Below are 57,671 nucleotides of genomic sequence, written 5' to 3'. Positions count from 1 at the left end.
AAATTGATTTCCATGGAAAATACGATAGATTCACTGCCGAGAGGCAGCGATTCGTTTGGACTGATACATAATGACTTCCATCCGTATAATTTTTTTATCAACAACAGTGAAATAACGGTCTTTGATTTTGACGATAGTATCTATGGCTGGTTTTCGTTAGACATTGCAATAGCAGCCACTCATGCCGTTTGGTGGGGAGTGCATGCAGAAGATCGTGTCACCAAAAGCAGGTTTGCCCAACAGTTCTTGCATGAATTCCTCATGGGTTACGAGAAGGAACACCAGCTCTCCGAATTCTGGAAACAAACAATTCCCTTGTTTATGGAGTATAGAAATATTTGTTCTTACTTCTGGTGGTTAAGTGAATGGAATGGTGATGAGAGCAGCTTTACAGAGGACCAACGGAATGCAATAGACCACGCTGTTAAGCTGATTGAAAGAGGTTTGCCTTTTGATGGCTGCGATATTCAATGTAGCAACATCGATAGCTTAGATTAATGGAGGTAGGACATTGAGATTTAAAGCGTGTATTTTAATCGCCTTAATGATTCTAACGGGGTGCTTTACTGGAACCAAAGAGCAGATCTCACCTGAGAACAATTCGGCAACAGCCAAAATCCAATTGACACCCGTGGATTTGTTCCAAGGGGAAGCCGCAAAGTTTAAGCTATTCCTCGGTCCGATGACGGGTGCATTTAAATTAAAGTATGAGGGAAATAAACCTAATGTCAGCTTGGATATAGATATTTGGAAGAACGGGCAGAAGGTAGATTCGGCAGGGTCGATCGGAGATTTGTTTTACAGTTCGGACGAGGAAAAGGACAGCAACGAAGTAGAACTAATCATATCCGTGGACACGGAATCCATAGAAGGTCTCGAGGAGTTCAAAAAGATTAAAGTCAACACCAATTCTCATTCGGGATCAAGCCTGTCTATCTTTACCATTCCTTGGGACAAAACGTTGACGGCAGAAGGATTGATTCAGGATACGCGCCCACGTTCGTTTACGATAGATCAGCCGGTACATGTATTTGGCATGCATGCTACAAGTTCCAATGAAATACATACAGCGGATCTTACAACGGATTCGTTAACAAAAACGGAGTGGGCACTTGTATTCACGTTACGTCTTGATGAAGATATGGAATAAACGGTTTGAGTTAGAATGATCGATCCAAGATCACGTTTAAAGCAGAATCAAGTCTGGCGTTGAGAACTGTAAATAGGATCAATATAATGGGGTGGAATTATAAAAGACGTGAAGGGGAGATTTTAGTGAAGCAAAACAAGTATGACGATCAGGGATTTTTTGAAAATTACAATCAACTCTCCCGTTCCATCAAAGGATTAGAAGGTGCAGGAGAATGGGATGCCTTTCGATCGATGTTTCCGGATCTTAGTGATAAAAAGGTGCTTGATCTCGGCTGCGGATTCGGGTGGCACTGCAGGTACGTAAGAGAACAGCATGCGCGGTCTGTGGTCGGAGTGGATATCTCAAGGAACATGCTGGAGAAGGCAAGATTGATGACCGATGACACGAATATAGAATATGTGCAGTCCGCAATAGAGGATTTTGACTACCCTGCAAATGAGTTTGATGTCGTGATTAGTTCGCTTGCACTTCATTACATTCGTGATTTCGAGGATATCTGTAAAAAGGTATATCAGAGTCTAACGGTTGGAGGTTCGTTTGTCTTTTCAGTTGAACATCCCGTGTTTACTGCTATGACCGAACAAGATTGGTATTATAGCCCGGACGGGAAGAAGCTGCATTGGCCTTTGGATCACTATCATGAGGAAGGAGCACGCCAATCTAGATTTCTTGATCATGATGTCACCAAGTACCATCGGAATATAGCCACACAGATAAATGCGTTAGTGAAAACAGGATTCCAGTTTAGGGAAATGTCTGAACTTAAACCAGAACGCGAGCAGATTCAGGATCCGGAATGGCATGACGCATACCGACGCCCCATTTTCTTATTGATCGCCGCTGATAAGCAGGTCTGACCAGCTTGAGCAAAATAAAACAGAGGGACACCTAAACAGGTGTCTTTTTTAGTTCACGAGGAGAATCGGTTAAGGTGATGGTCACTCATTATTAAACTGCCGGATAATATTCATTTAGAATTCGGGAACTTTCATCGACCTTATGGAGTCTGTTTTGGTAAGGGGGCGAACAACTTGAGGGAGATGCAGATGCAGCATTCTGCGGAACTGAATATATCGGACATACGGACAATCTCGCTTATTGAGCAAATAGATATAGACGAAACGGGAGCACCTATGAACGAAATCGAAGCTGGAGACGAACAGGGGAATACCGTAATATTAAAGGAGGATACGGAGATTGGCCTGAAGATAACCGGAACTCTGATCCAAAAAGAAGGATTGATCCGCTCCATCCACGTTCAGTATGGCGACATGGAACACACCTTTCATGATTGGAAGAATGTGAGCAACGAAACCTACTATCCGGATGTTGCTTTGCTGCCTGCAAAGATTAACAAGGAGGAAGTCCTTGCAATCATTTTTACAACCGGCTACGGTACCAGCATTAGAGAATCGGAGTTGAAACTTCTTACAGAAAATTTTAGACAAGTGATGTCAGCCGATCCGGTGCTTGCGGTAAAATCCAGACTTAGTTATAGTGCGACAGCAGAAGCGGGAAAACGGATCTTTCAATTCACGCTGGACGGGGTAACTCGCACATTTGAATATATTGAGGAAGACGCGGGATTTTGGCTGGATCAGCCCGCGCTTGGCAACATGGTTAGGTATTACGTCGAGGGAGGCATCTTATATGCATCGGTGCCGATACAGGTGTCGCCTGGCGAATTCCCGGTCGCTGTCCGGCTGCGGTACGAATACGACGGTACAGCGTTTCTTGTGTCGGAAGCCATGTATGGAGAGATGTAAGCCAAAGAGGAAATTTATTTGCTGACTACAATAAGCAGGGGACCGTCCACTGCCATCTACGATGACTTATGGACGGCCCTGGAATTGAAGCAATTTCACCAACTTGAATGCATTTTAGCCGGAGGTTATATTCCTGTTAGTTTCGGAAGAACTCGACCTGATCGATATCCGCCCATTGGGAAGAGGACGAATTGGATACGTAAAATCCGATCGTTGCCTTGCCGCTCGTCACTTGAATATTGGATATCGTGACAGGCGTCCACACCGTCGTCACCGGACACCCGGTTTGAAGCATGCTGCCTCCGTAGTCCTTCACTTCCATGACACAGCTGTTCTGGCCTCCGCTGCTGCGCATGCGTGCTCGCATCGTATACGTGCCGTTATCGAGACCGCTAATCGTCTGTCCGACATATGCGGTCGAAGGTCCGCTTGTGCCCGCGAGTCCGACAAAGTATGAGCCTTCGGCAGCGGGAAGCCCAACGCCGTCATTGGCTCCATGAATAAGAATCCGATTCGGGTAATCATCGCCGTACGTAGTCCAGCCCTCCACATTGGCTGTTTCAAAGCCGGGATTGTTAACCAGATTTGTTTGCGGCGGTGTCACGGTATGCCCGAAGCGCAGATAGATGCCGTTTGACGGATAAGTTGCGCTGGTGACGGCTGCAACACGAGTGGAATCAACGGCCATTAGCGCATTCCAGTTGGAGGATTTCGTATCGGATACCGGAAACACGTTGGTTTTGTACTGCCATGACGCGCCGTTATCGGAGCTGATCATCGTAAACATCGATGAGTAAGGATCCCCCGTGTTGGCGCTGCTTTCATCTGTTTGGAATGCAGCCATAAGACGACCGTCGGCGAGCTTTACGACGAACGGAGCGCCCGCTTTTTTGCCATTGCCGCTGGGCACGTACATCGTTTGACGGGGAACCGACCAATTGAAGCCGTCCGGCGAAATTTTATATTTGATGACAAAAGGGTGGCCGGCAACGTCCGAGGCTTCGAAAACGGTTATATACCGCCCGTCGTTCATTCGCGTGATGACCGGCATGCCGTCACGGGAGCCGGCGGCAACTCCGTCGCTGACCGTGATCCGGCTGCCCCAGCCGCTTCCGTTCCAGGTTTTCATATACAAATTTTGTCGCCCGCTCGTTCCGACCGCAGCCGGACTGTCATCCGCATAAAGCACCGCAATCGTGCCGTTGATCATGTCCAGATGAGGCTCCCACAAACCTTTAAAGCTGGAGGCGGTTGAACTCCCGATCAAACCGCCCGGTAAATCGCGCCAGGTGTGACCACCGTCGACGCTCTGCCGGACGTTAAGCTGGATCTCATAGGTCGAGCCATTCTGAACGACCTGCCGATAGGCTAACCAAATTTCCCCGCTCGGCAGCCTTAACATTTGACCGTTCCCCACATTGCCAGCGCTGCTTGAGACAGCTGTAACCGGAGTGCTCCAAGTATAGCCGCCGTCCTGCGTTCTGGAGACAACTATGCGGGTGTTGCCTCCGCCAGCGTTGGTGTCGAAGGATACGAGCCACTCGCTGGGCGTAAGCTGGAGCAGCCTTGGATACCATACGCCTCCCGATGGCGGCGTATAGATGGCAATTTGCTGCGAAGCCCACGCCATGCCTGATGAAGCGGCATGAACCGGCGACAATGGAATTGCCGTTAGAGCAAGTGCAAACATAACGACGAACGAAAGTGGTTTCTTCCAGAAGCCTTTGTTCCGTTTCATATGAAACTAACCTCCCAACCTGAATTAGAAAGCACTTTCTAAAATGGATTGTATCGTAATTAATATCATTTAATATATACTAAATATATATTATTTTTCAGTTGGGACTGACGTAAAAAGAGAGGTCAGACATGGAGCAACCGTTATATAAACGTATTCAGAACGATATACGCCGGCGCATTCAGAGCGGCGAGCTGCAAGCAGGCGCCTTGATACCTTCGGAGAAGGACTTGGCCCAGCGGTACGGTGTAAGCCAGATTACATCCAAAAACGCGCTCAACGGTTTGGTGGAGGAAGGCTTGTTAGTGCGATATCGGGGAAAGGGCACCTTCGTTCGGGAGCTGGTCATTCCAGAAGAGCCGCATCTTCAGTCGGGTGCGAAAAAGACGATCGCGATTATTTTGCCGACGATGAAAACCAAGATCGACCAGCAGCTGCTGGACGGTCTGGAGCGCTATTGTGCGGATAGGGGATACGACCTGTTGATCCGCATTACACGCGAGTCACAAGAGGAAGAATACCGAGCGATCAAGCAGTTCCAGGAACGAGGAGTCGACGGGTTCATTATTTTCCCTGTCGAGCAGGAAAGCTACAATAACGCTATTCTACGTTTGTCACTCGACCGGGTTCCCTTGGTGCTTGTTGACCGTTTCTTGAAAGAGATCAAGGCGTACAGCGTCAGCTCGGACAATTATGCAGGCGTTCGGGAAGCTATATCCAGTTTGCTTGCTGCTGGGCACATGCGCATTGCCTTCCTGTCACCGGAAATTACAAATTCGGTTACGGACGAAAGAGCCAAAGGCTTCGAGGCCGCTTTCATGGAACAAGGCTTGCCTATAGACAAGACACTGTGGTGCATGCTGGATTTGGAGACCATAGCAGAGGGGAACGGACAACGGGAGATCGTTCGTTTTCTGAGCGATCAGAGCGATATCACGGCCGTCTTTGCCGTTAACGCGGAATTGGCCCGCTATGCTCATTATGCCATTCGGGAGATTTGGAAGGGGGCGGGGAACGAACCTCAGCTGGCCGCGTTTGACGATCCGGATCTCGATGGCATTCCTTTCATCCGTCAGCAATTGGATGATGTAAGTCGGCGTGTCGTCGATTTGCTGTCGGAACAATTGTCCGGTACGCACGAGCCGAGGCGTGAAGTCGTACCAGTCCAGTGGATATGGCCGAATGATCTCGACTTCACCTAGACTATTTAAGAATCAATGAAATAGCCCGCCAAGAAATGGTCTGAACTTAGTTCAGACCGTTTTTTATTTGAAGATATCAGAAAGTATAAACTTCTAAGCATGGGCTTTCCTGATATTCACAAGAAAAACATCCTATAAACGCGGTCTGTTTTCTGAGAATGTACGTCGATAGAAGTTTTTCTTATCATATAGAAGACTTGCATCTCGAAGCGTTTGCTGTTGATATGCATCTGAATAACTTGCTTATAAGAGCGGTCAGTCTCTTTCGGAATCCTCTCGATTGATGTTTTGGTCATTTACAAATGCCAGGTTATATTATAATAATATACTAAATATACTATTTAAATTATAAAGGTTGTGATGGGCATTGAAATCTCTGCCGCTATACAAAAAAATTCAGGAAGATATCAAGCGGCTGATCGCCATCGGCAAGCTGCGGGAAGGCGACCGGGTCCCTTCGGAGAAGGAATTGTCCGAACGTTACCGCGTCAGTCAAATTACAAGCAAAAACGCGCTGGTCGGACTGATGGAGGAAGGCTTGCTCGTCCGGATCCAAGGGAAGGGCACTTTCGTTATGAGCAGGCCGGAGAACGCCTCCGCGCTTGATCATTTGGGAGAATGGACAGCAGGTCCGGGCAAGAGCGGACGCATCGGGCTCGTGCTGCCGACGATGAAAACAAAAGTCGACCAGCGCTTTCTGGACAACATCGAGAAGTACGCGTCCGCCGCAGGCTATGAAGTGATGCTGAGAATTACGCGTGAATCCCAGCTTGAGGAGTCCAAGGCCATCTCATCCTTTCTCAAGCAGGGGGTGGACGGCATGATCATTTTTCCGGTAGAAAATGAGACGTACAACGATTCGATCCTGAGGCTCTCGCTGGACCGTTTCCCCTTCGTTCTGATCGACCGGTTCTTGAAGGAGATCAAGACGTACAGCGTAAGCTCGGATAACATAAACGGCACAAGGGAAGCCGTGGAGTATTTACTTAACAAAGGACATACGTCCATCGCGTTCATCTCTCCCGAAATTACGAATACGGTGACGGACGAGAGGGCTCAAGGGTTTGAGCAGGCTTTTCTAGAGCAGGGGTTATCGATCGACAAAAGCTTATGGTGTCTCCTCCCGCTGGAGGAGATCGCGTCGGGTCAATCCGTCGAACACATCAAGGCGTTTTTAGAGGGTAGCCCCCATATTACCGGCATCATTACTGCCAATACGGAGCTGTGCAGAAATGCTTATAAAGCGGCAGCTGCGTCCCGTAGACGGGTGCCGGACGAATTGGAGCTGATCACGTTCGATCCGCCGGATCTGCCGAATGTCCCGTATATCCACCAAAACGAGGAGGATATGTGCCGGTTGACCGTAGAGCTGCTCAACGAGCAGATTGATGGAGCTTTTGAGGCGAGAAGAATCGTGGTTCCGGTCATGCTGGTAAAAGAATAAAGCGAAAGATCGACAAGCGGAGAAATGCGCCTATTTTATACTAAATATAGTATATAAAATTATATTATTATAAGTTATTATGATTTCGTAAAGCGCTTACACCACATCTTTTATAGAAGAGGGGAATCGCATGAAATCGAAGAGCAAATTCGCAGGCATGATCATGCTGCTGCTGGTGTTCGCATTAACCGCTTGCAGCGGCGGCAACGGACCCAATGACGGGGCTGCTCCAAGCAGCAAGGACACTTCGACACCAGGTAACGAAGCTTCGGCCGGGCAGGACTCAAAAGAACCCGTAACGATTGAGTTTATGGGCCACGGCAATCCGAACGAAAAGAAGATTTTCGAAAAGCTCATCGCTTCCTTCGAGGAGAAGTACCCGCACGTCACCGTTAAATACACTTCGGTGCCGCCGGGTGAATACTCGCAAAAGATGACGACGCTGATCAGCTCCGGCAAGGTTCCGGACGTATTCTACGTCGGAGGCCCCGAGTTTTACCGCTTCGCGGAAGCCGGAACGCTTCTCAACATTCAGTCCTATCTGGATAAAACCTCATTGTTTAATCCCGATAACGTATGGAAGCAGGCGATGGACCGCTACCGTTTTGACGGCAGCAAGGTCGGTGCCGGAGACTTGTACGGACTGCCGAAGGACGTAGGACCATGGTCATTTGTCTATAACAAGGATTTGTTTGACGAAGCGGGGGTGCCTTACCCTTCCGCAAAGGCAGGCGAATGGACCTGGGACGACATGCTGAAAGCAGCACAAAAGCTGACGGTCGATGATAACGGCGACGGAAAGCCCGATCAATATGGTGTAGGCGCTTACAGTCTGGAATCGGCGGTGTGGGGCAACGGTGGTGAATATATCGATTACGCCACCGGCACGGTAAAGGTGAACGAGCCCGAATTTTATGAGGCGATGCAATTTGTTGCTGACCTGAACCTGAAGCATAAGGTCAGCCCGAATCAGGAAGCCGAGCAAGCGATGAATGCATATACCCGCTTTATTAACGGCCAGCTGGCGATGTTTGCGATGGGCCCATGGGATCAGCCTGCATTCTGGGAGCTGCCTTTCGGCTGGGACATTGCGGCGTGGCCGGCAAGCCCGAATACGGGACAAACGGCGACCTGGCTCGGCTCGATGGGATTTGCCGTTTCGGCGAAATCCAAACACCCGCAGGAAGCGTTCGACTTGGCGGCCTTCCTGTCCCTGGATGAGCAAGGACAGCGCGAAAACTACCAGCTCGGCCAAGCGGTTCCTAATCTGATCGACATGGCGGAAGGCGAATTTAAGGAAATGGACAAAGGACCGCAGACACGTCAAGTATTCCTCGATATTATCCAAGATTACGGACGTCCGGACGTGGTAGCTTTCTCAAAGGATACCCAGTGGATGGATACGTTCAACCAGAACGCGAGCAAAGTATGGAACGGTGAGATGTCGGCGAAAGACTTTACGGCCCAGATCCAGCCGAAGATGCAGGAGCTGTACGACAAAGGCAATAAATAATGCCGCAAGGGCAGGTGGCGTCAATCATTCATATCGGCGCCTCCCGCCGTACGGACATCCTGTCATAACGAAATATAGGCGAAGGTGGAATGGAATATGGGTACCAAGCTTGGCGGGTATCGCAGAAGAGAGCTGGCGTGGTTGTATCTGTTTGTCGCTCCGCCGGTTCTCGGGTTTCTTTTGTTCGGCCTTGTGCCGATTTTGTTCTCGATCTATATCAGCTTTCACAAATGGGATATGCTATCCGATCCGCAGTGGGCGGGACTCGCCAACTATAAGGATCTTTTGGGCGACGAGAAAGTGTACAAATCGATGTACAATACGATTTATTTAATGATCGGCATTCCGATCGGCATGGTGCTCTCGATGCTACTGGCCATCCTGATGAACCGCAAATTCGCCGGTATCTCGTTCATGCGCACGATTTATTATCTTCCGGTCATATCGCCGATTATCGCGGTATCACTGCTGTGGCAGTGGATATTGAATCAGGATTACGGATTGCTCAACAACTTTCTGTGGGAAACGTTCGGCATTGCCGGACCTAACTGGCTGGGTAAGCCGGAGTGGGTGAAGCCTTCGCTCATCCTGATCGGGCTGTGGAGCGGCATCGGCGGGAACATGGTGCTGTACCTTGCAGGATTGCAATCCATCTCCTCGACGTATTATGAAGCTGCGGAAATCGATGGCGCCGGTGCGTGGCACAAGCTGACGCGAATTACGATCCCGCTGCTCACGCCTATTCATTTTTTCGTCGTGGTCATGGGCATCATCGGAGCATTCCAGTCGTTCAGCCAAATTTATGTGCTGGCGGTAGACGGGGGGCCGGAATACAGCGGCGCCACCGTGGTCTATTATATTTTCCAGCATGCGTTCCAGTACTTTAACATGGGTTATGCAAGCGCGGTTGCCTGGGTGCTGGGTATTCTCATCTTTGTTGTCACGCTTATACAATTCAAGCTTTCCAATCGCTGGGTTTACCAAGACTAGGGGGGAAATCTGTGAAACGGGAAAAAATGACGGACCTCTGGTCGCTGCTGCTGCTGCTTTTCGGATCGATCTTTATGATCGCCCCGTTCATCTGGACCATCTCGACTTCGTTGAAGGATCGGCGAAACGTATTTGAAATTCCTCCGCAATGGATTCCCGAACCGATCACGTTCGGCAACTATGCGAAGGTTTGGCTGGAGTCGCCCTTGCTGCATGGATTTATGAACAGCTTGATCATCGTGGTGATCGTCCTCACGATTGGGATGCTGGTGTCCGCGATGTCAGCCTATGCCTTTGGCAAATTCGAATTTCCTTACAAAGGCATGCTGTTCATGGGTTTGCTCGGGACGATGATGATTCCGTATTCGGTCGTTATGATACCGCAGTATATCGGATTCTCCAGGCTGGATTGGGTGGATACACTGCTGCCGCTCATCATACCTGGCCTGTTCGGCAACATCGTTGTCATCTTTTTTATCAGGCAATATTTGCAAAGTGCGATGCCAACGGAATTGATCGAAGCGGCGAAGATCGACGGCTGCAGCTTTCCGGGCATTTTCTTCAAGATCGCGCTGCCGATCATGAAGCCCGCGCTCGCCGCCCAAGCCGCCCTCGGCTTTATGGGCATCTGGAACGATTTTCTCGGTCCGCTGATTTATCTGCATACGCCCGAGAAGCAAACGATTCAAGTGCTGATCGCTTCCATGCAGGCGATGTACATTGGCCAATCGGATTATCCAATGATCATGGCTGCCGCCATCATCGCCATGGTGCCGGTGATCATCGTGTTCTTTTTCTGCCAACGATACTTTATCGAGTCGATGGCAATCAGCGGAATCAAGGGGTGAGGCACATGCCGATAAGTATGCCGCGCCTGTCAAAGATCCTTTGTTGTCTTGGCGCATTAGGATTAGCGGCCGGATTGGCATTGTCGGGATGCGATTCAAGAACGAAACCGGAGGCGGTCGATATGAACATTTACAACGAAAAAATGTACGCAAATCCGTTTCCTTCCCTAGAGGATGAATGGGAGGATTACGGCAACGGGGATCCGTATGTACTGCGGCATGACGGCCGTTATTATCTGTATGTCAGCACGAAGGATCACCGGATGGGCATCAAGGCGTGGGTATCGGACAATCTGGTCGATTGGAGATATGCGGGGCTGGTGACGGAGGATCCCGTATCGACCGGCGCCTATGCACCTGAAGTGATTTACTGGAACGGCTGGTTCTATCTCTATACGTCACCGGCAGGAAAGGGGCATTATGTGTTTCGCAGCGAATCACCGACGGGCCCGTTCGAACGGATCTCCGAGAACGTCGGGATGAGCATCGACGGCTCGGTGTTTATCGACGACGACGGCTCCTGGCTGTTTACCCATGCAGGTACGTCGGGCATTGTCGGTGTTCCGATGGACGGACCGGCCGATTTCGGTGTAGGTCAGACGATTCCAGGTCCCTATCTGGGGCATTGGACAGAAGGGTCGATGATCATCAAACGGAACGGCATCTATTATATGACCTATACTGGCAATCATGTGTTCAGCAAAGGTTACCGCATTCATTATGCGGTGTCGCATGATACGCCGCTCGGACCATATAACGTTCCCGCTAACAATCCGCTCGTCATCAGCACCAAGCCGGACTTTTACGGGCTCGGCCACAGCTCGACGGTAATGGGTCCCGATCTGGATTCCTATTATCTCGTATATCATAACTTGACGGGAAGATCCCAAGAAGGCCCGCCAGTCCGCCGCATGAACATCGACCGGCTTGTATTCAACGGAGACAAGATGGAGATTCTGGGGCCTACGAATTATGATCAGCCCGTCCCGGGAGGGCCGGTCTTTGCTGATAGGCTGGACGTAGCTGCCATCGATCAAAGCCGTTGGGAAGCAGCGGATTCTGGAGGAAGCGCACAAATCATTAGCAAGGTGGGCACGGATCGAATGTACACGGTCGAATATAACCTGGTTCCATCGAAGGCCCCCGTCGCCGCGTTGTTTGCGTATCAGGACGCAAATCAATACGGATTCGCCGAAATCGATCCGGAGCAAAACGGGTTATCTTTAGGTGAAATGCAGGACGGCAGCCGCAAAGTGCTTGCAACGGTAGAGCTCCCCGTGGATACGGATTGGTCCAATCTGCACACGATTCGCGTCGAGCGCGGAGAAGATCGGCTGCGGGTTTACCTGGACGGGGTTCTGAAGCTGGATCAATCGGCGGAACCGTTCGGACCAGGTAAAATCGGTTATCGATACAAAACCGGCGAGGCGAGCTTTTCGTATACGGCATTTTCTAATCACGCCTCCGGCAGCAGCGACTTTGAAACGGTCAAGCCGCTTCCGGGCAGCATGGAGGCCGTACACTACTTAAGCGGTGAAGGCAGAGGTTTCTCGGTCCGCCATCCATCGAAAGCAGGCGCGTGGCGTGGTTCGGATGGTACGGCGATTAAGATGGCTGAGGATGGAAGCTACTCGGCTTCGCTGACGGAAAAAGGCGACTGGTTGCGTTATGCCGTGAACGTGTCGGAGTCTGGAACGTATGCACTGGACCTGACGGTCAAAGCCGGAGCTAAGCCTACATCCTTCAAACTGCTTGTGGACGATAAGAAAGCCGGAAACTATAAAGTTGACGGCAGCCATTACTCGGGTAGCGGTAGCGAACCTTGGGTTAAAATTCGGGTTGGGTCTCTAAAGCTCGAAAAGGGATTACATAGCCTTGCCATTCAATTGGACAACGACCATACGATGGAATGGAAAACGATGGACTTCGAGCTGGTCGACATGCAATCGTTCAAGTTGGAGCATCTTCTGGAACAAACAAGCTCCGAGGATGTTCACGGCCAGTGGATCGAAACGGACGGCGGGTATGCCGGCGCAGCCGATTCCGATGCCAAGATGTATGGAGGAAGCCCCCTTTGGACCGATTATCGCATCCGAACGACCGTGAAGCTGGGCGACGACTCGTCCGGTCAGGCGGGTGTGCTCTTTCGAGTGACTAACGAGTCGGATTTCCGGGATCAAGTGAGCGATTCGCTGATGGGGTATTTCCTTGCAGTCAGCGCTACGAAGCTTGAGCTGTACAAACATAATTACGATTCCGAATTGCTGCACAGCGTCAAGGTTTCGCTTGAAGCAAACGAGCCGGCAAGCTTGCGAATTGAAGCAGTACGAGGCACGATTCGTGTATATGTGCAGGACGGGGAAGAGCCGGTCCTGACATATGATGATCCCCGGGCATTCATGCAGGGGAGAGTAGGCCTGCGATCGGTTCATGCGGAGCAGATCGAGCTCGGCGACTTAATGGTGGAATCCATGGGTACGAAATAGAAACGATAAACTAACAGAAGATGGAGAGTGGAACATAATGTCTAGCTCGCACAAATATATTAAAGACTATCCTAGACCGCAATTGGTGCGTGAAAACTGGGGAAATCTGAATGGGGAATGGGATTTCCGTTTTGATGACGCATGGGAAGGGGAAAGCGGCAAGTGGTACGACCGTCTTGAAGCCGACCGCAAAATTACGGTCCCTTTCGCGTTCGAGACGAAAGCAAGCGGCATTGCAGATGAATCATTCCATCCCTGCGTATGGTATGAGCGGATGGTTGCCATACCTGCCACGGAAGCAGGCAAACGTATCCTGCTGCATTTTCAAGCGGTCGATTACTCGGCGACACTGTGGGTCAACGGACTCAAAGTCGGCACGCATGAAGGCGGATACGCAGCCTTTTCCTTCGACATTACCGAAGCGGTTGAGGCCGGCCGGGAGAACAGGATTACCGTTCGAGCCGTGGACAGCAACAGCTGTACCCAACCGCGCGGCAAGCAGCGCTGGATGAAGGACAACTTCGGCTGCTGGTACGTACAGACGACGGGGATATGGCAGACAGTGTGGATGGAGTACGTGAATCCGATTCATATCAACCGGGTAAAAATAACCCCGGAACTGGAACGCGGGTCGGCAAACTTCTGTTATGAACTGGGCAACGCTGCGCAGGACTACGACGGATTGACCCTGCAGACCATCATCCGGTTTGACGGTAAGCTGATCCGGTCGACGGAAACGAGCGTAGAGCGCGGCACCGTAGCAGTTGACGTGAGCGTTGTTAACGAGGCCGTGGGCGAGTGGAAGATCAAGCCGTGGCATCCGAACCATCCGAATTTATACGACGTCGAGATGATCCTGAAGCAAAACGGAAAGCCGATCGACACGGCCTATTCTTATTTCGGCATGCGGAGCATCCGGATCGTAGGGGATCAGGTCATACTGAATCATACGCCGATCTATCAGAGACTGCTGCTGGACCAGGGCTATTGGAACGATACACATCTGACGCCTCCGTCGGAGGAGGCGCTGCTGGAAGACATCGACAAAACGCTGGCCCTCGGCTTTAACGGCGTGCGCAAGCATCAGAAGCTGGAGGATCCCCGTTTCTTATATTGGTGCGACCGCAAAGGACTGCTGGTATGGTCGGAGATGCCGTCGACCTACGAATTCGGGGACGATGCGGTTGAGCGATTCACGAATGAGTGGATGGCTGTCGTCCGGCAGCATTACAATCATCCTTCCATCATCGCATGGGTACCGTTCAACGAGTCCTGGGGAATAACCGACATAGCCACCGACCGCAAGCAGCAGCAATTTACGGAATCGATCTATCATTTGACCAAGGCATTCGATCAGATGCGGCCGGTCATCGTGAACGACGGCTGGGAACATACGATTTCGGATATCATTACACTCCACGATTATGAAGAGATAGGCGCTATGCTGGAAGAGCGATATCGGGACAAAGACGCGCTGTTAGGCAACAAATTCGCGCATAACACGCATCGTTATCCATTTGCGCAGGGTTATGGCTATCGAGGCCAGCCTGTGATCATTAGCGAATACGGTGGCATCGCCTTTACAAGCGAAGAGGGTTGGGGCTACGGCAATCAGGTTCGTAACGAGGATGAATTTTTGAAGCGATACGAAGGAATCACGCAAGCGATTAAAAATTTGCCATACGTGAGCGGATTCTGTTATACGCAAATTACGGACGTGCAGCAGGAAGTGAACGGCTTGCTGACGATCGAGCGCAAACCTAAAGTGAATATGGAAGCGATTCGACGCATAAACCTGGCATAGGTGGATTTGGACTGGATTCGAAGCATAGACCTGGTGTATGCGAATATGGACTGGATTCGAAGCAAAGACCTGGCGTAAGCGCGAATATGGACTCGATACGAAGCATAGACCTGGCGTAAGCGAATATGGATTGAATTCGAAGCATTAACCTGGCATAGGTGGATATGGACTGGATACGAAGCATAGACCTGTGTAAGCGGTTATGGACTGGATACGAAGCATAGACCTGGCGTAAGCGAATATGGATTGAATTCGAAGCATTAACCTTGCATAGGTGAATAGAGAGCGTCCATGCACACTTTTTTCTGGAAAATGTTTAGTTTTCTCGCGAGATATAGGGATGGAAGCAGCAGGGACCTGTCGATTGACGGGGGCCCTGCTGCTTTTGTGTATCCGTTTAGGATTTTATTTTCCATATCAAGGGAAAATACAGGCAATAGATTATTCGACCAAGTGATCGATATGAAGAAGCTCATGATTAAGATGGTTATATGGATATATATATCGGGTTCTTTTAAAGGATCAACTGAGGCAGCGATAATAAGAGTCCAATTAACAATAGCCCTATTTTCAAATTGGAAGTAAAAATAGGCAGTTGCACTGATGTAAGCGGACAGGAGGTCCGCTATTTCCCAGCAAATGTACCAATTTCAATGCTTAGCGGACACAGAATCCGTTATTCTCGGTTTTTTTCTGTTTTTGAGGTGATATGCCGGCAATAGCGGAACCTGTGTCCGCTTAATCTTATATTTAGCACCTTTGCTTACAAATAGCGGAATCACGGTCCGCACAGAGTTAGTCTAGTAGCTTCTTACTCATAATTAGGCGCGAGACCTGATGTGAACCGATGCGAATCGATATTATCGATGCGAACCGATGAGACCCGATGAGACCCGATGTGAATCCCAAAGGAGACTATCGCTCCAAACAAAATGATAAGGGAAAGTTTGCCCGAGAGAACCAAAATGAACGGGAGGTAACTCTTATAATATGAAAGATATGAATCATTACGATACCTTTATTCAAGTAGCCGAAGACTGCCCTGTTAGCGAGGCAATCGTTCTGAAAGTGAAAGGCGAGGCGAGGACCATACCGGTAATTCAATATGAGATGCTGTCGAGCCACCCTTACCGATTCACTCAAGAGGATGTGTTATTCGAAGTGTTTGCCGAGCGCAATCAAATCTCGGAGCAGGAAAGAGCAGCCGCTCGCGAGAAGTTTTTCTCCAAAGGGCAGCCTTGTCTCCGAACCTCGTCCTTGGGCAAACGCTATGGTTGGGGTATTCATCATGACGCTCAAGGGAAAGTCGCGATTCATGCAATAGAGTCAGAGGAATACGTAAAACTCATGAACGATAGAGGCATAACTCAATGTAAGGCGATGCGTTCAAAACGAGCCTAGAGCTCGATCGGGGAGGAACACCTAATATGGCAACCCGAACACGATAGGGGTTGGGTTCACATGAATATGCATGCATAGAAAGTCGCCTAATAGGCGGCTTCGTATTATTAGGTCAGCCAGAGATTTCTGGTTGGCCTATTTTGGTAGGCATTATACGATGGTGGTAGCCGGGAGAACGAGGGTGGCTTAGGGACGTAGATCCCGTCAAAAATACTGTTCTCTCACTACCGTCCAACGACTATGTTTGAGCTGGTAGAGGCTTTAGACCTCGCATCACAAGCGAAGCTATGGGGTTGGAGGCCATGTGGGAATGCCGGTAAATCGAATCAAGGAGGTTATTATGCAGCCAGTAGTAGGAATAGACGTGGCAAAAGGGGTTAGCGTCATCCAGGCCTTTATCGGTCGCGAAGAACCCTACGGGAGGATGGAGAAGCTTCAGCATGGGGAGGAAGGTTTTGAACAGCTAGGGGAATTGTTAGGAATGCTCAAACATAAAAGTGGTGTCGAACCCGTTGTTGTCCTTGAGGCAACCGGACATTACCATCGAAGTCTGGCGGGGTATCTTAAACGCAGTGGATGGACTCATTACATCGTCAACCCTCTGCAAGCGAAACGATCGAAAGGCACACAACTTCGCAAGGTGAAAACAGATGTAGCAGATGCATGGCATTTGGCTGAAATGTATTACCGAGGGGACGTTAAAGCGCATCGTGAGTGGGAAGAAACCTACACCGAGCTTCAACACCTAACGAGGCAACATGAGTTCGTAACCGCGATGTACGTACAGGCCAAGTTAAACAGCAGAGCTTTGCTTGAGCAGGTGTTTCCGGAGTTCATCGGAGTATTTCATAATCTGTATGCAACCACATCATTAAAAGTGCTAGAGCGATGTTTGGAGAACAAGATCGAAGATGTGGAGGATCTCATCCGTGAATGTGTAGGTAAATCCCATTCCAAAGGATGGATTACTGAGAAAACGAAACGGTTGAAGGAACTCATGTTGAGTTGGAAAACACAAGAGAGGAGTCAATCCCAGAGCATAGCGTTGACTAGCATGGTCTCACTGCTGTTGGAATTCGATAAACAGTTAAATCATTTGGAGAAGCAGATGGAAGAACTGGCTGAGGAGTTGCCTGAAGTGGAATTGATCAAAAGTATCCCGGGTGTAGGGAACAAGCTGGCGGCAGCCATCGTGGCAGAGCTTGGTGATGCAAGCCAATTCAAGGATGCGAAGCAACTTGTAGCCTACGCAGGATTAGATCCGGGGATCTACAGCTCAGGAAAATTCACGGCTACAAGCAACCGGATCACGAAACGAGGCTCAAAAAGGCTACGCCGAGCACTGTATCTTGCTGTACAATGCAGAATTCGCAGATCTGTAAACCGCAGGATAAGTGATTACTACGACAAGAAAAGAAAAGAGGGCAAGCCCTACAAGGTGGTCGTGATCGCTTGCGCCAACAAGCTTCTTCATCACATTTATGCCATCCTAAGTAAAAGCGAACCCTACAAAGACTAAAACCATATTTTTCCATAACCTTCACGCCAATGAAGGTTATTTGTGCTGTTTAAAAAAGTATATCAGTTTTCTATTATTTAACCAAGTTGTAATGCTTGACAAGTATTAGCTGGTTTTTTTGGTTTGTCCAGAAAAACGAGAGCAGCATCCTTCATCAAGCTGGTGCAGAGATTTTAATTTTTAATTAACAAAAACCAGCACTCTATTAAATTATTCTTTTTTACAATCAATGACGTAGGGTTATTAAACCGGTTTAATGATCCAGCAGGCAATCAGAATTTGCTAGAGAAAGGAACAACCATAGATGGCTACAATTGATGACGTTGCCAAAAGGGCTGGAGTATCCAAGGGAACCGTATCCAGTGTGTTCAGCAAAAAAAGGCCGATCAGCCAGCAAGTGACGGAGCGGGTGCTAGAGGTAGCCCAAGAGCTGGGATATTTCCCGAATCATCTGGCTCGAAGTCTCGCGATCAAAAGGACGATGAGCATCGGCCTCAAGATCCCTCTCCCGCCTGATGGGACGATGACAGCCTTCGATACCCAGTTGATTAACGGTGTCATCAAGGAATGCTCCAAGCAGGGCTACCGCCTAGTGCTCGACACTTTACCCGAGCAGGAGGATCCTACGATGTATTCGCAGGATCCTGTCGATGGCGTCATTCTGCTCAACCCGCGAAAGAATGATTTACGTATCCAACGGTACCTGATGATGGGCACCCCCCTTGTGCTGGTAGGTCGGTCGGATCCATATGACGATTCGATCAGTTACGTGGATAACAACAACATAAACGTGGCTCATCAGGTAGGAGATTATTTGCTTCAAGGAGGACATAAATCCATCCTCTTCCTGAATGCAGCCTCCGATATGACCGTGTCCTATGATCGAAAACATGGCTTATTGGAAGCTTATAGCCAGTACGGTCTGCCGATGCACGAGGAGTACGTGGTGTACTATAACCACAGGCTGCATGCCAACGGTACGGAATATGGATACATGTCCATTATGAATACCTATGGAAACATGAACTATACGGCAGTCATTACCGATACGGACAGGGTGGCCCTTGGCGTGCTGAGGGCAGCCAGGGAGCTTGATATTGAGGTGCCCGAACAGCTATCGGTCATCGCCCTCAGCAATGATGCGATATTAGCTCAGGATATGAATCCAAAGCTGACATCTGTGGAGTTGTCGGCTGAGACGCTTGGAGCTGAGGCAGCCAAGCTGTTGATCGAGAAAATAAACGATAAACGTGTCCACAGGCAAATCATCATCCCCGCACAGCTGGTAGTGAGGGATTCCTGCAAAGTTCTTTCCTAATGACGAATAAGGAGTGGTTAGCTTGGTAAAACGAAACAAATTCATGATCGCGATCATGGCTGTATCTCTGTTCAGTGGGCTGCTCGCGGGCTGTTCCTCAAGTCCAGGCAGCAGTATTCAGGAGGGCAGCAATGCCGCATCGCAAGCCGCGTCGAACGAAGAAGAACGCACGCTTAAAATGATGACGGGTGTCATCGGCGGCAAAACGCCTGAAGAGAACAAGCAGTTCGAGCAAGAAATCGAACGTCTAACCGGCATCAAGGTATCGATGAACAAGCCTGCTGCTGACTATGACCAGAAGCTGCTTGCAGCCATCGCCTCAGGTGAAAAGTTCGACCTGCTGCAGATCAGCAAAGAGAAAATGTCCACCTTCGTTGAACAAGGTATTCTTACGCCGTTGACCGATCAAGTGAACGGCTCCAAGGTGCTCTCGGATCCCAATGTCATTCCCGCCAAGGAGTGGGAACAAGTCAAGACGAAGGATGGCGAGATCTACGGCGTGTTCACCAAGTACCAAGGGGGAACGATGCCGATTGTTCGCAAGGACTGGCTGGACAAATTATACCTGCCGGAGCCTGCAACGCTGGACGATTATTACAACGTCCTTAAAGCGTTCACCGAACAAGATCCGGACGGAAACGGCAAAAAAGACACGTACGGACTTAGTACGGCCGGCATGTATGAACTGCAAGGCTTCTTTAGCGCAGCGGGCTTGAAACAACGATATGTGGAAACGGCGGACGGCAAGCTGGACGTTCCATACTCCACAGATGCGGCCATCCCGGTTTATGAATGGCTGAACAAGCTGTTTGAGGAAGGCATCCTGGATCCGAACTTTACCACGAATGACACCGGTAAAATGCGAGACCTGTTCCTGACCGACCGTGTCGGCATGATTACGTACTGGGACGCTTGGGTAGGCATGCTGAACAATACGCGCCGCGAACAAGATCCGAATACGAAATTCGAAGCGAAGGGCTTGCCTGGTGCAGCCGACGCGAACGGCAACCACATGCTTCGCAGAGGCGATCCGGATGTTTGGGTTATTCCCGTTAATGCGGAGCATCCGAAAACAGCCTTCGAATTCATTGAATGGTGGCATTCCGAGGAAGGTATTACTCTGGGCAGCTTAGGCATAAAGGATGTGGATTACACGGTTGACAACGGGAAATACGAACTGACCCAAACCGGTAAAGAGCATGCTTCCGACCATGGCGTTCCTTTCTGGTATAACCGCAACGTCGAACCGCCTTTCGGTAAACTGCCGGGCGTCCAGGAGGCGCAGGATCTCGTCGATCAATACGCTGCCTTGGAATTAACGCCTCCGAATTGGGCGAATGCCGAGAAGATTATCAATGAATATTCCTTCAAAGCGATCATGGGCGAGATGCCGGCTGCCGACGCCGTAAAGAAAATGCGAGAAGAGCTTAAAGCAGGCGGACTTATCGATTAAAGCATGAGGAGGAGGGGCGGTGATAACGCCGCGCCCTTCTTTATTTTTCAATAAGGGGGCGAAATTCCGTGAAAGCCATATTCAAATACAAAACCCTATATTTTATGATGCTTCCTATCCTGGCCTACTTCCTTATCTTTTCCTTTTATCCGCTTGCCCGGGGACTAGTTATCAGCATCCAAGATTACCGGCTGATCGGGGATCGTCCGTTTATCGGCATCGATAACTATCTGAGTGTGCTAAAGGATCCGGTTTTTTGGGAAGTTTTTCAGAATACGATCGTGATCGGCGCCGGAAGCTTTATCATCAACTTCTTGCTGCCGCTGATTCTTGCGCTCTCCTTAAATGAAGTGGCTTCCGCCTGGTTCAAAAAAATGACCCAAATGATCGTTTATTTACCTCATTTATTCTCCTGGGTGGTCGTAGGCGGGATGTGGATTCTACTGCTGTCTCCGGATACAGGCATCGTGAACCAGATCATTCAGCTCTTCGGCGGTCAGTCGGTCGGGTTCCTGTCTTCGGACCGTTATGCCCGCTTCGTCATGATCCTGACTTCTGGCTGGAAGGAAATGGGGTATACCTGCATTATGTACCTGGCCGCCATCGTAAACATCAATCCATCGCTTTATGAGGCTGCGAGCATGGACGGAGCCAGTCGCTGGCAAAAGATACGCTACGTAACGATTCCGATGCTTCGCTCCACCATGAAAGTGGTCATCATGTTGAACGTGTTGGGGATCCTGCGTTTGTTTGATCAAATCTTCGTGATGAGTAACGGCGCCATTGCCAATAAAGTCGACGTCATTATGATGTACACCTACCAAAAGGGGATATTGGAATTTAGCGTTGGACCTGCTACGGCGGCCGGCTTCCTGGTGATTATGGCAACATTCGCGCTAACGTATGTAACAAGAGCGGTGATCCGCTACGATGAAGGGTGAGTCGGTATATGAAATCAACGAATAAAATCAGCTTGCCGGGTCGTGTGTTTGATGCGGTCAATATTCTGTTCCTCCTTCTGCTCGTTTCAACCATGGTTATTCCTTTTCTAAATACGCTTGCGCTTGCATTTTCATCAAATTTTGCTTCCATGCAGCCTGGGATCGTACTATGGCCCAAGGAATTCAGCCTGGAGGGATTCTCCACGGTATGGTACCGCATGAAGCTTTATTTGCCATTTACGAACAATGTCATTGTGACCGTTGTCGGTACCGTAGGTCATGTGTTCCTAAGTTCAATGGCAGGCTATGTGCTGATTCAAAAAGGACTTCCCGGAAAAAAGTGGATGTTATCCGCGATCCTGCTGACGATGATGATACCAAGCGAGGCGATCATGATTCCGCTGTATATCGTGAATCAGGATTTAGGTCTCCTGAACACGCTGTCCTCATTGATACTTTCGGGTTTCGTATCCGGCTTCAGCGTCGTGCTCATGCGAAATTTCTTTTTGAGCGTCCCTTACGAGATGTCGGAATCGGCCCGGATCGATGGAGCCGGGGATCTTCGGATTTTCTTTACGATGTACTTGCCGCTTGCGAGAGCAGGGCTGGCAACAGTTACGCTGTTTGAATTTGTCAGCCGCTGGAACCAATTCACGCCAGCCCTCCTGTATATAAATGACTCGTCCAAATATACGCTGCAGATCGCGTTGAAATCGCTCATCGTCGATACCGATTCGACCTCGAGCAATTTTCTTATCACGACCAATGTTAGAATGGCGGGGATTGTCATTGCCCTTCTTCCGCTGATCGTCATCTATCCGTATGTGCAAAAGTATTTTGTCAAAGGAATGTTTGTCGGCGCAAATAAAGAATAAGCAGAATTGAGGAGGCAGTCGTGTGACCAAACAAATCGAGCGAATGAACATATCGACTTTCAAACGATATATTGAGCATTCGGAACAAAGTACGTACATCGAAGTTCCGTTCCAAATGCCGGAGCGTGTCGAAGAAATCCACGTGAGCTATCAGGTGGAATCCCATGGCGATGAAGCCGCAAAAGCTGTCATTGATCTAGGGATCCGGGATGCCGAGAGAGTAAGAGGCTGGAGCGGGGGGGCACGTCAGGAATTTAGCATCGGTCTGAATCAAGCGACTCCAGGATATCTGCCTGGACGGTTGGCCCCAGGAGATTGGGCTATTCTCCATAACGCTTACAAGGTTCCCGCTCAGGGTTGTACGGTCACGATAGAAATCGAGTTTACCTACAAGACATCGCGCTGGCTGAAGGGAGATCTTCACACGCATAGCGTTCATAGCGACGGCACTTATACCCTGGAAGAGAATGCGGCCATGATGGAGAGTTTGGGCTGCGATTTTATAGCCATGACCGATCACAATACGAACAGCCAAAACCTTGCATATCCCCGCGGTACCTCGATACTGATGATACCGGGTACGGAGTTTACGACGAATTATGGTCATAGTAATTTCCTTGGCGTGACGAGTCCCATGGATGATTTTCGCGTATCGGGAATATCCGATGTGCACGAGAAGTTTCGAGTCGCCCGCGAACGGGGAGCTAAGATTGTGCTCAACCATACGCACTGCGATAACTGCCCGTGGGAATGGGATTTCGATGTGGATTACGACTGGGTAGAAATTTGGAACGGCTCTTGGAGAGAGCACAACAGACGTGCGCTTTCTTGGTGGCAGGAACAGCTCGTTACCGGAAGGCGCCTGGTAGCCGTAGGGGGAAGCGATGTGCATCGACCGGACTCACATGTGAAGCATGCGATGCCATGCGTATGGGTCTGGACCGATGAAAAAACGGTGGAAGGAGTGCTGAACGGCATTGCGGAAGGCCGTGTCGTCATCACTTATTCTCCTGACGGCCCTTTTGCCACCCTTCGGTGCGGAGAATGCGGGATTGGTGATGAAGTGCCCTATGGGCACGCCGATCACGAGGTGGTCGTTCAACTGGATGATTTGATTGCGGGCGATCGGATTCGTCTGTACACCGAGCGCGGTCTCGAGGAGGAAACTTCTGTTGACTCGGAAGGAGGCGTTACACTGACGGTTAACGCCATGCATAGGAGATTTTTGCGGGCTGAAATTTGGCGGAATTTCGAACAGGCGGATGGGTTGTCAATGGCGGCAGTGACAAACCCTATTTATTTTGCTTCAAAAGAAGATACGCGATCATCGAATCACGAGGGTTAAAACCTTGATCACGCATTACCGCTATGTAAAAGCAGGAAAATATCATGCATTCACGAAATCCTCTTTATATCCTGAGAAACCTGGATAATTGCCAACGATGGAGGTTTATCGCACAAATGTACACCGTTCTGATAGCCGAAAATGAACCATGGGTCTTGAAAGGAATCGTCGAGATGGTGAAATCCGCCGGTGAGGAATTCCAGGTCGTTGGAGAATGCAGCAATGGAAAAGAAGCGTGGAGCATGATTCAGGAAGTGTGGCCGATGCTCTTGATTACGGATATCATGATGCCTGAGCTGGACGGGTTATCTTTGATCAAACGAATAGCGGAGCATCGGATTCCACTTGTATCCGTGATTATCAGCGGCTACGACAATTTTCAATATGCCCAGAAGGCCATGAGCTATGGCGTTTCGGACTATTTGCTAAAGCCCGTGGAATTTGAAACCCTGACCGAAGCGCTAAGCAGATCCAAGGAGAAGCTGGAATCTCTGAAGGACCTGAACGACTATATCGTCAAGTTCCAGTCGCTATTGGATAACAACCAGGGATTGGCGCTTGATACTCTCATGCAAAAGCAAAGCCACCTAATTCAGTCCGTCTTAAGGTTACATGCTCTAAGCAAAAATGCCCGGATTGGGCTGCTGAATATTATGGAGACCAAGCTCAAGAGCCTGTTGAATGAAATCGGCGTAGCGTCCGAAGACATTCCTAAATATGTATCTAATGATGATGGGGCCATCCTGAAATACTACATGGCGTTGCTGGAAAAATGGTACCCCGAGTATCCGGGAATGGGGAAAGCGAGCCTGCCTGAAGCCATTGCTCAATCGTGCCGGTACATTGAGGCAAATTATAAATCGAATCTGTCGCTCACGGAAATGGCGAATCTAACGAATTTCAGCATTTCCCATTTTAGCGCGCTATTCAAAAAACACACGGGCAGTTCACTGGTCGGTTATATCAATCGGTTGCGCATCGATGAGGCCAAGAAGCTGCTGAGAACAACCTCTTACGCGATATCCGAGATTGCGGAAATCGTCGGGTACACCTCTTCGCCTTATTTCACGCGAGTATTCAAAGCGCATACCGGTGTTGCTCCCCTCGAATACAGAAGGAGGATGGGCTCATGAAATGGCGTAACTGGCATCACCGTTTCTCTTTCCAGACGAAGATCCTCGGGTTGGTGCTGTCCGTTAGCTTTATTTCCATTTCACTGATGGCAGTCTTCACGTCCTATTACTATACTGAATCGGCAAAAGATGATTTTTACATGATTGCCCAGGATTCTACGGCCCGGATTAATCATCAGCTCGACCGTTATTTTACGCAAATGGCCCAATCGACATATGCATCGATTGCCGGTCCGCTGCCCTCCAATTCGCTGCTCGGCGACAATCCGGAGAGCGGACTTCTGCAGAAATGGCTCATTAACGGTGAAATGTTCAGTAGAGAACAGGAAGCGCTCGTCGAGGGCATCATGTCAAAGTATATTGCCATAAACTATTCCAATGTCCTGGGGATTGTACTCCGTTCACTGGACGACCGATTGATTTATTCGAAAGATCACGCCTTGAATCATGCCATGATTGAATACTCGCCATGGCTAAGCAGCCCCTTATCCGAACAGCTGAACATCGTCCCCTCACACTACCGTCATGAAGATGCCGTCATGGCTGCATACCCCTATATTACGCTGATTGTACCCATATTTGATCCGAATTCCCTCAAACTCGTCGGAAATTTGAATATCGCTTTATCCATTACCGAAATTCAAGACATTCTCGGACAGACGAGACTAGGAAGAACGGGATTCTTTTTTATTGTCGATTCAACAGGAGAGATTGTGTATCACCCGGACGTGAACTTGGCCGGTCACCGCGTCGAGGACACTGCTCTGGGAGCCTTGCCGCTCGGTCAGCAGGAGGCTGTAATCAAACGGAACGGAGAGAAAATTCTAATGTCCGGGAACCGCTCGGAAGTGACCGGCTGGAATATGGTTGCTTCTGTACCCATGCATGAAATGGCGAGCGGTCTGGACTTCGCGCGAAAGGCAACACTCTTTGTGATGACTGGCATCATTATCGTATCGTTGTTATTTATTCCGAGGATGGTCAGCCAAGTCGTCCGTCCCATTCTTCGCTTGCGGAACCTGATGAAACGGGTGGAGACCGGAGACACGAACGTACGCGCGGAGGTGGTTGAGGGCAAGGACGAGATTCAGCAGCTTAACGGCAGCTTTAATCAGATGACGGCTAGGCTGAATGAGCTCATTCACACGGTACACCATCTTGAGATCAACGAGATGCAGCTCCAGCTGCGGCAAAGGGATGCGCATATCCAGGCACTGCAGAATCAGATTAACCCGCATTTGCTCTACAATACGTTGGAAATTATCAAAAGCATCGCCTTTATCGAGAAGGTGCCGACGATTGAGAAAATGGTGACAAGGCTTGCGGGTGTGTATCGATATACATCGAAGATGCCCGGTTCCGAAGTGCTGCTGCGGGATGAGCTGCGGAATTTGCAAAATTATTTGGATATCATTCATATCCGGTTCGATCATTTTCGAAGCCGGATATCGGTGCCTGAATCCTGCATGGATTGCCGGATCATCAAGCTGTCGCTGCAGCCGATCGTAGAGAACAGTGTAAAGTATGCGGTTGAACCAAGAAACGGGAATGCCCATATCGCGGTGGAGGCATATGAGAAGGATGGCGACCTTGTCATTGACGTTACGGATAACGGCAGTGGGTTTCCTGAAGAAGATTTGCAGCGGATTGTCCAAAGAATGAAATTTGTGGAACAACAGGCAGAGCCATCGGACCACGAGGAATCGGTTGGCATCCTCAATGTCCATGCCCGAATGGCTTTAAAATACGGCTCTCCATACGGCGTTTGCGTGCATTCAGTACCGGGACAAGGAAGCAAAGTAACGCTTCGATTCCCAAAAAAGACAAACACATGATCAGAAATTCGGATAAAAACATCATCATTATGTGAAAAAGTGACCCCGGGCAGCAAGCTATATTAAAGATGCATGAAGGACAAATTCCAAATATTCGTAATGGAGGTCACCCGAAGTGAAAAGAACGTTATCAATGATCCTGGTTATGAGTCTGGTGTTATTGTCGATCGTTGGATGCACATCCACGGGAAAAGAGGATGCAGGTACGGCTTCTGGTGCGAACGGAGAGAAAAACGATTCCAAGAAAATAAAAATCGATATGATGATCGCTTCATGGAAGGGTGGGGGCTGGCCGGACAACCATCATCCGATTATCAAGCATATCAATGAAAAATTTAATGTGGATTTGCAGATTCAATGGGTTCCGAATGCCAATTTTGCCGAGAAACTGAACGTGATCGCCGCATCCGGCAAACTGCCGGATATTATCCGAATGGATAGTCCAAGCCTGTATTTGAAATGGGTGGAGCAGGGCGTATTCCTGGATTTAAAGCCGCATTTACCCGAATATTCAAATTTGCAAAACATAGCAAAGCCGGAAGAATGGGCGCTGCTGAACCCGAAAGATCAAATATTCGGCATTCCGATTTATGCCACAGCCCAAAACACAATTTATGTAAGAGCGGACTGGCTTACTAAGCTGGGAATCCCCGTACCAACCGCAGAGGAATTCACCATCGATACTTTTTATGAAATAGCCAAAGCTTTCACGACCCAAGATCCGGACGGCAACGGGAAGAACGATACCTTTGGATTCTCGGCGCTTGGCAACTCGAGCCTTATGGGAATACCGGAGCTGTTTGCGGCATTCGGATTGGCGAACGGCTGGAAGGAAGAGGGCGGTCAGCTGATTCCGATGCAAACCCAATCGGAAGAATGGAAAGCATTCCTGACCTTCATGAATCGCGCCTATAAGGAAGGCGTGCTTGACAAAGACTTCATTACCAACACGAATTTCAATGAGAAATATGCGCAAGGTAAAGTGGGCTTTGCCGATATGCATTATCAGTTTAGCCAACAAACCAACCAGCAGCTGCAGACCATTTCCCCAGGAGCCGAGTTCGTTGAGCTGGCGCCGCCGATGGGAGAAAACGGAACGCGGGGAACGTCCACGCCGACGAGCGGAACGATTAAGGTAGTTTTAAGCAAGGACGTTGATGCCGAGAAGCGAGACCGTATTCTGGAAATGTTTGATTGGTGGGTTTCTCCGGAAGGGGAAGACATCCTGAAGAACGGAATTGAAAACATCCACTACAAGAAAAACAACAACGGGGCTTATGAGATGACCGATGAATTGAAGGCTGAGGGCGAGGGGCGCCAAAGCCTCTTGTGGAACTGGGTATTGCGAAACAATTCCAATACGTTCAACACGTACAAATGGAGCGATCCGACTTGGGCAAAGGAAATGGAGCAATCCATTGATAACGCAGGCAAATATCCATATAAGAACGCGTCCGACGCTTACATCTTCTCGTCAGCCACATACTTGGTGAAGGGGACCGCTTTAAACGAAAGTTTCCATAAATCGGTCATCGAAATCATCGCAGGCAAAAAACCGGTGGAGCATATAGATGAAGCGATCGCGGAATGGAAGCGAAACGGCGGAGACAAGATCATGGAGGAAGTGAATGCCGCATACACAGCGAATCCTTAACGTTCGCCTGAGGACCCGAGCGGCTCCAGTTGCTCGGGTCCTTTTATTAATACTGTCAGGTTTATAACAATGGAGGACTGAATGAATGAATGCTTACTGGAAAAGGGCATTTCCAATCTATTTCATGATACTGCCGGGTCTTCTCTTTTTTATCATTTTCAAATATATTCCGATGTTAGGGATCTCCGTTGCCTTCATGGAATATAGCCCCTTTAAGGGATTTGCAGGAAGCGAGTGGGTAGGACTGCATTATTTTCGCAGATTGTTTGCCGAAGGCGATTTCCTGCTGCTGCTCAAAAATACGCTGCTCCTCAATCTGCTGGATGTCCTGTTCTTTTTTCCGGCTCCTATTCTGGTCGCGCTGTTGTTGAATGAGGTTAGAGCGAAGCGTTTCAAGACGGCTGTCCAAACCATTCTATATGCGCCCAATTTTATTTCCTGGGTCGTGATCGTCGGCATTACCATTGTGTTATTCGCAACCGGCTCCGGAGGTTTCAATCAACTATTGGAGAACTTTGGACTGGATCGCGTTGAATGGATGACGGATCCCCGGTATTTTCGGTGGGTGTGGCTAGTCCAAAATATTTGGCAAGGTGCGGGGTGGGGAGCGATCATTTATCTCGCAGCTTTATCGGGCATCGACCCGACATTGTATGAGGCAGCGATGATGGATGGCGCAAACCGTTGGCGCCAAGTTTGGCATATTACGCTTCCCGGCCTGCAAAGCGTCATTGTCATTATGTTTATTTTACGGTTCGGACATATGTTGGACCTTGGTTTCGAGCATATTTTTCTGCTGCAGAATCCGATGAATCAGGATGTCTCCGAGGTATTCGAGACATTCATATATAAAACGGGTCTGGTCCAAGGGGATTACAGTTATTCGACAGCCGTCGGATTGTTTAAATCCGCAGTCGGCTTGGTGATGGTGCTGCTCGTCAACCGTCTGGCCAAAAAAACGGGGCAGGAGGGAGTGTTTTAAATGCAGCAGCTGAGAGGTCTTGACCTGTTATTCACGATTATTGTCTACAGTTTCCTTTTGCTGGCGGCGGCGATGGCTATTTTCCCTTTGTTTTATGTGCTATCGGTTTCTTTCTCGACGGAATACGAGTATCTAACACGCGGTTTCTTCGTGATACCCAAGCAGTTCACCCTGGATGGTTACTTGTATTTACTCGCGCATCCAGGGTTTATATCCGCCTTCCGCAATGCGGTTATCATTAGCGCTGTGGGAACGGCGCTGAATATCGTGCTGACCTCTCTCATGGCATACGGGTTGTCCAAGCGGTGGCTGAAGTTTCGAAATTCACTGAACTTCATGGTGTTTTTTACGATGCTGTTCTCGGGCGGCATGATACCAACCTATTTGGTCGTCCGATCGCTCCATCTTCTGGACAGCTTTTGGGCCATCTGGTTAAGCACCGCGATTGCACCTTTTAACGTCATTGTGATGAGGAGTTTCTTTCAGTCCATGCCGCTCGAGCTTGAGGAATCGGCCAGAATGGACGGGAGCGGGGAGTGGCGCCTGTTTTTGTCGATGATCGTCCCGTTGTCCATGCCGGTTATTGCTACCTTTACCTTGTTTTATCTTGTAACTAACTGGAATACGTATTTCTCTGCCATCTTATATTTAAATGATGCTAAATTAATGCCGCTGCAGGTATTCTTAAGGCAGATGCTGGTGGAGGATGATCCTACGATATCCAATGCCACCAATGTGTTATATAAATATACGCCTGCTGCCAAAATGGCGGCGATTATTTTGACGGCGTTGCCGCTGCTGGTTATTTATCCGTTTATGCAAAAGCATTTTAATCAAGGAGCCATGCTGGGGTCGATCAAAGGATGATTACCGCTTGTGTGGTCAACAAAATCGGATTATGAGGTGAGCAATAAGATGAATATTAAACCCAAATACGTCGCCCATCGCGGATTGAGTTTGCACGCTCCCGAGAATACCATCCCAGCCTTTGAGTTAGCGGGCAAATCGGGCTTCTGGGGCATTGAATGCGATACCTATTGCACAACGGATGGCCGCTGGATCGTCCATCATGACCGCACCGTCGACCGTATGACGAACGGTACCGGGAGGACGAAGGATTTCTCATATGAGGAGATCCGCAAACTGCATATTGTGGCAGGAAATGGGATCGGGGACTACTCCAGCCTGCACATACCGACGCTTGAGGAAGTGCTGTCCGTCTGTTTGTCCTACGGCATGCATGCCTTTATCGAAATCGAGGAATATCACCAAGAGCGTGATCTGGAGAAGCTAGTTGCGCTTGTCCGCGGTTCCGGCATGCTTGCCCAATGCAGTTTCATATGTTTCAATGCCGATGATCTGTTGAAGGTGCGGGCTATCGACGATAGGGTGCCACTCGGATATTTATCGTCCAAACCGCCAGCCGCTGCAGACCTGGAGCTTATCGGCCGATTGCAGCCTGCCTTTCTGGATTACGACTATCGTTCAACGACTCCCGAGGACGTACGAAACTGCAGAAGGGCCGGAATTGACGTTTCGATGTGGACCGTTAACGAACAGGAAATTTCAAAGCCGTTTGAAGAGGCGGGAGCCGCTTATATTACAACGGACACGATTTTGTGGACATGATGGTTCTATGATATCCTTCCTCACCGAAGAAATGACGAAAGACAAGAATATGCTAAACACCCTCCATTGTCTTTGGAGGGTGTTTCATATTGTAATGTCGCCGCAGCTATGTGGGCTTCGTCGTGCCGCAATTGAAAGAGAAAATAATAAATGGAATAAAGGTTTATTTGTTGAAAAGTCTGGAAGTTGTCTATACAGTTAATGACAAGAAACTGTGTGTGCCTATCTTTGCGCAGCGTCTCGTGAAAATCGGTAGAGCCTAATTGTCTTCCCGCATTCGAGGATCTCTGATGGACGTAAAATGAGCAATTAAGAAGAAATATCGCACTTCATTTTAAGTTAAAATGAGTATAATTCGCGTGAGATAATACATGAAAGGGTGGGACGATGTCAGAAATCGTAGATGACAAGAAAATCCATTGGAAGAGGAACATCATTCTCTTCTTAAGCAGCCAGACACTGTCGTTGTTTGGATCTGCCTTGGTGCAATATGCCATCATGTGGTACATTACGCTGACTACGCAGTCAGGCATCATGATGACGCTGTATATTATTTGCGGATTCATTCCGACGTTTTTGCTGTCGCCGTTTGCTGGCGTTTGGGCGGACCGCTACAACCGTAAATCACTCATTATGATTGCTGATGCTATGATCGCGGTGGTTACGCTGATATTGGCCATTACGTTTATGCTTGGCTACCAAGCGGTTTGGCTGCTGTTTGTCATTTCTGCCGTACGCGCACTCGGGGCAGGCATTCAGACACCAGCGGTCGGAGCGATATTGCCTCAAATCGTGCCGCAAGAGAAGTTAACCAAAGTTAACGGCATCAACGGCAGTCTACAAGCGCTTACCATGTTCGTAGCGCCCATCGTGAGCGCGGCTTTGCTCACCATGGCAACGATCGAGGTGATCTTTTTTATCGACGTCGTTACGGCTGCGATCGCAATTTTCACCTTGTTTGTCTTTCTCAAAATTCCGCTGCACAAAAAGGCTTCCGATACGCAAAGCACAGGCTACCTAGACGACTTTAAGGAGGGCTTGGCGTATATAAAACAGCATGCCTTTTTAAAATCCTTTTTTATCTTCTTCGCTATTTTCTTTGTGCTTATGGCCCCTGCTGCCTTTCTGACTCCGCTGCAGGTTACTCGCAGCTTCGGTGACGATGTATGGCGCTTGACGGCAATCGAGATCGCGTTTTCCGTCGGCATGATGGCAGGAGGAGGGATCATCGCGTCATGGGGCGGCTTCAAAAATAAAGTGTACACGATGGCAATAGCCAGTCTCATCATGGCTGTATCCACTTTTGCGCTCGGCATTGTCCCTGTATTCTGGATTTACTTAGCCATCATGGCCGTGTTCGGAGTAGCGATGCCCATATTTAATACGCCGACCACCGTCATGCTTCAGGAGAAGGTGGACGAAAATTATTTGGGCCGGATATTCGGTGTCTTCGGGATGATCTCGACTTCCATGATGCCCATCGGGATGCTGATATTCGGACCGCTTGCCGACGTGATCAAAATCGAATGGCTGCTGGTCGGTACCGGACTGTTTATGCTCGTGCTTACTGTGTTCTTCGCTCGCAACAAGCGCTTGGTCGAAGCGGGCATGCCGCTTCCGAAAGAACAAGAGGCCGCACTGGATTAATGCTTCAAGCATCGTTAATCACGAAATGAGTACAAGGAGCTAGTGACCTTTTAAGGTTACAGCTCCTTTTTTCATAACACAAGAACATCTAAGTATATGAAGCCGTGGATAACGAGACTTTGATCCATCCGGTATTTTTCCTCATACCAAATGAAAGTAGTTTTCGGCAATATTCACTCTATCGAATCATGTTATATTTTTGGTTGACAGATTTTAACACAAAGAAGAAATAATTGTAACTATGAAAAAAGGAGGGAATCATTCAGGGCGTATTTTATTCGTATGGAATTTCTAAACGTAAGGATTCGGTTGTACCTCGGATATTAACCCTTTAAAGGAGTGTAGTTATGTACGATAAAATCGTAGACATTTTGTGCTCTATCAAGGAAGACCAACCGGAACTCGGCCAAAGCCTGTCCCCCGAAACGGATCTAAACAACGATATAGGCCTCGATTCTCTGCAAATGATCCAGTTTATGCTCAAAGTCGAAGATCAGTTAAACGTGGTTATTGACTATGACCAATTCGATTACGAACACCTCCAGTCGATCGACACATTTATCTCTTTCCTGAAAAGCTGCCAATCGCAGGAGCAGCCCTTGTACGAAGATGTCAAACAATGAACCCGCTGTGATTCCGAAAATCGTGATGGGTACCTTCGATCCCGAAACGCGCTGGAGGGATCCGGCACTGGCCCGGCTGCCCGCGATGCCCGATAAGGACCGACAGTCGATTGTCCTGTGCATGGACGAGCTGCTTTTTCCATTTTGCGGTCCGGACGACGTCCTTTACACTCGTTGCAAAATCGATCCTGCGCTGCATGAATACCTGAACGGGCTGGGTTTATCTTTTCGGACCCGTTATCACTTTGATTTGAACGATGAGAATAAACCTTTACCGAAATCGGACGATTTCAAGCGGTGCATGTTCAGCCTTGCAGCCGAACAAGCCCAAAATCTTATACCGGCAAAGAGAACGCTGCAGACTGCCGCTGCCGGTTATTCTAAGGGTGTGGTCTTGCCGGAATCGATCCCTTCCATATATGCCGCTGGCGGTTTGCGGCAAGGACAATCACCGGATGAGGCTTTGTTCTCTCCAACGCCGCACAGATTCTATCGCCGTACGCTATTACGGCAGAAACGGAAGCTTACCTTCATGCTGCCGAGCCGTTTAATTCATTACCGGACACGGTGACGGTTATACGTGTGAACTCCAAGATATACTCGAGCAGGCTCCTGGCTAGAATCGGCGAGAAAAGCTACGGCATGGAGGCAAACAGCGCTGCAGAAATAGAGGTGATTGGAACTGCCCTTCTGAAACGAGGGCCATATCTGCTGAAAGACCCTTTCGGTGTTTCGGGCAAGGGCAACCTGCTCATCGACAGTGAAGCCATGCAGCGAAGGATCGCGGAACACCTGCATAAACAGGAGGGGAGCGGGTTACGGGTTCAATTCCTGCTGGAGCCCCTGCTGCCGAAGGTGACCGACTTCAGTTCTCACTGGTTTATTCGGGAGAACGGAAAGACGGAGTTCATCTCCGTACAGCGGATGATGAATCACCGGCAAAACTACAGCGGGTCTATCAAAGCCGATGAAGCTTTTACCGGCATGCTTGAGAACGCCGGTTATTTCACCGTAATGGAGAAGTCGCTCCGGGTTCTGGTCGAGGACGGCTATCACGGGTTCGTCTGCTTCGACTCCATGATACTGGAGGACGGAGAGGTCGTATCCATTGTGGAGATCAATGCCCGGAAGTCCATGGGACTGATTAACGCCTATCTCGATAAATGGTCGGAACCATGCGGCCATACCGGCTGGCTTACGTTTTTCTCTCTCGGTCTTCCTGAAGGCTTCACATTCGGGAAACTCCTGCAAGCTTTACGCGAATCCGGTCTTTTGTTGACAACACCCGGGGATTACGGGATCGTACCGCTATCGTCCAATACCGTCATGGTGAACGAGATTCTGACCCGGCGCCGTATCGTCGAAGGAGCACAGAACAAACGAGGCATGCCGAAAGGGCGGCTGTATATATCCGTGATTGGCCGTGACGACAGACACCGCAGCCAACTGGTCGAGAGCCTGCGGCAGGTGCTCGCCGACTTGTCCGTTAAAGTGTATAACTAAATCTGGAACTTGGAGACTGCCCATGAATTCATCTTCGGTTACCTTGCTGGCGTCCGGGAATTCTCTCGGCGCATACATTCCGGCTATGCATCTGCACACGTACCTGCAACGCAGAGGTGTCGGAACAGACGTTCAAGTTCTGGAAAATTTGTATCACGAAGAGTTCAGGCAGAGAATACGTTCCACCAAAAAAGCATTCCACGCGGATTTCTCCGTTGCCCGTATGGGCCATAAGCTGGCCAAGCCCGTTGACTCTTCTCTGGATGAAGAAGCGGTCCAGAGGCTGGTGGACGGCTGGAAACGGGCCGGTGTCACCCGCTTTGCAGTCTTTACCGGCTTCTGGCTGCCGATTCTGGAGCGTTATAAGGAAGCTGCGGGCATCCCCCTGGACATCCGACTGATTCGGTTGGATGCGATTGATACACCGTCTTATAAGGTGCACAAGCAATTATACCTAAGCTACGACAACGTCTGGTTCTACGGTTCTTCAAAGCTGTCGCCGGGCAGTTACCTTGCTTCGGACGAAGAAAAACCTCTGCCTTATGCGCAGCGTACAGGACGCATTCTGATCCATGGCGGTGGCTGGGGGATCGGGACCTATGCCGAAACGGTCTCAGAACTTCAAAAGCTCGGCCACAGCCTTGATGTGATCGTATATGATCCCTCCGAGGTGAAAGAGGATGACGGGCTTACGCGCTTCTTCGGAACGGATGCCTCCTGGGATCCGTGGAGCAAGGATGCACAGGGGTGTCACACGTTTCCGCCGATGATCCGTTATGTCCGGCAAGACGGTGTTCTCCGGGAGTTTCCGCTCGGGGATTACTCCGCTTACACGGACCTGATGCGTAATTGCGCTGCAATCATCAGCAAACCGGGAGGAGCGACTCTAAACGACTCGCTGGCATTCGGAATCCCTTTTGTTATGCTGGAACCGTTCGGCGACCATGAGCTTCACAATTCAGCCTATTGGGAATTCCGTGGTTTCGGTATCCGGTTTGCGGAGTGGAAAGCCCGGGATTTTTCAAAACCTATGCTGCAGGAGATTTGCAGACGTTTGCTGGAGCAGCGATCAACAATCAACCATTATGGGAGGAACACCTATGCAGCCGAAAACAGCAGTTACGTTTGATAAACTGACATTCCGTAATATGAAAAGAACCCTGGTGCCGCTAGCGGAAACGGGAAGGAAGCTCAAGGAGGATCCGACATATGCTGCCCCCGTGCCTTATGAGATCGGGATCAAGCTTAATAACGGCTGCAACCTGCGTTGCAAGCACTGTTTTGAATGGAATCCGGAAGGCTTCCATCACGGCTTTACCAAAGAAGTAAAGAACGATGAAATCGAGATCCCCGTCGTTGAGAAGCTGCTGGCCGAAACGAGAGAACGCAAATCGCGCGTATTCCTGTGGGGCGGAGAGCCGCTGTTCTACTCCAAGTTTGATGAACTGGCGGAGCTGCTGGCCAAAGAAGACCGGTACACAACCATTTGTACGAACGCGATCCTCATTGAAAAGAAGCTGGATTCCATCCTGAAAATGTCAGAAAATCTGGTCATGCTGGTGAGTCTGGAAGGCTTCGAGAAAGAGAATGACGCGATAAGAGGCAAAGGGACGTTCAAGAAAGTGATCCACGCCATAGAGCTGCTGCTGGATTTACAAAAGCAGGGCCTGTACAAAGGCAAAGTGTCCGTAGCTCTGACGGTAAATGACCAGATGGTCGGCCAGCTGTACAGCTTTATGGAATTCTTCGAAGAGATGGGCGTAGATTCGGTATATTTCTGCTTCCCTTGGTACATCCCTTCCGGGACGGCGGAGAAAATGGACGCCTACTTCGATGCTCATTTCCCGCACCTTGCCTCCCGCTTCGCGGACGACCACAAGAACAGCTGGCACTCCTTCACGTTCCATATCTCGCCGGACCATTTCGATACGCTGATCGAAGAGCTGAAACGTGTCAATTCGCGTGTATGGAATGTACGGATACGCTATCAACCGGCGCTGGAGCCCGAAGAGGTGGAAGGGTTTATCTGGGGAAGCGAGAAACCGGCCATGAACCGGACGAAGTGCTTCTCGATCTCGAACCGGATGGACGTAATGCCGGACGGCAAAGTGAATCCGTGCAAGTTTTTCCCGGAATTCAGCGTCGGCAATCTGTATGAAGATAGCGTAGCGGATATTTTCCATGGCGAAGATCTTCGGAAACAGCGTGAGGTTCTGGCCTGCGGTTTGATGCCGATTTGCTCGAAATGCGTACTGCTTTATAACAATGGAGTTTAAGCGTTTAAACTTTATGCCGTTCAATCAGGCAAATCAGGCAAACGTATGGGAGGATCGGAGATGGATTTTATCCGCGTGCGCGAGCTGCACAAATCGTTTGTGTATTACCGAAAACAAGCCGGGCTCAAACATTCATTAAAAAATTTGTTTGCCCGCAAGTCACTGGTGAAGGAAGCGGTTAAATCCGTTTCCTTCGATATCGGTCCCGGCGAATGCGTCGGATTTCTCGGGCCCAATGGGGCGGGCAAGACCACGACGCTCAAAATGTTATCGGGCATTCTATATCCCACGAGCGGGGAAGCCGATGTACTCGGCTATGTGCCATGGGAGCGAAAGAACGAGTTCAAACGGCTGTTCTCCATTGTGATGGGTCAGAAAAACCAGCTTTGGTGGGACCTTCCCGCCAGCGAGTCGATTTATTTGAACAAGTGTATTTATGACGTGGACGATGATCTCTACCGCCGGAGTCTTGCCGAGCTATCGGAAATGCTCGATGTGCAGGACCTTCTGGATGTGCAGGTGCGCCGTCTGTCCCTGGGAGAGCGGATGAAAATGGAGCTTATCGCCGCTCTGATTCACCGGCCTAAGCTGCTTTATCTCGATGAGCCGACGATCGGCCTAGATTTCCCTTCCCAGAAGAAGGTCAGGGAGTTTCTGAAATACTACAACGAACAATTCGGTGCGTCGATCCTGCTGACGAGCCACTACATGAAGGATGTGGAGGACCTGTGCAAGCGGACGATCATCATTAATGAAGGCAGTATTCTGTATGACGGTGATCTTCATAAAATCAACGATCTTTTTGGCGAGAACAAAATGATTAGACTGCATTTCTCCGAACCCGTTGCCGAGCAGCGGTTGGCTAAATTCGGGAAAATCGTCAGCGCAGACGACTACAACGCTGTTTTGGAGCTGCCAAAGTACCGGTTGAAGGAAGTGTCGCGTGCCGTGCTCGATTCGTTTCCGATCGTTGACTGGACGATCGAGGACGTGGCGATCGAGGAGAGCATTTCGATGCTCTACCGCAAGGAATCCGTCGGATGAACAGACGCAAATTGTATAAGGCTGTGTTTTCAATGGGCGTCCAGCATTCCATGGAATACCGTTTTCACTTTTTTCTTGGTCTTGTGGGGGCCGCGTTTCCGATTCTTGTCCAGTATTTTATCTGGACGGCGGTGTACCAGCATTCCGGTCAGGCTGCGTTGTTCTCGTATTCGTACGGTCAAATTATTTTGTATACGATCTTGGCGGGATTGGTGTCCAAGCTGATCGCGACTCAGTTCGAGCACCAGATTGCCGACGATATTAAAAACGGTGGTCTTAACAAGTATTTGATCAAACCGGTCAGCTATTTCGGATATCGGCTGGTGTCTTTTTTCGGTCAGAAGGCGATCTACTACGGGATTACGGCTTTGCTGCTCGTCGGAATTATTGGGTTCGCTTCTGCGGGTGGTGTGCTGGAGCTCCAGGCCATACGCCTGATCTTGTTCGCGGTCACGCTGTCGGGGGCGCTTTTGCTCGACTTTCTGATCGCCTACTGCATCTGCGCGAGCGCCTTTTATCTGCATGAGATCTCGTTTTTTTTTGTCATTACAAGTCTGCTCGTCAATATTTTGAGCGGAGGGATGTTTCCGCTCGAGATTTTTGGGGAGTCGGTTGTGAAGGCACTTCAGTACACGCCATTCCCATATACGATTTATTTTCCGGTCAATATCCTCAGTGGCAAAGCGGAAACATCGACTATGTACCAAGGACTGCTTATCCAGTGTGGGTGGATTCTGCTGTTCTTCTGGTTATCCCGGCTGAAGTGGCGCGTTTCCATGAAGAAATACTCGGCGGTAGGGGGGTAGCGGACGTTGCGTATGCTTAAAATCACGAGGAAATACATGCGTCTGTACGGCATATTCATCAAAAATTGTCTCGTCGCCCAAATGGAGTTTCGGGGCAATTTTATGATGAGCCTGCTGGTCGAATCTGTCTACCTGCTTGCCAAGCTGCTATATGTGCTGGTCGTATTCCGCACCGATCTTCATGTTGATGGCATACCGCCCGAAGGGCTGCTTCTATTTATAGGCATGCACACGGTGGTGACCGGAATTTACGTCGGTCTGTTTTTTACAAATTTCATGAAAATTCCGGAATATGTTAGAGACGGCTCGCTTGATTTAATGCTGACGATGCCGGTATCCCTTCAGTTCATGGCATCCTTGCGTTACGTCGATTTGGCGCTGCCGATCCCTGATATTCTGGTTGGGTTCGTCATGATCGGCATCGGCTGGCATGCGATGGATATTCCGCTGACTGTCCTGCAGCTCGCGGGGTTTGCCCTGCTGCTGCTCGTCTCTGTTGTCATCACTTACTGCCTGATGATTATCCCGGCGCTGCAGTCTTTCTGGTTCGTTCAGACGGGCTCTGTGTCGGAGATCGCGCATTCCGTTTGGGACGCCAACAATTTCCCTATGGCTATTTACCCGGCCTGGGTCCGGCGGATCGGGACCTTTGTTATTCCTCTATTTCTCATTACCAATTTCGGACCGATGTTTCTGCTTGGGCAGATTAACTGGCTCCATGCAGGCTTGGCGCTGGCCGCTTCGCTTCTGCTCTTCGCAGCTGTACGGCTGCTCTGGAAACAAGCCGTGAAAGGTTACAGCAGCGCGAGCAGCTAAGCCGGCAGTTTGGTGGGGCGAAATAAGCTGAGCTTGCATCCTCGAGAGAAGGAAGTAGATGTGTCGGGTTAAATCGTCGGAATACTGCTATCACGATTCCGGATCACTTGTTAGAAAGGGGGAGAATCAGATGAACGCGTTTCAGCTGCCGGTGGTGAATCCGCCTCTTAAAGGATTTTTGCGGTGGGCCTACACACTTTCCATCACCAGCATCCATGAAGAAACGAAGCCTTGGTTTTACAGCAATTTTATCCAGCTGTTCTGCAAAAAAAACTTTCTGGAGGACGGCAGGCAGTACTACTTTGATTTTTTTCGGGGCAAGCCCAACGAACTGAATTTCAACACCCCGTTTCTTCTCACCTGCTCGGTTAATTATACGATTCTGGAGAGTTTGGCATTGGACGTTTGGCCGAAGTTTTTCGCGGATCAGATCCGAAACGGCTATTATTGCGTTGTGTTTTTGGATGAAGCCAGGTTATCGCCTGCGGCCTCCTATCAGAAAGAGCCGTTCCCGCATCATCTTTTTCTATATGGTTACGATTGGGACGAAAGAATTTTCTATGTGTCGATGTTCGATCGTACGGGAGTATACCGCAATTTGCAGATCCCGTTCCGGGAGTTTCAGGACGCTGTTCAGTCCATGAGGCATCTTCTAAAGGAGAAGCTCACGGCCGATCATCATACTTACTTTTATAAATACGAGCCGCATTCTCCATATCCGTTTGATAAAACGGCCGCAATTGACCAGCTGCGCGATTATCTAAACGGAGAGACCCATTTAAATCGGATCAATTACAATTCGGATAACGAAGGAAGCTTTCGGAATCAAGGTATACGACTATTTGCGACTGTACTATGATGCCGTAGAGGGCAACGATTCCCGGCTCGGTGGCCGTAACGATGTAAGGCATCTTCATGTGCTCTGGGAACACAAAAAAATGATGAGCGAGCGGATCGGATACTTGGTGGACGAGGGGATCATCCCGTATGACGAAGAGCTGGTGGCTGGCTACAAGGATATCAGCAAAAGGGCGATGAAGCTGAGAGATCAGTACATTCGTCATGAAATTCGCGAAGACAACGAAATGTTTGAACGGCTGAGGCTCCGGTTCGATGAATTCCAAAAGGAAGAGCCTGTTCTCCTGCAAAAACTGATTACACTGCTTGATGGCTGAAAGATTCTCTGGTAAGAACCTGCGGAACCTGATGCGATACATACAAGAAAGAAGTTCAGGTATTCAGGAACAGATGAAGCATGGTTAGAACAAAACCTGCTAGCTATGGCTAGCAGGTTTTTTATTCATTTAATCTTATGGTTAAATGTTGCTCTCGTTAGACTTACTTCGTCGATAATGCATCCCATACACTCATCAGTTGAGTGATGGCAGCATCCATTGCTTCGTATGAAACACCGTCCCGGGCTTGTGTCGAAATTCCTTGCAGAAATGTTTCGAATAAGGTTACCAGCATGGGGATATCCGTTGAACCTGGCAGCTCTCCATTGGCTACGGCCCGCTCGATACACTCTTTTAGCCAACCGTTGACCCTTGCTCGTTCCTTGGCAAGCATTTCTCGGATGTGTTGTTGCTCCGGTGAACAATTCACAGCGGACAAAATCAACAGACAACCGAGAGGATGGGAACTTTCTGTCTGCATTCGAGCCGATCGTCGAAGCCCTTGTTCGATGGCCGCCTTGGATGTCAGGCTTGTATCCCTGAAACTTTCCGAAACTTGTCCATAAGTAGAGATATACCGATCCATCACTTCTCGGAACAGGGACTCTTTTGATTCGAAAGCGGCATAGAAACTCGCAGCAGATATATCGCCCATGGAAGCACGTAACTGAGCAAGCGAAGTGGATTCATAGCCGTGTTCCCAGAACAGAAGCATGGCGGCAGCAACTGCCTCGTCACGATTAAAAGCGCGTGGACGTCCCGTTCGTGCCATATAAATGCCCCTCCTTTATTAATTTTATACTAATCGATCCAGAAGTCCTTGACAAGGGAGGAGGATTAAATTTAATATATGGAATGATCGATCCATAATTAAATTGGTCTTGAGGAGGAATTTATTTTGTCACAATTATCATCTTCAAAGGGTACGGCACGAACGGGCAATATGCCTGCCAGGCTTCCTTGGTTAGCACTACTCGCGCTTGCGATGACAGGTTTTATTTGTATTTTTACAGAAACCATTCCGGCCGGTTTATTACCGCATATAACGGCAGGTTTGAATATTACAACAGGGATGGCCGGACAGCTTGTAACTTCCTATGCTTTGGGTTCCATTGTGGCGGCAATTCCGTTTGCCATGTTTACCGGTGGGATGAGGCGACGTCCGCTTCTGCTTGCCATTATTGCAGGCTTTTTCATCTTCAACTCGATTACCGCACTGTCAAGCAGCTATGCATTGACTATGGTCGCTCGATTTTTTGCCGGTGTATCAGCTGGTGCCGCTTGGGGGATGATTGCCGGGTACGCACGGCGTATGGTTCCGGATGCCTTAAGAGGCCGTGCCTTGGCAGTCGCAATGGTTGGCACTCCGATTGCTCTTACATTAGGCGTGCCGGTCGGCACCTTGCTCGGAGATCTGATCGGTTGGCGCCTTGTATTCGGACTCATGTCTCTTCTGACTCTCGCATTAATTGGATGGGTTCTGTGGCAGGTGCCGGACTATCCCGGGCAGCCTGCACATCAACGTATGACGATCCGTCAAGTATTTGTTATGCCCGGCATCCGTCCGATTCTTATGGTGGTACTGACGTGGATGCTGGCACACAATATTTTATATACGTATATCGCGCCGTTTCTTGAGCCTTTGGGACTGTCTGGGCGTGTTGATCTGGTCCTGCTTGTATTTGGAGCATTCGCATTGATCTCGATCTGGATTGTGGGTCTGTTGATAGATCGACACCTACGCCTGCTTGTGCTTCTTAGTCTGCTCGGCTTCCTGCTAGCAGCCGCAGCACTATGGACGGGCGTCACATCGGCATTCATTGTTTATGCGGTCGTGGCATTATGGGGATTTACCTTCGGCGGTGCCGCCACCATGCTGCAAACAGCGCTTGCCGATGCAAGTGGTGAAGAAGGTGTGGATATCGTCATGCCGATCAATACCACAGTCTGGAATCTGGCCATTGCTGGTGGTGGAATAGTAGGCGGCGCTTTGCTGGAGTTTATTGGAGTCAAGTCGTTTCCGGGAGTGCTGTTGATTCTGCTGCTCATTGCATTGGCTATTGCGTGGAGTTCGAAGAAACATGGCTTTCCCAGCAAGCCATACCGAATTGGATAGCCAAATTTATATATGATGTTATTATGGATCATAAGAATATGGATTAGAGTGACAGGAGGGCGGATGGACCCAAACATTAAATTAATGTTCTTGGACGAACATGCCATTGAAGGCGCAGCGCAGTTCGGAGTTAGCCCCAAGGAGCTGACCTTTATTGGAGGATTTCAGAACTTTATATATTCCTACGATCGCAATGATGTGAAATATATCCTCCGTTTCACACCGAGCACTCATCGCACAGGGGAAGGACTTGCAGCTGAAATAGAATGGATTCGTTATCTATCAGAGAATGGTCTGGCAGTCTCAGACTCGATATCTTCGATGAATGGAAACGACTTCGAACGAATCCGAGGAAATCCTATTGATTTCTTCGTGACCTCTTTCAGATATGCGCCTGGTCGTAAAATCGGATACCCAGAATGCCTAGGCAATCCCTTTCTTTACGAACAATGTGGACGCCTGACTGGCCGTCTCCATGAACTGTCGAAGCGTTACAAACCCAAGGTAAACAGACACACTTGGGAATACAATGAATACCTCTTACAGGCCCAAAAATATATACCGGAAGAGCACCTACCCATTCTTCTTGCGCTTGATGATCTTAAGAGACATTTGTCGAGTCTCCGTGTTACGACTGATAATTTCGGTTTGATTCACGGAGATATCAATGTAGGAAATTTTATGGTTGATGAAACGGGGGGGATAACACTCTTCGACTTTGACGAATGTCAGTATAGTTGGTATGTCGAAGACATCGCGATCCAGCTATATTACCTGCTGTATGTATTTGGGGAAGATTCTAAAGTTGAACGAAAGGCGCAGTACGAGCTTTTCATGAAACATTTTGAGCGAGGCTATACAGAGGATGGCCGTCAAATGCCTGAGGGCTGGAAGGATCAGTTGGGGCTTTTCCTGAGGCTGCGTGAAATTATCGTAGTCGTCGGCATGCACCGAAGCTGGGATTTAAGTCAACCAGACGATTGGACTCGCGACTTTTTAAGGGATAGCAGGATGCGGATTTTAAAAGGAGTTTCGTTGATCGACGAATTCCAGTCATCCTAAAAGGGAGGATAGGATGGAACAAGCTTTAATAAACATTTCAAAACTGAAGGCTGTGGAAGAGGATGTGTTTATCTCTAGCCCAACGTTAAGAACAATCGAGAACACCAATATAATTACATATGGTTCGGATATTGGATAATTCTGGGCTGTGATTGATGTTATAATCAAAGTGGACGCTTTATTTCGAGACGAGGGAGGAGATGACGGCTGAACAAGCGTACATGGTATATCTTTCTGGCAATTTGTGTCCTGATTCTAATCAGCGCAACGATATATTCGGCGGCTCAAAACAGAACATCGTTTAAGGAGATGGTGCTCGATCAGTTGATTGAGCCTAAGACCATCAGCCATATGAGTGTCAGGAAAAATCGGTTCCGTCCGAACGAGCAAGAGATACAAATTACAGATCCCGCGGAGATCGAGCGGATTATGAACAGCTTTTCCGAAGTCATACTGCGTAAAACCAGCAGAGTGGATTACGGTAGCGAAGAATATGAAGTTTGGTTTCAGGGCCGAAACGGCCCGACCTTCGCTGTATACTTCTTGAGTCCAGACCACGTGCGAATCTATAACGGTTCGAGCAATCACAAAAGGTATGGCAAGGAGTATAAAATCGTAAACGACTTCGATCGTGGGGTCATCGAAGATCTATTCAAATGAACGAATGAGGGGAAAGGTCATTGGGACGATGACTTTTCTCTTTTTCATTGTGGAAACCCAAGGCCGTTTGAAGATCATCTCAGTCCGTATCATTTTGATCATCCTCTACTGTTTGAAATAAATACTGGAATGTTCGTTCCGATTGGTATATACTCATGTAGAAAAGGAGGAGGTATCGATGGGACGGACCAAGGAATTTGACCGGGAGCAAGTACTGCGCAAAGCGATGATCGTTTTTTGGGAAAAGGGATATGAAGCTGCAAGCATACCGGATTTATTGGAATCCATGGAGTTGAGCAGATCCAGTATGTACGAAACGTTTCAGGATAAACAGACGCTGTATTACGAGGCCATCCAATATTATAAAAAAATGTCGCAAAAAAAACGCGATCAGATGATACATGCAACTTCTGCGATCGAGGGGATCCGCCAATATTTCGAGCTGCATATCATGAACGCTTTTGCCACGCACGGTGAAGCTTTCCCCAATGGATGTCTGATTACGAATGCTTCCGTTGGACTGGATACCGTGGATGAGCCCTTGCAGAATACGATTCGTCAAAGCTTTACGGAATTAGAGCAGCTGTTTTATGAGACGTTAAAGAAAGGGCAAGAAACGGGAGAAATAGCCCCGGAGAAAGATATTAAAATGTTATCGTACCTGCTGTTGAATCTCAACCATAGCATTAACGTAATGGCCAGGATCCAAAGCGATATCCATAAAGTCCATGGTATGATGAACGCGGTCTTCGAGATGCTGTAAACCTATTTTTTTCAGCGAATCGGAATGATCGTTCCGAAAAACAACCCCCTTGAGTTTGAGCATAGGGGGCAAGCTATCTCCATACTGGAACGATCATTCCTGTATTGTAATGCAATAATTCATAAAAAAAGGAGTGCTTAACATGAATGAAAACGCAAAGGAAAGGCTGGAGAAATCAGTATCTACATGGATCACGCTGATTCTTGCTGTTGCCTGTGGTTTGATCGTTGCAAATCTTTATTATACTCAACCATTAATTGAATCGATCAGCTCGGCCATCGGGTTATCTTCGGAAGCCGCAGGTTTGATCGTGACGCTGACCCAAATCGGTTACGGGATCGGCTTGTTATTTATCGTCCCCTTGGGAGATTTACTTGAAAACCGTAAACTGGTGGTTACGCTGCTGATTCTGACATCCATTGTTTTAATCATCGCCGCCGAAGCTCAAAATGCGGCTCTGTTTCTTGCCGCCTCCTTGTTTATAGGCGTCGGGGCCGTCGCGGCCCAGATCCTGGTTCCTTATGCAGCGCATCTTTCCCCTGAGGAGACGCGCGGTCGTAATGTGGGCAACGTAATGAGCGGTCTGTTATTGGGAATCATGCTGGCCCGTCCGGTTTCGAGCATGGTGGATAAATATTTCGGCTGGCACGCTATCTTTATTATTTCCTCCGCCATGCTCTTGGCACTGGCTCTTGTCTTGGCAAAAGTCCTTCCTGCAAGGCGGCCTCAAACCACAGACAATTATCCGGTCATCATCTCGTCCATGCTGCAGCTGCTCAAGACGACGCCGATTCTGCGGCGGCGCGCACTGTATCACGCGTTTTTGTTCGGCATGTTTAGTCTGTTTTGGACAACGGTTCCGCTCGTTTTAACGAGCCCGGTGTTTCATTTTTCTTCTACAGGCGTAGCGCTGTTCGCTTTGGCAGGGGTTTCCGGCGCGGCGGCAGCGCCTATTGCTGGCCGCTTTGCAGATAAAGGCCTGATCCGTTCGGCCACCGGATTGTCCATCGCGTTGGTAATTGTTTCGGGACTTTTACCGATTATGTTTCCTGGAGGTTCTATATTCTCTATCATTATCCTCGTCATTGCGGCTATTCTGCTCGACATGGGCGTGTCCGCCAATTTGGTGTTGGGACAGCGAGCGATCTTCTCTTTGGGGGCTGAGGTGCGCAGCCGGCTGAACGGCATGTATATGGCAATCTTTTTTGCGGGTGGAGCCATAGGCTCCGCAGCCGGGGGATGGGCTTATGCCATGGGCGGCTGGAAAGCGGCGATGTGGGTTGGCGTTCTGTTCCCGTTCTTGGCATTGCTGTACTTTTTGACGGAAAAAAGAGGGGAGCACGGCGATGTAAGTTGAATGATGGTGTCGAGTCTATCGTGCTATGCGACATTGATTTTTTAAATGGCTCTATTTGAGCCCGTGAATATATCGGAGTCCACGTTTGCCATAGCCGCGTAAAATCGCGGCTTTTTTAATTTTTTTTGTGCAGCCATAATTAAAACATGAATCGAAATAGTAGTCATTTTAAGGGAAAATATGGATCTCCTTTTGCTTTACCGATAGCATTTCGAATCTTCTAGTGTGTTATTCTAGGTTGGTCAAAAAGACTAAACGGTTAAACAAACGGGGGGATTAGGTGAATCAGGAAATCGCAGCCGATATCGCTAAGGAGTTCAAAAACAACCAAAAAGTGCTGATCGCCATCGGTGATGAAACTAGACAAGCCATTCTTAAAACATTGATAGAGGGACCGCAAAATCCCGGAATGCGAGTGGGAGAGATCAGGTTGAATACTCATCTATCTCGTCCAGCCGTTTCTCATCATTTGAAGATTTTAAAAGATGCTCAGATTGTAAGTGTTCGTAAAGAAGGGACCATCAATTACTATAGGCTGGATTCGAAAAGCAAGCTTCAGTCTTTAAAAAATCTAGTTCATGAAATCGAAAGAGCGTTGTTGCAATGTGAATAAATCGTAAGAACAGAAGGAGTGGTCACAGATGTATCGAACCGTCGAGGCGGCAAACGGTGTTCAAATTCCTCAGCTTGGTTTTGGCGTATATAAAATCGAGAAGGGAGCGGTCTTTGAAAAAAGCATCGCAGCGGCAATTCAATCAGGATATCGTCATTTTGATACAGCGAAAATATACGGCAATGAAGAAGCGTTGGGACGAGAATTGCAAAAAAGCGGTCTTCCGCGCGAAGAGTTTTTCATTACTTCCAAGGTATGGACAACCGATCTTGGATATTATGCAACGAAAAAGGCGTTTGAGCAGACCTGTCGGAAACTGAATGTTACGTATCTCGATATGTATTTGATTCATTTTGCTGGCCCTCATTACGAGAAAGCATGGGCGGCAATGGAGGATTTGTACATGGAAGGGAGAATTAAAGTCATCGGCGTAGCAAATTTCGAAATCGAGCATTTGGAGCATCTCAAAAAGCAATCTCGGATATCACCGATGATCAATCAGATCGAAACGCACCCAGAGTTTCAACAACACGATTTGCATGATTATATGGTTCGTGATTGGATACTGCATGAAGCATGGGGACCACTGGGACAAGGAAACAAGGCCTTGCTGGAGCATCCGGTTCTCGTTGAGATTGCCCGTAATCATCAAAAGTCAGTTGCACAAGTCATATTACGCTGGCATATAAACCGTGGAATTATTATCATCCCCAAATCGTCAAATTTGCAAAGGATAAAGGAAAACAGCGAAATTTTCGATTTTGACCTAAACGAGGAAGAAATGGACCGAATCCGGCAGCTAGACACGGGTAAAAGATATTCCGTTAACCCGACTGGCTACATGATAAATCCGATTTACGTCCAGTTGATGAAGCTATTTGCAAAATAGGCTTGGTTGGATATTAAACGAAATAGCACAATCTAGTTGAACAGGAGGATTGAATGCTTTTATGGTACACTTCTAATTAAGAAGTTTAGGCAAGTAAGGAGTGGAGCAGTTGTTTGCTGAGCAGCGGCATCAAATCATTATTCAGAAACTGAATCAGGACAAATCGATTCGAGCGTCGGAGCTCATGGAGCATTTCGGGGTTTCGTTCGAGACGATCAGACGTGACCTGGAATATTTGGAAAGCGAAGGCTATCTGCGGCGGGTGCACGGCGGGGCGATTCTGAAAGAGCCCGACTATAGCCGGGAAATCCCGCTGCCGATCCGCGAATCGATATATATGGAAGAGAAGGCGGAGTTGGCCCAAATCGCGGTAAGTTATGTGACCGAGGGGATGTCCATCGCGCTTGACCCAAGTACGACAAACACCCAGATTGCGAAGGCGCTGAAAGCCAAATTCGATCGATTAACCGTGATTACGAACTCGCTTCCGATCGTGAACGAGTTGGTTTCGATGCCAGGGTATACGGTGATTATGACCGGGGGCGTTATTCGTCACGAAGAGCAAAGCATCATCGGGGATTTGGCGGAAGAGTTTACATCGCGTTTTCATGCAGATTTGTTCTTTATGAGTATGAGCGGGGTTACGTTGGAAGCAGGGATTACAGATTACGGAGTCGGCGAAATTCAAGTGAAAAAAATAATGCTCGCGAACGCGAAGCGCTGCATCGCCCTCGCAGACAGCAGCAAGTTCGGACAAAATTCATTTATTAAAGTATGCGGAGCAGTGGAAGTCGAACGCTTTGTGACGGATTCCAAAATCGACCGGGATATCGTTGAGCAATTTCGCAAGAACGGCATCGAAATCGTATACAAATAATTAAAATCCTATGAACGATTCTTGGTTTCCACGAACCAGGGATCGTTTATTTTTATATTTTTAGGCGGTTTTGGTTATAAGGGATTGTATTCATGTGTGTTTACGTGTTTATGTGTTTCCATGTTCCAATAATGAAAAAGAGAGTACAAGATCGTGATTCATTAGGGCGTCCATCCATTGAATTGAATAGGTAGTTCATGAACTATTCGAGGCATATTCAGTCAACAGACTTCGCAAGAAAAAAGGTTGTAAATCATAAATAATTGTATGTGATTGATTGTATATATGTGGTATTATCTGTATTAATCAAAGGTCGATAAAATAAACGATTGCTTTTCAAAGGGAGGAGAAACCAATGAAAATCCACTTTCTTGGAACGGCTGCAGCGGAAGGATTTCCAAACCCGTTCTGCCGCTGTGACGCCTGCTGCAAGGCGAGGTCGCTTGGAGGAAAAAATATTAGAACAAGAAGCTCTATATTGATCGACAATATGATCAAGGTTGATTATTCTGCAGATTCCCATATGCAGGCGCTCCGAGATCGGATCGACTTGGGCGCGGTTGAGCACCTATTATTCACGCATACGCATTACGACCATTTTCAGCCATCGGACCTGTACAACCGAATTGAAGGATTTGCGCACGGGATCGATCACCCCTTACATATCTATGGCAACGATGCTGCGATTAATCAGACCGTTACTGCACTGGGTCCGGACGCTGGAGGCAGGTTTGCGTTCCATTTATTGCGCCCGTTCAAGACGATTTCATTGGGCGATACACGAGTCACCCCTTTGCTTGCGAATCATGACCCCATGGAAACTTGTTTGTTGTTTTACATAGAAAAAGGGGGCAAAACGCTATTTTACGGCAATGACACCGGATGGCTTCATGACGATACTTGGGAATGGCTTCAAGGCAAAAGGATCGATATGGCGATCCTTGATTGTACGCATAGCTATACTTACAATAAGCGAAATCCAAACCATATGGGGATTGAGAGTGTGCTGGAGGTTCAGCGCGTATGGCGGGAAGAAGGTACCCTTGGACGTGACGGTCTTATATATGTGACTCATTTTACACACAATTCCGATTTTCTGCATGATGATTTTGAACGCGCTTTCGAACCCGCGGGCATTAAGGTGGCTTACGATGGCCTGATCGTCGATCTATGACGAGTGACAGCAGCAACGCAATAGAACAGCGCCAGATTAGGATTGTCGGTATCGTAACGGCGCTAACCCTCTTCGGCGACTCGATGCTGTACATTGTCCTCCCCGTGTATTGGAAGGAAGCGGGACTGGACGCCCTTTGGCAGGTAGGCGTGCTGTTGTCCGTAAACCGACTAGTAAGGCTGCCCCTTAATCCTGTCATTGGCTGGCTGTATCACCGCATGTCGCTTCGTACCGGTCTGTTCATCTCTGTTTTGTTAGCGGCTCTTACCACAGTGGGATACGGCGTCTTCAAAGGGTTCGTGCTTTGGATAGCTTTGCGGGCGGTCTGGGGAATTGCATGGTCCTTGATGCGAATGGGCGGATATTTGACCGTTATTCGATACTCCGACGATACCAATCGAGGGCGATTTATGGGAACGTATAACGGATTGTGGCGTCTGGGCAGCCTGGTAGGCGTGCTGTTTGGAGGGTTTCTCGTACCCATGTTCGGACTGCAGTCCGTCTCGATAATCTTTGGCATGATGGCATTGGCCGGACTTCCGTTGATCGCGGCATCCATAAGCCCGGGGAAAGCATCCGGTACACATCAACTGGAATTACCTCCCGGTAAGACAAAAACGGTATGGTCGCTGCAGGTAAAGAAAATCGTGATAAGCGGATTAATTATATCCTTGCTGCACGCCGTGTTCGGCGCGACGCTTACGTATCTCATTGATACGAGTTATCCAAAGGGAATCCCGTGGTTCGGTCTGATCATCGGCAGCACGGTGTTAGGCGGCGTATTGACAGCACTTCGCTGTGCTTGGGAGCCGTTCTTGGCCCGATGGTTCGGACAGCGTACGGATGGGCCGAGAGGAAGGCTGCCATTATTTATGCTCTCGCTTGCGGGTGCGGCAGCGGGTTATGCGTTACTTCCGTGGCAGCTGCCGCTCGGTATTTGGATTGTTATTGTTATTTTTGTCATGATCACAAGCACTGCGCTTGGCACCATTATGGACGCCATGGCTTCTGACGCTGCGAAGAGCACTTCCGTTATTACAGTCATGACTGCTTATTCCGTATCTACCGATTTAGGGGCGGCGATCGGCCCGACGTTAATTTATTGGGTGGTCGGCTCGCAGTATGGCGTGACATCGATGTATTTGGCGTGCGCTGCTGTATTCGTTTTGATCGGGTTATGGTATTGGAAGGAATATGTGACAAAGGGGCGGGTATATCTTGGAGAAAAAGCTGAAGTTTCGTGAGGATGGAACGTTTGTCATCGTACAGTTTTCTGATGTAGAGTTTATTGACGCTGAGGACCTCGATCCGGAGACGCCGCTTCTCGACTCGATGACGAAGGCGACGATGGAGAGAGTCATTGCGATTGAGCAGCCGGATCTTGTTGTGTTTGCAGGCGACTTGACGGCAAGCGCTAGAAGCAAAGATCCGCTGCAATCGTTCCGCAGCGCGGTCGCTGTCGCTGAGGAAAACCGCGTAGCATGGGCGGCTGTGTTTGGCAATCATGACTCGGAAGGGAGCGTACCGCGTAAGAGGATGCATGAGGAGCAGCTCCTGCATGAATATTGCGTAGCCAAACCGGATCCTCCGGGCGTAAGCGGAGCCGGAAATTATGTGCTGACGGTTGACGATTCCAAGGGAAGGCCGGCAGCTTCGTTGTTCTTCCTCGACAGCGGTGATTACTCACCAATGGATGCGGTGGGCGGATACGATTGGATACGCCGTGATCAAATCGAATGGTATGCATCTGAATCTCGGCAATTAGCCGATCGAAATGGTGGAGAGCCTTTGCCTGCACTGGCTTTTTTCCATATTCCGCTCCCGGAATACAAAGAGGTGTGGAAGACGAAGGTGTGCGAGGGGCACTGCAGCGAATGGATCAGCTCGCCTGAACTGAACTCCGGCTTTTTCGCCGCCATGGTGGAGATGGGCGATGTTATGGGTACGTTTGTCGGACATGATCACTCGAATGATTACTGCGGGACACTGCATGGCATTCGTCTTTGTTATGGGAGGTCTACTCGTTACGTTAGTTATGTAGACGGTGTGCGCAAAGACAAATTTCCGACGGGCGCAAGAGTCATTCGATTAAGTGCGGATGAGCGACAGTTTGAGACATGGATCCGCCAAAGCGACGGACTTGTCGCGGAATTGCCGCTGCATGAGCCGAATGCTCGGTAAGTCACCCTATTCCACGCAATTTCTCTTCGCCTGAATATAGAATTCCTAAAGAGTTCTGAATAAGCTGCGAATCTTCTTCCGTTCAAACTGAGCCATATTCAATCTACCTCGTTCTTTGAGAATGTTGTTGTGATGCACCATGCAACCTGGGGATTGAATGTGGCTTCTTCTCGATCTCGCGTTTTGCGAGATGACGTTTTTTTAACAAAGCAAGGATTGTCGTTGTTATTAAGGCCTGAAGTGGATCATTCGGATGGCGACAAAACCGCCGGGAAAGGGGTGATGAAACAGACGGAATTCATACAAAAGGATGCTGGTGCTAACCGTCGGCAGTCTAATTTGAATGATGGAAGGTGATATTGTGATGAACTTACGTTGGCGGAAATGCATTGTGGTTTCTCTTCTCACCAGTTTCATGCTGTATCCCATTTTGTTGTTTACCGGACCGGTACAAGCATCAACCGCTGCAGACGAGTTCGATTTGCTGAGGGAGAGGTGGCATGTATATTTGACCGGGGGGACGGCAAGCGATACGTCGGACCCGGAAATTGCAGCGAAAATCAGCCAAATTGAAACCAACGCGAACAAGTACTGGTCAGCGATGAACACAAACGCCGGACGAACTTATCTCTGGAGCGATCTGGCGAATTGGAGTGTCTCCAGCACGATTTCATCCAACTATGTAAGGCTGAAGGAAATGGCACTGGCCTATTCCACAACGGGGTCTTCCCTCAAAGGGGATGAGCAGCTGGCTGCAGACATTCTAAGTGGATTGGACTGGATGTATGCGAACAAATATAACGAAACGAAGAGCGAAACCGGAAATTGGTGGGATTGGGAAATCGGCGTGCCGATGAATCTGACGGATGCGATGGTCTTGATTTATGATCAAATGTCCGCAACGCAAAAAGCAAACTACACGAAGGCTTTGGACAAATTCGTTCCGGACCCAACCTATCGCACAAATTCTCCCTCACTCCGGGAAACCGGTGCGAATCGGCTTGATAAAGCGCTAATCGTCTCTTTGCGCGGGGTGCTTAATAAGTCGGATGCCAAGATTGCGCAAGGCCGTGATGCGATCAGCCAGGTGTTGTTGTATGTACAGAGCAGGGACGGGTTTTACGAGGATGGTTCGTTTATCCAGCATGACTATGTCGCGTATACAGGAAGCTACGGTGCCGTCCTGCTCGAAGACATGGCGAAGCTGCTGTATCTTCTAGGCGGTTCGAGTTGGGATGTGACGGACCCGAATATCGCTAATGTCATTCGTTGGGTAACAGAGGCTTACCGCCCTTTTCTGTATAAAGGCGCCATGATGGATACGGTGCGAGGGCGTGCGATATCACGCGAAAATTCACAGGATCACCAGGCGGGGCGGAAAATTCTGGCGTCACTTGTCATGCTGGCCGACGGTCTGAACGCTCGGGATGCCGCAACGGTTCGCCAAATTGCCAAAGGCCAAATGATGTCGGATACAACGTTCCCGAGTTATACGGAGGGGTTGTCCATTTTCAGCATCGGCAAAATTAAAGCACTGCTTGGCGATCCATCCGTTGAACCCGCAGGCGATATGATCGATACCCATGTATTCGCAGGGATGGATCGCGCCGTACACTTAAGGCCTGATTTCGGCCTGGCGCTTGGTATGTTCTCGACGCGGATTTCGGCTTTCGAATACGGCAACGGCGAAAATACCAAGCCATGGTGGCAAGGCGCAGGCGCCGCCTACTTGTACAATGCGGACCAGACGCAGTTCTCGGGGGCCTATTGGCCAACGATCGATCCGGTGAGATTACCTGGAACGACTACGGACGGCTCTACGGGGAGCGTGGGCTCGTTCAGCTTCAAATTCAACACATCGAATTGGGTAGGCGGTTCATCGATTGATGGCCCTTACGGTACGGTCGGCATGCAATTTTCAATGGCGAAAAACACGGGTACTCCGTTATCCGGCAAACAGTCATGGTTTCTATTCGGCGACAAATATATAGCGCTTGGATCCGACATTTCGAGCACCGGAGGTCGATCAGTAGAGACGATCGTTGAAAATCGCAAGCTGAATGAGAGTGGTTCGAACACGTTGACGGTAGATGGAACGGTTAAGCCTGCTGCGACGGGGTGGACGGAGGCGATGACAGGCGTTCAGTGGGCGCATCTGTCTGGAAGCGTACCCGGAGCGGATATCGCGTACGTATTCCCTGGAGGGGCGACGGTCCATGGTCTACGAGAAACGAGATCCGGGTCCTGGAAGGATATCAACACCGATGGAAGCGATAAGCTTCTATCCGCGCAATACGCCAGCCTTGCGCTGAATCACGGTATTGATCCCGTGCAAGCTTCCTATGCCTATGCCGTTTATCCGGGGGCAACAACGAGTGAGGCGGCCGGTTATGCGGCGAACCCGGGCTTTACGGTTTTGAAAAACACGGGAAACGTACAGGCGGTTATGGATACCACCGATCAAATGGTGGTCGGCGCCAACTTTTGGAAGGATGCGGTTGAAACCGTTCAAGTGAACGGAGCCGATTACTTAACTAGCAATAAGAAATCATCTGTCACCATCGTTGAGAGCGAAGATGTGCTGCAAATCGGGGTTTCAGATCCGACCCAGGCAAACGGAGGGACTATTGAAGTCGAAATTCACCGTGCGACAACCGGCGCGTTGCTGCTCGACCCTGGGGTTACAGTGAAGCAGTTTGCACCGACGACGGTATTGGAAGTCAATACGGCGGGAGCGATCGGGAAAACGTTCCTGGCTAAGCTGAGCACAGGGTCAACAACGCCGCCAGTGGCGCCACAATTGATCGAAGCCTTGCCAGGACCTGGTTCAGCTGCGCTGAAATGGTCCGCAAGCGCAGGAGCAACAGGATACCGAATTTATTACGGGACAGCGCCCGGCAACTATACGAATACTGTGGATATATCCGCAGTCAGCGGAAATAACCAGTATACCGTTACAGGGCTAACCGATGGGACAACTTATTATTTTACGGTAAAAGCCCTTAACGGCGCCACTAATGAAAGCGTCGCATCCAATGAATTATCCGTAACGCTTGGATACGCAATCTTGCCTTCCGACGATACCTACGTGCGCAGCGGCTCTTATGCAAACACCAATTTCGGATCTTCCGATCAATTGGTTATAAAAAACGATCCAAACGCAGGTTATCACCGGTACTCCTATTTGAAATTTGATTTATCTCATCTACCGGATCAAGTCAAAAGCGCGCAAATCCGCCTGGTACCGACAAGTGCCGGACTCGCAAACACACAAGGCGTCGCTTTTGAAGTTAGCAATCATGCATGGAGCGAAAACAGCATGACATGGAACAACAAGCCTGCCGCCGGCAGCCTAATCGGAAGCTGGACCGTCCCGGCTGCCGGGACGCCGGCAATCTTGGATATAACTGCACAAGTGAATGCAGCCATGGCTGGTGATCGTACAATCGCCGTTCAGCTCGCTCAAACGACCAACTATGGTTCGACCGGCTGGGTGATTTACGGCTCAAAGGAGCATACGAATGCAGCTTACCGGCCTGTGCTTCTGTTCGAGCCGCAGGATACGGCTGCGCCAAATACGATCGCGACATTATCCCCGGAGAAGCCGGACGGCGATAACGGTTGGTATGTCCAGCCTGTAACGCTAACGTTGGCTGCGGAGGATTCATTATCAGGGGTAACCGAATCGGTATACAGCTTGAACGGTGGAAGCTCATGGCAGCCGTACACTGGACCTGTTACATTCAGCCAAGACGACAAATATACAATAAGCTTTCGATCAAAGGATGATGCGGGTAACGTAGAGCCCGCGAAGATGATTGGATTTAATCTGGATACAGAGGCCCCTCTTATTACGTTTGGCGATCCGGCGGGAGAAAGCTACAGTATTGATCAGGACTTATTGCCGCAATTTGATGTAAGCGATGATTTGTCCGGCGTCGATTCTAAGAAGACAACTTTGTTGCTTGACGGTCGGCCTGTGGAACAAGGCGCAACGATTCCACTGTTTACATTGCCAGTGGGCAGTCATTCATTAGAACTTACAGTTTACGATTCAGCAGGAAATATGGGGAGAGCCAGTGTGGATTTCCAAACGACGGCGACTACAGAATCGCTCAAAGCGCTGGTCGCAAGGTTTGAGAAGGACGGCTGGATTGACAACAACGGCATCGCAAACAGCTTGAGGCAAAAGCTCGACCAGGGTGAACTGATCAGTTTTATTCACGAAATTCAAGCACAGAGCGGCAAACATGTTCATAACGATGCTGCACATTACTTACTTCAGAATGCACAGGCATTGAATTAACATGGCAGTCGCGAAGTAACAAAATCTTGCATGGGCCATTTAGCCTGTGCTTTTTTTTGTCCATATAAGGAGGAGACTTATGGAAATAATGTGAAAACTCGAACCTACTTAATTGAAAAGTTCGCGGAGTTATTTAATGAAAAGTATTTTGACGGTCTACGTAACTTTAAACACTTGAGTTCATTTTTGCACAAAAGGGTCTCCATGAATTGAACTGTCTTTCATGAATTGCCTGTGGGTATAATCGAATTGCAAAAGGTACCACACTAAACGGCAAAGGAGTTGATGCCGTATTCTGGACGAAAGAAGTACCCGGATATTGACGCTGCTTCATGAGGCGGCTGATTATGTGTCGCTGGAAGAACTGATGCAGAAGGTCGGCATCTCCAGACGAACTGTTTATTATGATATGGAAAAAATAAACGACTACTTGAAAGCGGTTCATCTTCCGCCGGTCAAATACGTCAGGACAGTCGGCTATTATTTGCCGGATGAAAGCCGGTCCGGTCTTCCGCAGTCGACCGGGAAGCCTCAAACACAGCAGTATTATTTGTCTCCACGGGAAAGAATGGCCTGGATGTCGCTTTATCTGTTATCGGCTGAGGCTCCGCTCTTTGTTCATCATTTTACGGACCTTTTGCAGGTTAGCCGAGGGACTGTACTCAAGGATATGAATATGGTCCGGTCGGACATGAAGATTTCGAAACTTAAAGTAACCTACGACCGCAAACGGGGCTATGGCGTACATGGGGAG

50 protein-coding genes (2 of these 50 cut by a window edge) are annotated in these 57,671 nt (G+C 49.0%); 48 read left to right on the top strand and 2 right to left on the bottom strand.

The annotated features are described in order from the left end of the window. The 4 genes from ACQKPA_RS22525 to ACQKPA_RS22510 all read left to right on the top strand — a co-directional run. Nucleotides 1-498, top strand: the final stretch of a protein-coding gene (locus tag ACQKPA_RS22525; RefSeq protein ID WP_427494739.1) for a phosphotransferase enzyme family protein. The gene continues 510 nt to the left of window position 1, outside the view; 498 of the gene's 1,008 nt are visible here — the last part of the coding sequence; its start codon lies off the left edge, out of view; its stop codon occupies nt 496-498. 13 nt (nt 499-511) lie between these two features. Beyond that, a complete protein-coding gene (locus ACQKPA_RS22520) occupies nt 512-1,150 on the top strand; it encodes a hypothetical protein (protein WP_427494738.1) in 639 nt (212 codons plus the stop codon). A 125-nt stretch (nt 1,151-1,275) separates the two neighbouring features. Then, nucleotides 1,276-2,010: a class I SAM-dependent methyltransferase gene (locus tag ACQKPA_RS22515; RefSeq protein WP_427494737.1), complete on the top strand. Its 735-nt coding sequence runs from the start codon at nt 1,276-1,278 to the stop codon at nt 2,008-2,010. Nucleotides 2,011-2,184: 174 nt separating this feature from the next. Further along, nucleotides 2,185-2,919 (top strand): hypothetical protein, encoded by a 735-nt coding sequence (locus ACQKPA_RS22510; protein ID WP_427494736.1) that lies wholly within the window; start codon nt 2,185-2,187, stop codon nt 2,917-2,919. Between the two features lie 136 nt (nt 2,920-3,055). Here ACQKPA_RS22510 and ACQKPA_RS22505 read toward each other — a convergent pair whose 3' ends face one another. Next, nucleotides 3,056-4,657, bottom strand: a complete 1,602-nt coding sequence (locus ACQKPA_RS22505; RefSeq protein ID WP_427494735.1) for a sialidase family protein — start codon at nt 4,655-4,657, stop codon at nt 3,056-3,058. A 131-nt stretch (nt 4,658-4,788) separates the two neighbouring features. On the opposite strand from ACQKPA_RS22505, the gene ACQKPA_RS22500 reads away from it, so the two are divergent. From ACQKPA_RS22500 to ACQKPA_RS22350, 31 genes are all read left to right on the top strand, one after another. Continuing rightward, nucleotides 4,789-5,859 (top strand): GntR family transcriptional regulator, encoded by a 1,071-nt coding sequence (locus tag ACQKPA_RS22500; RefSeq protein WP_427494734.1) that lies wholly within the window; start codon nt 4,789-4,791, stop codon nt 5,857-5,859. 367 nt (nt 5,860-6,226) lie between these two features. Next, nucleotides 6,227-7,303, top strand: a complete 1,077-nt coding sequence (locus ACQKPA_RS22495; RefSeq protein ID WP_427494733.1) for a GntR family transcriptional regulator — start codon at nt 6,227-6,229, stop codon at nt 7,301-7,303. A gap of 130 nt (nt 7,304-7,433) precedes the next feature. Continuing rightward, the gene (locus tag ACQKPA_RS22490) at nt 7,434-8,816 is read left to right on the top strand and encodes an ABC transporter substrate-binding protein (RefSeq protein WP_427494732.1); all 1,383 of its coding nucleotides are present in this window, start codon (nt 7,434-7,436) and stop codon (nt 8,814-8,816) included. 96 nt (nt 8,817-8,912) lie between these two features. After that, entirely contained in the window at nt 8,913-9,806 is an 894-nt protein-coding gene (locus ACQKPA_RS22485; protein WP_100537543.1) for a carbohydrate ABC transporter permease, read from the top strand. Between the two features lie 11 nt (nt 9,807-9,817). Then, on the top strand, nt 9,818-10,654 hold the full coding sequence (locus ACQKPA_RS22480; RefSeq protein ID WP_427494731.1) for a carbohydrate ABC transporter permease: 837 nt from the start codon (nt 9,818-9,820) through the stop codon (nt 10,652-10,654). A gap of 122 nt (nt 10,655-10,776) precedes the next feature. Next, complete coding sequence (locus tag ACQKPA_RS22475) at nt 10,777-13,140, top strand: family 43 glycosylhydrolase (protein ID WP_427494730.1); 2,364 nt, start codon at nt 10,777-10,779, stop codon at nt 13,138-13,140. Nucleotides 13,141-13,177: 37 nt separating this feature from the next. Beyond that, complete coding sequence (locus ACQKPA_RS22470) at nt 13,178-14,944, top strand: glycoside hydrolase family 2 protein (RefSeq protein WP_427494729.1); 1,767 nt, start codon at nt 13,178-13,180, stop codon at nt 14,942-14,944. Between the two features lie 990 nt (nt 14,945-15,934). Then, nucleotides 15,935-16,345 carry a DUF6157 family protein gene (locus ACQKPA_RS22465; RefSeq protein ID WP_427494728.1) on the top strand — a complete coding sequence of 137 codons (411 nt, stop codon included), beginning with the start codon at nt 15,935-15,937 and terminating at the stop codon, nt 16,343-16,345. 340 nt (nt 16,346-16,685) lie between these two features. After that, nucleotides 16,686-17,864 carry an IS110 family transposase gene (locus ACQKPA_RS22460; protein ID WP_427494726.1) on the top strand — a complete coding sequence of 393 codons (1,179 nt, stop codon included), beginning with the start codon at nt 16,686-16,688 and terminating at the stop codon, nt 17,862-17,864. Between the two features lie 304 nt (nt 17,865-18,168). Further along, nucleotides 18,169-19,182 (top strand): LacI family DNA-binding transcriptional regulator, encoded by a 1,014-nt coding sequence (locus ACQKPA_RS22455; protein ID WP_427494725.1) that lies wholly within the window; start codon nt 18,169-18,171, stop codon nt 19,180-19,182. 22 nt (nt 19,183-19,204) lie between these two features. Continuing rightward, nucleotides 19,205-20,635, top strand: a complete 1,431-nt coding sequence (locus ACQKPA_RS22450; RefSeq protein ID WP_427494724.1) for an extracellular solute-binding protein — start codon at nt 19,205-19,207, stop codon at nt 20,633-20,635. 68 nt (nt 20,636-20,703) lie between these two features. Next, nucleotides 20,704-21,576: an ABC transporter permease subunit gene (locus tag ACQKPA_RS22445; RefSeq protein WP_427494723.1), complete on the top strand. Its 873-nt coding sequence runs from the start codon at nt 20,704-20,706 to the stop codon at nt 21,574-21,576. Between the two features lie 8 nt (nt 21,577-21,584). After that, nucleotides 21,585-22,451, top strand: a complete 867-nt coding sequence (locus ACQKPA_RS22440) for a carbohydrate ABC transporter permease (protein WP_427494722.1) — start codon at nt 21,585-21,587, stop codon at nt 22,449-22,451. Between the two features lie 22 nt (nt 22,452-22,473). Then, on the top strand, nt 22,474-23,796 hold the full coding sequence (locus ACQKPA_RS22435; protein WP_427494721.1) for a CehA/McbA family metallohydrolase: 1,323 nt from the start codon (nt 22,474-22,476) through the stop codon (nt 23,794-23,796). A 116-nt stretch (nt 23,797-23,912) separates the two neighbouring features. Next, nucleotides 23,913-24,929, top strand: a complete 1,017-nt coding sequence (locus ACQKPA_RS22430; protein WP_427494720.1) for a response regulator — start codon at nt 23,913-23,915, stop codon at nt 24,927-24,929. Then, nucleotides 24,926-26,764 carry a sensor histidine kinase gene (locus ACQKPA_RS22425; protein ID WP_427494719.1) on the top strand — a complete coding sequence of 613 codons (1,839 nt, stop codon included), beginning with the start codon at nt 24,926-24,928 and terminating at the stop codon, nt 26,762-26,764. Before ACQKPA_RS22430 ends, ACQKPA_RS22425 begins: the two co-directional genes overlap by 4 nt. Before the next feature lie 115 nt (nt 26,765-26,879). After that, a complete protein-coding gene (locus ACQKPA_RS22420) occupies nt 26,880-28,418 on the top strand; it encodes an extracellular solute-binding protein (RefSeq protein ID WP_427494718.1) in 1,539 nt (512 codons plus the stop codon). Nucleotides 28,419-28,503: 85 nt separating this feature from the next. Beyond that, the gene (locus ACQKPA_RS22415; protein WP_427494717.1) at nt 28,504-29,400 is read left to right on the top strand and encodes an ABC transporter permease; all 897 of its coding nucleotides are present in this window, start codon (nt 28,504-28,506) and stop codon (nt 29,398-29,400) included. Further along, on the top strand, nt 29,401-30,267 hold the full coding sequence (locus tag ACQKPA_RS22410) for a carbohydrate ABC transporter permease (protein ID WP_427494716.1): 867 nt from the start codon (nt 29,401-29,403) through the stop codon (nt 30,265-30,267). 48 nt (nt 30,268-30,315) lie between these two features. After that, on the top strand, nt 30,316-31,029 hold the full coding sequence (locus ACQKPA_RS22405; RefSeq protein ID WP_427494715.1) for a glycerophosphodiester phosphodiesterase: 714 nt from the start codon (nt 30,316-30,318) through the stop codon (nt 31,027-31,029). 387 nt (nt 31,030-31,416) lie between these two features. After that, nucleotides 31,417-32,676, top strand: a complete 1,260-nt coding sequence (locus ACQKPA_RS22400) for an MFS transporter (protein ID WP_427494714.1) — start codon at nt 31,417-31,419, stop codon at nt 32,674-32,676. Nucleotides 32,677-33,023: 347 nt separating this feature from the next. After that, nucleotides 33,024-33,299 carry an acyl carrier protein gene (locus tag ACQKPA_RS22395; RefSeq protein ID WP_427494713.1) on the top strand — a complete coding sequence of 92 codons (276 nt, stop codon included), beginning with the start codon at nt 33,024-33,026 and terminating at the stop codon, nt 33,297-33,299. After that, on the top strand, nt 33,286-33,870 hold the full coding sequence (locus tag ACQKPA_RS22390) for a hypothetical protein (RefSeq protein WP_427494712.1): 585 nt from the start codon (nt 33,286-33,288) through the stop codon (nt 33,868-33,870). The genes ACQKPA_RS22395 and ACQKPA_RS22390 overlap by 14 nt, the downstream gene beginning before the upstream one ends. Before the next feature lie 11 nt (nt 33,871-33,881). Further along, nucleotides 33,882-34,802, top strand: a complete 921-nt coding sequence (locus ACQKPA_RS22385) for a hypothetical protein (RefSeq protein WP_427494711.1) — start codon at nt 33,882-33,884, stop codon at nt 34,800-34,802. Nucleotides 34,803-34,824: 22 nt separating this feature from the next. After that, the gene (locus ACQKPA_RS22380) at nt 34,825-35,931 is read left to right on the top strand and encodes a hypothetical protein (RefSeq protein ID WP_427494710.1); all 1,107 of its coding nucleotides are present in this window, start codon (nt 34,825-34,827) and stop codon (nt 35,929-35,931) included. After that, on the top strand, nt 35,903-37,078 hold the full coding sequence (locus ACQKPA_RS22375) for a radical SAM protein (protein WP_427494709.1): 1,176 nt from the start codon (nt 35,903-35,905) through the stop codon (nt 37,076-37,078). The genes ACQKPA_RS22380 and ACQKPA_RS22375 overlap by 29 nt, the downstream gene beginning before the upstream one ends. A gap of 60 nt (nt 37,079-37,138) precedes the next feature. Further along, nucleotides 37,139-38,122 carry an ABC transporter ATP-binding protein gene (locus ACQKPA_RS22370; protein ID WP_427494708.1) on the top strand — a complete coding sequence of 328 codons (984 nt, stop codon included), beginning with the start codon at nt 37,139-37,141 and terminating at the stop codon, nt 38,120-38,122. Beyond that, nucleotides 38,119-38,928 carry an ABC transporter permease gene (locus ACQKPA_RS22365; protein ID WP_427494707.1) on the top strand — a complete coding sequence of 270 codons (810 nt, stop codon included), beginning with the start codon at nt 38,119-38,121 and terminating at the stop codon, nt 38,926-38,928. The genes ACQKPA_RS22370 and ACQKPA_RS22365 overlap by 4 nt, the downstream gene beginning before the upstream one ends. A gap of 12 nt (nt 38,929-38,940) precedes the next feature. Further along, the gene (locus ACQKPA_RS22360) at nt 38,941-39,744 is read left to right on the top strand and encodes an ABC transporter permease (protein WP_427494799.1); all 804 of its coding nucleotides are present in this window, start codon (nt 38,941-38,943) and stop codon (nt 39,742-39,744) included. Nucleotides 39,745-39,874: 130 nt separating this feature from the next. Then, the gene (locus ACQKPA_RS22355; RefSeq protein WP_427494706.1) at nt 39,875-40,603 is read left to right on the top strand and encodes a hypothetical protein; all 729 of its coding nucleotides are present in this window, start codon (nt 39,875-39,877) and stop codon (nt 40,601-40,603) included. Further along, nucleotides 40,587-40,919, top strand: a complete 333-nt coding sequence (locus ACQKPA_RS22350; RefSeq protein ID WP_427494705.1) for a hypothetical protein — start codon at nt 40,587-40,589, stop codon at nt 40,917-40,919. The genes ACQKPA_RS22355 and ACQKPA_RS22350 overlap by 17 nt, the downstream gene beginning before the upstream one ends. A 163-nt stretch (nt 40,920-41,082) precedes the next feature. Here the strand turns inward: ACQKPA_RS22350 and ACQKPA_RS22345 are convergent, their stop codons facing one another. After that, nucleotides 41,083-41,691 (bottom strand): TetR/AcrR family transcriptional regulator, encoded by a 609-nt coding sequence (locus ACQKPA_RS22345; RefSeq protein WP_427494704.1) that lies wholly within the window; start codon nt 41,689-41,691, stop codon nt 41,083-41,085. Between the two features lie 126 nt (nt 41,692-41,817). Between ACQKPA_RS22345 and ACQKPA_RS22340 the strand changes: the two genes are divergently transcribed. From ACQKPA_RS22340 to ACQKPA_RS22280, 13 genes are all read left to right on the top strand, one after another. Beyond that, nucleotides 41,818-43,035, top strand: coding sequence for an MFS transporter (locus tag ACQKPA_RS22340; RefSeq protein WP_427494703.1), 1,218 nt, complete (start codon nt 41,818-41,820; stop codon nt 43,033-43,035). Nucleotides 43,036-43,098: 63 nt separating this feature from the next. Continuing rightward, a complete protein-coding gene (locus ACQKPA_RS22335) occupies nt 43,099-44,097 on the top strand; it encodes a phosphotransferase enzyme family protein (RefSeq protein ID WP_427494702.1) in 999 nt (332 codons plus the stop codon). A gap of 324 nt (nt 44,098-44,421) precedes the next feature. Beyond that, nucleotides 44,422-44,757 carry a hypothetical protein gene (locus ACQKPA_RS22330; RefSeq protein ID WP_427494701.1) on the top strand — a complete coding sequence of 112 codons (336 nt, stop codon included), beginning with the start codon at nt 44,422-44,424 and terminating at the stop codon, nt 44,755-44,757. A gap of 178 nt (nt 44,758-44,935) precedes the next feature. Next, on the top strand, nt 44,936-45,520 hold the full coding sequence (locus tag ACQKPA_RS22325; protein ID WP_427494700.1) for a TetR/AcrR family transcriptional regulator: 585 nt from the start codon (nt 44,936-44,938) through the stop codon (nt 45,518-45,520). A 142-nt stretch (nt 45,521-45,662) separates the two neighbouring features. Then, nucleotides 45,663-46,877 carry an MFS transporter gene (locus ACQKPA_RS22320; RefSeq protein WP_427494699.1) on the top strand — a complete coding sequence of 405 codons (1,215 nt, stop codon included), beginning with the start codon at nt 45,663-45,665 and terminating at the stop codon, nt 46,875-46,877. Nucleotides 46,878-47,157: 280 nt separating this feature from the next. Beyond that, a complete protein-coding gene (locus tag ACQKPA_RS22315) occupies nt 47,158-47,490 on the top strand; it encodes an ArsR/SmtB family transcription factor (RefSeq protein WP_427494697.1) in 333 nt (110 codons plus the stop codon). Between the two features lie 28 nt (nt 47,491-47,518). After that, nucleotides 47,519-48,379, top strand: a complete 861-nt coding sequence (locus tag ACQKPA_RS22310; protein WP_427494696.1) for an aldo/keto reductase — start codon at nt 47,519-47,521, stop codon at nt 48,377-48,379. Between the two features lie 109 nt (nt 48,380-48,488). Continuing rightward, nucleotides 48,489-49,256 (top strand): DeoR/GlpR family DNA-binding transcription regulator, encoded by a 768-nt coding sequence (locus tag ACQKPA_RS22305; protein WP_427494695.1) that lies wholly within the window; start codon nt 48,489-48,491, stop codon nt 49,254-49,256. 355 nt (nt 49,257-49,611) lie between these two features. Then, nucleotides 49,612-50,430: an MBL fold metallo-hydrolase gene (locus ACQKPA_RS22300; protein WP_427494694.1), complete on the top strand. Its 819-nt coding sequence runs from the start codon at nt 49,612-49,614 to the stop codon at nt 50,428-50,430. After that, nucleotides 50,427-51,674, top strand: a complete 1,248-nt coding sequence (locus ACQKPA_RS22295; RefSeq protein ID WP_427494693.1) for an MFS transporter — start codon at nt 50,427-50,429, stop codon at nt 51,672-51,674. Before ACQKPA_RS22300 ends, ACQKPA_RS22295 begins: the two co-directional genes overlap by 4 nt. Continuing rightward, nucleotides 51,649-52,611 (top strand): metallophosphoesterase family protein, encoded by a 963-nt coding sequence (locus ACQKPA_RS22290; RefSeq protein WP_427494692.1) that lies wholly within the window; start codon nt 51,649-51,651, stop codon nt 52,609-52,611. Before ACQKPA_RS22295 ends, ACQKPA_RS22290 begins: the two co-directional genes overlap by 26 nt. Before the next feature lie 364 nt (nt 52,612-52,975). Beyond that, complete coding sequence (locus ACQKPA_RS22285) at nt 52,976-56,917, top strand: polysaccharide lyase family 8 super-sandwich domain-containing protein (RefSeq protein WP_427494691.1); 3,942 nt, start codon at nt 52,976-52,978, stop codon at nt 56,915-56,917. Between the two features lie 292 nt (nt 56,918-57,209). Beyond that, a protein-coding gene (locus tag ACQKPA_RS22280) for a BglG family transcription antiterminator (protein WP_427494798.1) crosses the window boundary here: on the top strand, nt 57,210-57,671 show its beginning. The gene runs 1,653 nt beyond the window's last position; 462 of the gene's 2,115 nt are visible here — the first part of the coding sequence; it begins with the start codon at nt 57,210-57,212; its stop codon lies off the right edge, out of view.

This window comes from Paenibacillus sp. NPDC093718 (assembly GCF_050279985.1).
GTDB lineage: Bacteria > Bacillota > Bacilli > Paenibacillales > Paenibacillaceae > Paenibacillus_AQ.
This window is presented reverse-complemented; position numbering and strand designations above follow the sequence as displayed.

Coding starts and splice junctions, on each gene's coding strand:
- ACQKPA_RS22300 (WP_427494694.1), top strand. CDS start 49,612: ATGAAAATCCACTTTCTTGGAACGGCTGCAGCGGAAGGATTTCCAAAC.
- ACQKPA_RS22470 (WP_427494729.1), top strand. CDS start 13,178: ATGTCTAGCTCGCACAAATATATTAAAGACTATCCTAGACCGCAATTG.
- ACQKPA_RS22335 (WP_427494702.1), top strand. CDS start 43,099: ATGGACCCAAACATTAAATTAATGTTCTTGGACGAACATGCCATTGAA.
- ACQKPA_RS22395 (WP_427494713.1), top strand. CDS start 33,024: ATGTACGATAAAATCGTAGACATTTTGTGCTCTATCAAGGAAGACCAA.
- ACQKPA_RS22465 (WP_427494728.1), top strand. CDS start 15,935: ATGAAAGATATGAATCATTACGATACCTTTATTCAAGTAGCCGAAGAC.
- ACQKPA_RS22475 (WP_427494730.1), top strand. CDS start 10,777: ATGAACATTTACAACGAAAAAATGTACGCAAATCCGTTTCCTTCCCTA.
- ACQKPA_RS22485 (WP_100537543.1), top strand. CDS start 8,913: ATGGGTACCAAGCTTGGCGGGTATCGCAGAAGAGAGCTGGCGTGGTTG.
- ACQKPA_RS22430 (WP_427494720.1), top strand. CDS start 23,913: ATGTACACCGTTCTGATAGCCGAAAATGAACCATGGGTCTTGAAAGGA.
- ACQKPA_RS22370 (WP_427494708.1), top strand. CDS start 37,139: ATGGATTTTATCCGCGTGCGCGAGCTGCACAAATCGTTTGTGTATTAC.
- ACQKPA_RS22325 (WP_427494700.1), top strand. CDS start 44,936: ATGGGACGGACCAAGGAATTTGACCGGGAGCAAGTACTGCGCAAAGCG.
- ACQKPA_RS22500 (WP_427494734.1), top strand. CDS start 4,789: ATGGAGCAACCGTTATATAAACGTATTCAGAACGATATACGCCGGCGC.
- ACQKPA_RS22405 (WP_427494715.1), top strand. CDS start 30,316: ATGAATATTAAACCCAAATACGTCGCCCATCGCGGATTGAGTTTGCAC.
- ACQKPA_RS22320 (WP_427494699.1), top strand. CDS start 45,663: ATGAATGAAAACGCAAAGGAAAGGCTGGAGAAATCAGTATCTACATGG.
- ACQKPA_RS22355 (WP_427494706.1), top strand. CDS start 39,875: ATGAACGCGTTTCAGCTGCCGGTGGTGAATCCGCCTCTTAAAGGATTT.
- ACQKPA_RS22375 (WP_427494709.1), top strand. CDS start 35,903: ATGCAGCCGAAAACAGCAGTTACGTTTGATAAACTGACATTCCGTAAT.
- ACQKPA_RS22310 (WP_427494696.1), top strand. CDS start 47,519: ATGTATCGAACCGTCGAGGCGGCAAACGGTGTTCAAATTCCTCAGCTT.
- ACQKPA_RS22415 (WP_427494717.1), top strand. CDS start 28,504: ATGAATGCTTACTGGAAAAGGGCATTTCCAATCTATTTCATGATACTG.
- ACQKPA_RS22455 (WP_427494725.1), top strand. CDS start 18,169: ATGGCTACAATTGATGACGTTGCCAAAAGGGCTGGAGTATCCAAGGGA.
- ACQKPA_RS22380 (WP_427494710.1), top strand. CDS start 34,825: ATGAATTCATCTTCGGTTACCTTGCTGGCGTCCGGGAATTCTCTCGGC.
- ACQKPA_RS22295 (WP_427494693.1), top strand. CDS start 50,427: ATGACGAGTGACAGCAGCAACGCAATAGAACAGCGCCAGATTAGGATT.
- ACQKPA_RS22505 (WP_427494735.1), bottom strand. CDS start 4,657: ATGAAACGGAACAAAGGCTTCTGGAAGAAACCACTTTCGTTCGTCGTT.
- ACQKPA_RS22390 (WP_427494712.1), top strand. CDS start 33,286: ATGTCAAACAATGAACCCGCTGTGATTCCGAAAATCGTGATGGGTACC.
- ACQKPA_RS22360 (WP_427494799.1), top strand. CDS start 38,941: ATGCTTAAAATCACGAGGAAATACATGCGTCTGTACGGCATATTCATC.
- ACQKPA_RS22285 (WP_427494691.1), top strand. CDS start 52,976: ATGAACTTACGTTGGCGGAAATGCATTGTGGTTTCTCTTCTCACCAGT.
- ACQKPA_RS22410 (WP_427494716.1), top strand. CDS start 29,401: ATGCAGCAGCTGAGAGGTCTTGACCTGTTATTCACGATTATTGTCTAC.
- ACQKPA_RS22345 (WP_427494704.1), bottom strand. CDS start 41,691: ATGGCACGAACGGGACGTCCACGCGCTTTTAATCGTGACGAGGCAGTT.
- ACQKPA_RS22425 (WP_427494719.1), top strand. CDS start 24,926: ATGAAATGGCGTAACTGGCATCACCGTTTCTCTTTCCAGACGAAGATC.
- ACQKPA_RS22400 (WP_427494714.1), top strand. CDS start 31,417: ATGTCAGAAATCGTAGATGACAAGAAAATCCATTGGAAGAGGAACATC.
- ACQKPA_RS22440 (WP_427494722.1), top strand. CDS start 21,585: ATGAAATCAACGAATAAAATCAGCTTGCCGGGTCGTGTGTTTGATGCG.
- ACQKPA_RS22460 (WP_427494726.1), top strand. CDS start 16,686: ATGCAGCCAGTAGTAGGAATAGACGTGGCAAAAGGGGTTAGCGTCATC.
- ACQKPA_RS22490 (WP_427494732.1), top strand. CDS start 7,434: ATGAAATCGAAGAGCAAATTCGCAGGCATGATCATGCTGCTGCTGGTG.
- ACQKPA_RS22365 (WP_427494707.1), top strand. CDS start 38,119: ATGAACAGACGCAAATTGTATAAGGCTGTGTTTTCAATGGGCGTCCAG.